This is a genomic window from Paenibacillus sp. OAS669, from assembly GCF_014873645.1.
GTDB lineage: Bacteria > Bacillota > Bacilli > Paenibacillales > NBRC-103111 > Paenibacillus_S > Paenibacillus_S vulneris.
This window is the reverse complement of the sequence record NZ_JADBDR010000001.1, coordinates 115343-173013: the sequence shown is the minus strand read 5'-3', so window position 1 is coordinate 173013 and position 57671 is coordinate 115343. Positions and strand designations below refer to the sequence as shown.

Sequence of the window (57671 nt, the reverse complement as noted above, 5' to 3'; positions counted from 1 at the left end):
TCCGCGGATAGGCGTTTTTTTACCCGAAATATGGAGTTCTACCTGTTTATCAAGCAATGTGTTCAAGAGTGTCATAAAGCACCTCCTATTCTTAGAAATGTAAATGATGCGCGCTTACGTACTTAACTCAGCCAGGATACCGATATAACCCTATCGGGCATCCCGGCATGAGATCAATGCATGGCAGATTCAAAGAGATCCAACGCTTACTCCCTGTTTAGAAAAATAACCGTCATAAGAGAGACGGTTAATGTCATCCATTCGGATGAAGCAGGAATTGTAGAGTCACAGACTAGGACGGTTACAGTGCCTGGCATTAACGTCGGCTGTTCGATTTTTTGTTGCCGCCGGAGCTTCTGCTGCCGCTTTTATTATTTTTGTTGCTCTTGTTTTTGTTGCTTTTGTTTTTGTTGCTTTTGTTGTTGTTACCGCTCTTGCTGTTGTTTTTATTGCTTTTATTATTGCTGCCGCTTTTGTTGTTATTGTTATTGTTGTTGTTATTATTGTTGTTGTTGCCGGAGCTCTTGTTAGCGGCTACGCTGACCGTTTTGATATGAAAAATAGGAATGCGGATAAGCTCTCTGTTGAAGAGCAGCAAGACAAAGTCTTGACTAACTTCAGCTATAAAGCCTTCTACTTTTTCAGGGCCGCCGCGGTTGATCTGAACGAATTTGTGGCGCAATCTTTGCAATAATTGATTGAAGGTATTCGCATGAATGACGTTGGACATTCCTCCGGATCTACCGCTTCGATTGCCGCTTCTGTTGCCGCCTGATCCCATTTGAGTAATGCTTTTGATGTGAGAACGATTAATAAATACGATACCGTTTGGTGTACTTACTACGATAAATTCGGATTGAACGGAGATCAGAGTGCCCACAACGGAATCTGGACCGCCGCGATTCACCTTCACTTGAGTTCCCACTAGATTGGACAGCATATTGCCTGAAGAGCCCTGCGATCTTGATCTTCCACTGGTATTCTGTGACATCATGTTAGATACCATTTGATGAAAATAACTCATTTTAACATTCCCCTCTCGATAAGTTACTAAAACTAGAAATCTTGTCATTCATAGCGGCCCTTATTCTACCTAGAGCCTGTTTCACTATCTTTCATTTGCACCTCACCTGCACGCTGCCTGCCAGTGAATTAATTCATAGGCAGCGACCTCCTTTCATTAATCATGGTAGGGAATTCATAGTTTATATATATGTATCCGGCAAGAAGGTGTACTAGTTGTCAATCTATATTTGCTAGAAGTTCCACGTCTATCTATAAGAGATTCAAAGAGGGCGCTTTAACAGGTCAATGTGTATATTTTGCGGCTAGCAAACTACAGTCTAGTTCACTTCCGATCGAATCTCATAGACTGAACTATCTCAATAAAGGAGGTAGTTTCAATTGCCGGGATCAGGAGGAAATCGTAGTGGAAGCAGGGGGAACCGTACTGAGGGAAGCAGAGGCAACCGCAGCGACGGAAGCCCAGGGAATCGCACTGGAGGAAGCAGAGGCAACCGCAGCGATAGAAGCCGGGGCAACCGTACTGGAGGAAGCAGAGGCAACCGCAGCGATAGAAGCCCAGGGAATCGCACTGGAGGAAGCAGAGGCAACCGTACTGGAGGAAGCAGAGGCAACCGCAGTCATAGAAGCCAGGGCAACCGTACTGGAGGAAGCAAAGGCAACCGCAGCCATAGAAGCCAGGGCAATCGTACTGGAGGAAGCAGAGGCAACCGCAGTCATAGAAGCCAAGGTAATCGCACTGGAGGAAGCAGAGGCAACCAGCCTGGATGCTAATATCTGAAGGGGCTTTTGCTGGCATGGGAACAAACGCCGTGACGGCTATGGTCACAACCGCATAAGGTGAATTACCTCAAAAAGTCTATCATTCCTGTGATAGGCTTTTTGCTTTCTTAAAGAAAGGCGGAATCGTTCCATGGAACTGTCAACTCGGTCAATTGTGATTGGAGATGAAGAGCGTTCAGCGCTGCAGAAAAACGTATGGAGTGAAAAATACGTTAAAGCCCATATGCTTATCCAGGGAAGAAGAGAGCCTATTCTCCTGCGTTACCGTGGAGGTCACACGCGCGATTATCCGAAAAAATCATATGAGGTTGTACGTAATGGCAAAACGTATCATTATAATGCCGAATTCGACGATCCTTCCATGATTCGCAACGCGTTATCATTTCAATTCTTTCAATGGATTGGAGTACCCAGCCCCAGGACGCGCCACTGCTTGCTGAAGCTGAACGGGCAAAGCCTCGGGGTATATTTGGAAATCGAAGGGGTCGACCGGTATTTTTTCCGCAGCCGGAATATTTCCGTTAAATCTTTGTTCTATGCGGTTAATGATAATGCAGATTTAACGCTGATCAGTCCGGAAACCCAGAGAAGAAAATCCTCGCTGTTCAACGGGTATGAGCACATCATAGGCACTGAAGAGGACCGCCGGCAATGGAAATCGTTCATATTGAATCTGAACACGCTTAAGGGGAGCCGATTAGGTCGATACTTGAAGGAACGGGTAGACATAGAGAACTATCTCCGATGGCTGGCCGGCGCCGTCTGTACAGGGAATTACGATGGCTTTGATCAAAACTATGCGGTATACCGTCATAAAAAAACAATGAAATATCGTATGATCCCATGGGATTACGAGGGAACATGGGGGCGTAATTGCTACGGCAAAAAATGCGGAAGCGACCTGGTTCGGATAGAAGGGTACAACCAGCTTACGAGCAAACTTCTTTCCTTCAAAAGTGTTCGAAGCCGTTACAAGGTCCTGCTGCGCTCCATCGTCAAACAGCATTTGACGGTCAAAAAGATAGATCCGGTCGTACAGCAAATGTATGAGGCCATTGCTCCGCATATCTACGAGGACTCCATGCGCAAATGGTCGTTATCCATCTTTGACGGGGAGCCCGAGCTGATACGCAGCTATATAAGAGAGCGGCGAAAAATTATTCTTGATTCGCTTCATAAGCTGTGAAAATCGAGAAGAGGATGAAGCCTTTCCCAAAACCAATAAAATTTTTCGACAAAGTTTGTCGAAATGGCGCAAATAAGTTGACGTAGCGCCTATTTCAAAGGCATAATGGATTAAAATCGAATTAAGGGAATGGATAAACGAATGGGCATTGAGCAGCTTCTTGAGAAGGCGTCCGGCTATGTAAAAGAAAGTGATCTGAAGCGTATAAGAGAAGCCTACGAGTTCGCTGAACAGGCTCATTCGGGCCAGGTTCGCAAATCAGGGGAGCCTTATATTCTGCACCCGTTGGCCGTAGCGGAAATCTTGGTCAACATGCAGATGGATACTACTTCAATTATTGCCGCACTGCTTCATGATGTGGTAGAGGATACGACCGTTTCTCTGGAAACCGTAAACGAGAAATTCGGCAAAACCTGCGCTATGCTGGTGGACGGTCTGACCAAGCTCGAAAAAATCAAGTTTAAAACCAAAGAAGAGCAGCAAAACGAAAACTATCGAAAAATGTTTGTGGCGATGGCTCAGGACATCCGGGTCATTTTGATCAAGCTGGCCGATCGCCTGCATAATATGCGTACGCTGAAGCATCAATCGGAAGAAGCTCAGCGCAGAATAGCGGACGAAACGCTGGAAATATTTTGCCCGATCGCTCACCGTCTCGGGATTTCTGCCATCAAGTGGGAAATGGAGGATATTGCGCTTCGCTATTTGAATCCTCAGCAGTATTACCGCATTGTCAATTTGATGCAGAAAAAACGGACCGAACGTGAAAAATATATCGAGGATGTCATCACGACCGTGCGGGAGAAGCTGTCCGAAATGGGCATTGAGAGCGATATTTCCGGCCGTCCGAAGCATATTTACAGCATTTATAAAAAGATGACGGCCCGCAATAAGCAGTTTAACGAGATATACGATCTGCTGGCACTCCGAATCATTGTTGACAATATTAAGGACTGCTATGCAACGCTAGGTATTATTCATACGCTGTGGAAGCCGATGCCGGGCCGGTTCAAGGATTACATCGCTATGCCTAAGCCGAACATGTATCAATCTCTGCATACGACAGTCATCGGTCCGAAGGGCGAGCCTCTTGAGGTGCAGATCCGTACGTTCGAAATGCATAAAACGTCCGAGTACGGAATTGCGGCGCATTGGGCCTATAAAGAAGGCAGCATGGTGCCTTCCGGCAGCTTCGAGGACAAAATGAACTGGTTCCGAGAAATTTTGGAGCTCCAGCATGATGCCCAGGACGCCTCGGAATTCGTCGAATCGCTCAAGATGGACTTTTTTTCCGATCTTGTGTTCGTGTTTACTCCGAAGGGGGAAGTCATCGAGCTGCCAGCGGGATCGGTCCCGCTGGATTTTGCCTACCGTATCCATACGGAGGTCGGGAACCGTACGATCGGCGCGAAGGTCAACGGCCGTATAGTCCCGCTGGATTTCCGGCTGAAAACCGGGGATATCGTTGAAATTTTAACGTCCAAGCACTCTTACGGGCCGAGCCAGGACTGGATCAAGCTGGCGCAGTCCTCGCATGCTCGTACGAAGATACGCCAATGGTTCAAGAAGGAGAAGCGGGAGGAAAACGTCGAGAAGGGCAAGGACGCCATTGAGCGCGAGCTTAAGCGTCTAGGTATCGACCCTCCAACCTTGATGAAGGAAGATGAGCTTCTGGAGGTCGCCAAGAAATTCAATTTCAACGAGATCGAGGATATGTACTCAGCTGTAGGCTTTAACGGCATTACAGCTGCACAGATTGTCACCCGGTTGACCGAGAAAATGCGCAAGCAGCAGGAGGAGGCCCGCCAGCAGGCACTGCAGCTGACCGAAGAAGTGAAGGAACTGAAATCGGCGGCGACAGAGCGCAAAGGCCGGCCTACTCACGGTGTTCGTGTCAAAGGAGTGGACAACCTCCTCGTTCGCTTCGCACGCTGCTGTAACCCGGTTCCAGGGGACCAAATCGTCGGCTACATAACGCGCGGCAGGGGAGTATCCATCCATAGGCAGGATTGTACCAATATCCCGGTTGCCGATGGCGGTGAAGAGGGGAACAGGGTGATCGAGGTCGAATGGGCGGATTCCATCGAGGCTAACTACAACGTTGAGATTGAAATTACCGGACATGACCGTTTCGGTTTCCTGAATGAGGTGCTGCAGGCGGTGTCCGAGAGCAAGACGGTGATTTCCGCCGTTTCGGGACGATCAGACAAAAACAAGATGGCGATTATTCATATGACCATCCTGATCCGCAATATTGAGCATCTTCACGCCGTCGTTGAAAAAATCAAGCGCGTGAAGGATGTATATTCCGTGCAGAGAATCATGCAATCGTAGCCGGTTCTTTGCATTATTACACGAATAGAGGTTAGAACACATAATGAGAGTGGTCGTTCAACGCAGCAAACAAGCGCAAGTGACCGTGGACGGCGCCGTTGTGGGGGCCATCGACCATGGGCTTGTGCTTTTGGTGGGTATTACGCACGAGGATACGGAGCAGGACGCCAAATTCGCAGCCGAGAAGATCGCAGGTCTTCGTATCTTTGAGGATGAATCGGGCAAAATGAACGATTCCGTTCTGGATGTAGGCGGGCAAATATTGTCCGTATCCCAATTTACCCTTTACGGCGACTGCCGTAAGGGCAAGCGCCCGAATTTCATGGCAGCAGCCCGTCCGGAGCAGGCAAAGCCTTTATATGACCGGTTCAATGAGCTGCTTCGGCAGCAAGGATTAACGGTAGCGACGGGGACATTCGGAGCGATGATGGAAGTATCGCTTGTCAATGACGGTCCCGTTACCTTGATTATTGAAAGCAAATAGCGCTCTTCTAGTTGTTTTACGCTTTGGCAGGATGTCGATCTCCATGGTTAGGTTACGTCTGGTTTGGACAAAATAGAAGTATACCTACTACAAGGAGATTACATTTGTATGCATCAATCCGGTAAAGAAAAGGCAGTTGTCCAACCGGAGCAGCAGCTGCTGTTTTGCAGCTTGGACGAATCGTTGGGAATGGTTGCCGCGGCACTGTCCGAAAACGAGCTATCGGCAGGATATTCTTCCGTGAGTGAGCAGTTAAAAAGACAGACTCGTCAAACGTTCCGATGATCTCGCAATCTAGTTCTATTACGGAAAAACGTATGGCCCTCGGGAAAGAAAAACTCCGGGGGCCTGTTTCTTTTCCTGAAAGCCGGCGGTATGGTACACTAAGACAGGCATGTCCAAAGGGTAAATGCTTATAACTGGAATTTATAAGCAGACGCTGAAACATTTGGCGCCTTTCGCCGTATATAAAGGTTGGGGAATTGTGCTTTTATTGGTTGTAGAAAGTCATTACATATGTCAACGAGGTGTGGAATGGGGAAAGCAGGTTATTCAACAGGTAATGCAAGAGGCTGGCTGCTTGCGGTTATTGCTATTGTATTAGTAGCTGCTATAGGAGCGGCGGCTTATTGGTATGCAGTGAAGAAAGAAGGCGCGTCGGCCGGCGGTAGGGGAGCGTCTAAGGCGTTAATGGAAGTCAAGTCGACCAAGGATATTAAAAACAGCTACGATGTCATCGTGGTCGGTACCGACCCTGAAGGTGTCGCGGCAGCGTTATCCGCGGCTCGCAACGGACTCAAGACATTGTTGGTTGACGGAAAAAACCGTACCATCCTGGGTGGGCTTATGACCGAAGGCTGGTTAAACAGCATCGACATGAACTATGATCCTACCAAAAGCGTGCTTGGCAAGCATGACATCATGAATAAAGGAATTTTCACTGAATGGTACGGCAAAATCGAGGGAGATTCCTTCGACATTACGACGGCCGCCAACGCGTTCTATTCTATGGTACAGAAAGAAAGCAATATCGATTTGCTCATGCAAGCGAAATCCATCGAGCCTTCCGTCGCCAAGACGACCGATAAAATAACGGTCACAGGCATTACCGTCACGAAGGCGGACGGCACTAGCCTATCGATTCAGGCTAAAGCAGTTATCGATGCAACGCAGGATGGGGACATCGGGGATATGGCCGGGGTTCCATTCACACACGGCAGAGAGGACCTCGCCGACGTGAAGAGCCGAATGGCCGTCACAGCGGTATTCCGCTTGACCAATATCACGCCGGAGCGTTGGAAGCAATTCGCCAAGACGATTCAAGCCGAGGATAAGGGACAGCAAAAATACGGCATCAACGAGATGAGCCTGTGGGGCTTTGACAAAATGCAGGATTACCCGGCCGTTAACAAGGAACGCGTAAGAATGCGCGGACTGAACGGCGGGCGCCAGAATGACAACACGATGCTGGTCAATGCGCTGCAAATTTTCGGGGTGGACCCGTTTGATCCTAAATCCAAGCAGGAAGCGCAGCAAATTGCCAAGGACGAGCTGCCGCATGTGCTTGCTTATTTGAAAAAGAGCTACCCTGATTTTGAAGGGGTAGAGCTGGACGGCATTGCTCCTGAGTTGTATGTTCGCGAATCCCGTCATATGATAGGCGAATACAGATTATCCATTATCGATCTGCTGGAAAACCGGGATCAATGGGACCGCATCGCCTTCGGCGGTTATCCGGTCGATATTCAACGGACAAGCCCTGCGGACAACGGAGCGGTCGTTATAGATCCGGACAAATATGCGATTCCGTTCCGCAGCATCGTTCCGCTTAAGGTGGACGGGCTTCTTGTTGTCGGCAGAGCGGCCAGCTACGATACGCTGCCGCATGGAAGCGCACGGGTTATTCCTGTCGGTATGGCGGAAGGGGAAGCAGCAGGAGCGGCTGCGAAGCTGGCCATCGAGCAGAATATGACATTCCGTCAAATGTCTGCCTCCAAGGAAACGATTGCCAAGCTTCAGGACATGCTGAACAAGCAGGGGATGGATTTGAAGCCATACACCATCAAGCCGGCGCCTTTCATGGAGAACAAATCGTATGAGGGACTGAAGACGGCGGTGAGTCTTGGTCTGGCTACAGGCGGCTACAAGAATGAATTCAATCTCGACAGCCCATCAAATCAACAGCGCATGGTCAACATGCTGAACGGGATACGCAAGTTCAAGCCTGCTGTATTGACAGGTAACCCGACTGCGGTCATTCCGAATGAGAAGGCGCCTGAGAAGCAGCCGCTTTCCCTGGATATCGCGGCGGGAATGATCGCGTCTTTATTGAAGCTTGATGCTGCCCAGGGGGATGCCGTAAGCGCGCTGCAGTCCAAAGGGTATCTGACCAAGCAGACCGTCGATGGAATCGCCAAGAAGCAGGAATTGACGAACGGTGACACTTATATGCTGATCCATGACGCATATAAACAGCTGAACGCGGCAAAATAAGGGCAGCATAAGCGGATTTGTATAGAATTTACATGCTTTTTGCTTGACTTTGCCAAAATTCGATATTACAATTATGCAAAGAATGAAGATCATGATCCGTTGAAGGGACAAAGTACTTCGAGCATAGCATAGCCAGAGAGGGAAGCCATGGGCTGCAAGCTTCCTTATGCGAACCGGATGAAAAGACCTCCCGGAGGACATACGGGGAACCATCGGCAGAACAGCCGATGCAGTAGTCGTAATGCGTTGCGCGGGCGTTAACCGCTTAAGAGTGAATTTGCACGGCTCCATTATAGAGGAGCAGCTTATGCAAATTCAAATCGTGGGTGGTACCGCGGGAAGATTTCGATAATGGATCTCTCGTCCCTGACAAGGCGTCAGGGGCGGGAGATTTTTTGGTTTTATCCATCCGAACCGGTTTATTGGATTTACCGGCTGAAATGAATTTTATGAAAGGAGTGTCGTTGCAGTGAGCATTCAAAAACCAAAAGGAACTCAGGATTTGCTTCCCGGTGAAGTAGAAAAATGGCAGTATATCGAAGCAAAAGCCAGAGAGCTGTGCCAACGCTTCAATTATCGCGAAATTCGCACTCCGATCTTTGAGCATACCGAGCTGTTTCAACGGGGTGTTGGGGAAACGACGGATATTGTCGAGAAGGAGATGTACACCTTCCTGGACAAAGGGGATCGCAGCATATCCTTGCGTCCTGAAGGAACTGCCGGCGTAGTAAGAGCGTACGTGGAAAACAAGCTCTACGGAGAGCCCGATGTCAGCAAGCTGTACTACATCGGTCCGATGTTCCGCTACGAGCAGCCGCAAGCAGGCCGCTACCGCCAGCTGCACCAGTTCGGTATCGAAGCATTCGGTTCGGTTGATCCGAGCATCGATGCGGAGGTTATCGCCCTTGGCTACACATTTTACCGGGAGGTCGGGATCAAGGATGTGACCGTCGAGATTAACTCGGTCGGCAATCCTGCGGTGCGAGCCGCTTATCGCGATACCATCCAGCAATTTTTTGCACCGGTGAAGGATAAGCTGTGCAAAGACTGCCAATCCCGTTACGACCGCAATCCGATGCGGATTCTCGATTGTAAAATCGACCAGAAGTACTGCGAAGGAGCTCCGACCATTCTGGAGCATCTGGACGAGGAGTGCAGCGTCCATTTCCAAGCGGTGCAAAATTACTTGAAGGCAATGGATATTCCATTTAGCGTGAATCCTCGATTGGTACGCGGTCTGGATTACTATACGCATACTGCGTTCGAATACAAGGCAGCCGGCATCGGCGCTATCGATACCATCGGCGGCGGCGGACGCTACAACGGTCTTGTAGGCCAGATCGGCGGCAATGATCAGCCGGGAGTCGGCCTCGGACTGGGCTTGGAGCGTACCCTGCTCATCCTGCAGGCGCAGGGAGTTGAAATTCCAACCGTAAAACCGCTGGATGTGTATGTCATCGGTCTTGGCGAAGCGGCAGAGCAGGAAATTCCTCGTTTGCTGCATCAGCTGCGGCTGGAAGGCTTACGGGCCGAAAAGGATTATTTGGGCCGCAAAATCAAGGCGCAAATGAAATCGGCCGACCGGTACCAGGCTCATTTTGTCGCTATCCTTGGCGAAGATGAGCTGGCTCGCGGAGAGATTACCGTCAAGACGATGGCGAGCGGCGAACAGCAAACGATGAAGCTCGACACCTTCGCTGCCGAATTGCGCAAGCTGAAAGAACAGGAATCAAATAGGTAAACCATATCTGGAGGTAGATGAAATCATGATGTTAAGAACGCATCACTGTGGAGCTTTAACGAAAGCGAACGTCGGGGAAACCGTCGTTTTGAACGGCTGGGTACAGCGCAGACGCGACCTTGGGGGCGTATTGTTTATCGATCTGCGCGACCGCAGCGGGCTTGTACAGATCGTATTCAATCCGGATTTCTCCGGCGAAGCGTTGAACATTGCGGATCGTGCCCGCAACGAGTATGTTCTTGCCGTAAGCGGCAAAGTAGTAGAGCGTGACCCGGCTACTGTAAACCCGAACCTGGCCACAGGCGAGATCGAAATTCAAGTTACCCAAATTGAAATTTTGAACCAAGCGAAGAACCCTCCGTTCTTCATTGAGGATGGAATCGAAATCGACGAGTCGCTCCGTCTGAAATATCGTTACCTGGACCTGCGCCGTCCGGAAATGCAGCGCACCTTGATGCTTCGTTCCAAAGCGGCCAAATTGTTCCGTGATTTCCTGGACGAGAATGGCTTCTTGGAAGTGGAGACACCAATTCTGACCAACGATACACCGGAAGGGGCGCGCAGTTATCTGGTGCCAAGCCGTGTGCATCCGGGCGAATTCTTCGCACTGCCGCAGTCGCCTCAGCTATTCAAGCAATTGCTGATGGTAGGTGGCTTGGAGCGCTATTATCAAATCGCTCGCTGCTTCCGTGACGAAGACCTCCGTGCAGACCGTCAGCCGGAATTTACCCAGGTGGATATCGAGACTTCCTTCCTGACCCAGGACCAGCTGCTCGAAATGATGGAAGAGCTGGTTGTACGTTTGATGAAAGAAACGGCTAACGTTGAGATTGAGCGTCCGTTCCAACGCATCAGCTATGCGGATGCTATGGGCAAATACGGCTCTGACAAGCCGGATCTGCGCTTTGGCCTCGAGCTCCAGGACGTATCGGATATCGTTGCAAATTCCGGCGTGAAGGTATTTGCTTCCGTCGTTGAAAAAGGCGGTCAAGTTAAAGCCTTGAACGCTAAAGGCTGCGGCAGCTGGAGCCGTAAGGAAATCGATGACCTGGGCACATTCGCTGCCCGTTACGGAGCGAAAGGCCTGGCATGGGTTGTCCTGAAGGACGGCGAAATGAAAGGTCCTATCGTGAAGTTCTTTACCGAGGAAGAACTTTCCGCGTTGAAAGAGCGCCTTGGCGCCGAAGAAGGCGACTTGCTGCTGTTCTCTGCCGACACGAAAAAGGTAGTAGCTGATGTACTTGGTAACCTTCGTCTGAAAATCGGTCGTGAGCTTGGATTGATTGACGAGAGCAAATTCAAATTTGCATGGGTCGTTGACTTCCCACTCTTGAGCTACGACGAAGAAGAAAAACGTTATGTGGCGGAGCACCATCCGTTCACACGTCCGAAGGAAGAAGACCTGCATTACTTCGATACCGATCCGGGTCAAATCCGTGCTCAGGCCTATGACCTTGTATTGAACGGATACGAAGTCGGCGGCGGATCCATGCGGATTTACAAGCGGGAAGTTCAAGAGCAAATGTTCAAGGCGCTTGGTTTCTCCAAAGAAGAAGCGCAAGAGAGATTCGGCTTCCTTCTCGAAGCCTTCGAATATGGTACGCCTCCGCATGGCGGTATCGCTTTCGGCTTCGACCGCTTGGTGATGCTGATTGCCGGACGTACGAACCTTCGCGAAACGATCGCATTCCCGAAAACGGCGAGCGCTACCGACTTGTTGACTGATGCGCCGGGTCCGGTAAGCGACAAGCAGCTGGAGCTGTTGTCCATTCGTTTGGCCTTGAAGCAGCCTGCTTCCAAATAAATAGCAAAGACAGAGAAGATGCCGGGAATAACCGGCTCTTCGCCTGTTCAAATGATAATGAACACTATAAGGAGGGCGGCCCTTATGCTGCACCAGTTTTCCAGAACAGAGCTTGCCATCGGCCCGGAAGGGCTGGACATTATGCGCAACAGCTGCGTAGCCGTCCTCGGCATCGGCGGCGTTGGTTCCATTGCTGCTGAAGCGCTGGCGCGTACAGGCGTCGGAAAACTCATTCTTATCGATAAGGACGTTGTCGATATCACAAATATTAACCGCCAGGTACACGCACTGTTATCGACAGTAGGCCAACCCAAGTCCGATTTGATGAGGGACCGGATCCTGCAAATCAATCCGGAGTGCGACGTTGTATCGCTCCGGATGTTCTATACGGAAGAAACGTACGAGAAGCTGTTCGAATATCCCTTGGATTACGTTATTGACGCATCGGATACGATCAGTTATAAGATTCATTTGATCAAGCAATGTTTACAGCGCAAAATTCCGATCATTTCGAGCATGGGCGCCGCTAACAAAATGGACCCAACCAAGTTCCAGGTCGCGGATATTTCCAGAACGACAATGGACCCGCTGGCGAGAGTAATCCGTCACAAGCTGCGTAAAGACGGCATTAAAAAAGGCGTAAAGGTCGTCTTCTCCACGGAAGAACCAATTAAACCGCGCGAGGACGTTACGCAGCGCATCGTTCCCGAGAACGCACCCGAAATCCGTAAGGCACAGCAGCCTCCGGCAAGTAACGCGTTTGTGCCGCCGGTAGCCGGATTGATTGCGGTCAGCGTTGTCGTACAGGATTTATTGGCTAAAGGGAATGCCAAGGCATAATAAAAGCATGGAATACAGAGCAGCAGCTCGGTGTTCCATGCTTTTTGCGCATATAGGATACAATTCCTTTACAATTTTCAGAAAAAACCGGAGCCTTATCTGAAGTGTCCGGTAGGCAAGCTTAAAATGTTTGCGTTTTCAATAAGAGCCGCAAAGCATTTGTCAGTGAGGTTAGGCAGCACGCGGTCATTTTTCCGGTATTCCTGTGGAGTCATTCCCGTTCTTTGGCGAAACAGCGTATGAAAAAACTTCATGTCGTGATATCCCACCGTCCCGGCGATTTGCTGTACAGTCATCGAGGTGGCTTTCAACAGTTCACAGCACTTTTGTACCCTTAAATGCTGTACATAGGAGGTGAAGGATGTCCCGGTCGCTTGCTTAATAAGTCTTTGCAGATGACTTACGCTGAGAAAGGCATGCTCGGCAACCTGCTTCAAATTAATATCCTCATGATAATGCTGCTTGATGAACTGCAGTGCATCCTGCACCTTCAGATTCATGGTTTCAGGCACGCTCGTAGACAAAGTATCCCGATGAAGCAAAGCGAGAATTTGAATGAGTATGGAATGGACAATGACTTCATACCCGGGCAGCTGAAGGCGGTACTCTGACAGAAGATTATGAAATAATTCCCCATACTTGCTGTCCTTATCATAGTGATGAAACCAAGGCTGTCTCATATTCTCGGAATGAAACAGCGCATTATGCAGCTCAGAGCCTGCCGGCGGGAAAGAGGAAGAGCTTTGCAGCAGCTCCGGCCGGAATACGCAGTTCAGAATGGATAATGTTCGAACCTTGTCCGGTGAAGGGGGTCGATAAACATGCGACGTACCCATCGGAAGCAGATAAATATCTCCGCGTTTGACCGGGACTACCGTATTGTTAATAAACTGATACCCGATCCCTTCCGTAACATAGCTGATTTCAATGGCATCGTGCGTATGCTGAGGAATACTGAAGGCTTCAAATGCTCGATTTACAAAAATATTCATACCCGGACGAAATTTCTGGTCCGCTCTGAATACCTCCGAAGCCATTGGGTTCATAAGCCACCTCCGGTAACATTTTACAATCATCCACCTAGTTAGATTATAAACTTCGATTCATGATGTAATCAACCCATAATCCACTTTGCAGAGTTGGTATTTTCGCGAAAATGAGTTGAGACCCCCATAAACATTGTGTAACCCCCCCATGTGTCAGGTCATCAGACTGGTATAATTTTATATGATTCTTTTTTCTCTAAAAAAGGGGGCATACAGCTTGAAGATTAACAGAAAGGCCTTGGTCACCCGGCATAATCCGGTTATCAGAGAAGTTTTGGATTTATCTCCGCTTTCCGTCGGGAACGGGGAATTTGCTTTTACAGCGGATTTCACCGGTTTGCAAACGTTTCCGGAATCGTACACGATTCCTCTGGGAACACAGTCGCAATGGGCCTGGCACAGCTCAGGAGGCCGGAATGTCTGGAGTCTCAATGATGTCCGCATGCAGTATAAGGATGAGGAGCGTCAGCTTGGCGGTTATCCAATCCGCGCGGAGGACAAGGAAGAAGCCTATCACTGGCTGAGACAAAATCCGCACAGGCTGCAGCTGGGGCAATTTGGATTTGAGTTTACGAGAGCTTCAGGTGAGCTATTGAGCCTGGATGCAATTACCGATATAGAACAAACGCTGGATCTTTGGAGCGGGATTATCGTAAGTCGTTTTCGTGTGGATGACCAGCCCGTCATTGTACATACCTTTTGTCATCCTTCTCTGGACAGCTTCGGAGTTAAGGTGGAAAGTCCGCTGCTTGCAGAGGGACGCTTACGGATTCGGGTTCGCTTCCCTGCGCCCGGAATGACCTCGCGGAGCTGGGACCGTTCGATAGACCTCCATTGGGGAGAGCCGGACAGTCATGCGACCACATGCAGCAAGTCTTATCCGACCGGCGCTTTGCTGGAACGAACCATGGATGAGGACGGGTACAACGTTGCTTTAGGCTGGTCCCAAGGCAGGCTGGAGCAGACCGGGAAGCACGAATTTATCCTTCATGGGGATCAAATCTCGAAGTATATGGAATTTACGGCTGGCTTTTCTCCGCTGGGTCATGTGATAGCGCTTGCATCCGCAGAGGAGATGATGGAGGCTAGCCGCGATCATTGGGAGAGCTTCTGGATGAGCGGAGGTGCCGTTGAGCTGGCTGACAGCAAGGATCCGCGGGCGCTTGAGCTCGAACGCCGTATCGTGCTGTCGCAATTCAATACCGCTATCCACAGCGCAGGAAGCGTACCTCCTCAAGAAACCGGATTATTGTATAACAGCTGGTTCGGTAAGCTTCATCTGGAGATGCATTGGTGGCATGCGTTTCATTTTCCGTTGTGGGGCAGAGCCCATCTGCTGGAACGAAGTATGGGATGGTACAACGATATTCTTCCCGCAGCGCGTGAAATCGCCAGGTCTCAGGGCTATCAAGGTGCCCGTTGGCCCAAAATGGTTGCCGCAGAAGGGGCTCAGAGCCCGTCGGTTATAGCTCCTTTGCTAATCTGGCAGCAGCCGCATCCTATCGTTATGGCAGAGCTGTGTTATTTGGCGAAGCCTACCCGGGAGACGCTGGAGCGATACCGTGATGTCGTGCTGGAATCGGCCGAATTCATGGCATCCTTTGCCGAATGGGATGAGGAAGGCCGCCGATATGTCCTTGGGCCGCCGGTGATTCCGGCACAAGAAAATCATAAGGCAGAGCACACCTGGAATCCGACGTACGAGCTGGAATACTGGCGCCATGGGTTAGAAGTAGCAATGGAATGGGCGAAACGACTAGGTGTTCCGGTGAACCCGAAATGGCTGGAAGTAAGCGAGCAGCTATCCGAGCTGCCTCAGCTGGACGGGGTTTACCTGGCTCACGAGAATTGCCCCGATACGTATACAAAAGCCAACATTGACCATCCTTCCATGCTGGGTGCACTGGGTATGCTCCCCGGCAAAAAAGCAGATCCGGCCGTTATGCGAAATACACTGCAGCGGGTTATGGACAGCTGGCGCTGGGAGCACACCTGGGGCTGGGATTACCCGATGGCGGCAATGACCGCGGCTCGGCTGGGTGAAGGAGAATGGGCCGTCGATCTGCTGCTGAAGGAGGTCACCAAGAACACGTATTTACCGAACGGCCATAACTACCAGCGTCCCGGCTTGTACGCTTATTTGCCTGGCAACGGCGGGCTTTTGACAGCAGTTGCAATGATGGCCTGCGGCTGGCAGGGAAGTCCGGAACGTCACGCTCCCGGTTTTCCATCCGATGGCAGCTGGACGGTCCGTTGGGAAGGCCTTCATCCGTGGATGTAGCATTGGTAGCATTGCTAGCTCGTGGAAAGAAACGCTTAGAATCGTTCTAAACATTTAATCCGTCGCTTAACAATATGGATGTGAATACGGCATTGCGGAAAGCAAAGGAAGAAGCCGCAAGGCGAAAAAATAATCACTTGGGAGGTGCGGTATGGTCAAAAAAATCATGGTGCTGCTGGGGTTATTCATTATTCTGTTGATCGTATGGATCGCGGCGGGATTATGGTTCTCATCTCTGTACGGAAATGCCGGCTTCGGAGGCACGCTATTGATAGGCTTTTGTATCGTACCTCTCATTCTCCGTCTGGCAGTAACCAAGCTGTTTCGTACAAATGAGAAGACCATAGACCATTAGCTGCAATGCGATAATTCCATTTTTTTACACATGAAGCAAAAAGGAGAGAAATCATCCATGTCATCCAAAGAAATCGGGTATGCCGTATTCGGGCTGGGAGTTGGCAAAAGCCATCTCGCCAGTGCGGTAAAAGCGAAGGGATGTAAATTCGTCGCGATCTGCGACATGAACGAAGCGGTTTTGCACAAGCTTGGCGACGAATATGGAATTGATCCGGCGAACCGTTACACGAGCTATGAGGAGCTTCTGAAACGCGAGGATATCGATGTTATCAGCGTGTGCACGCCGAGCGGCTGGCACAAGGAGCATACGATCATGGCGCTCAAGGCCGGCAAGCATGTGCTGACCGAGAAGCCACTGGAGATCCGTGTAGATCGAATTGATGAAATGAACCGGGTGGCGGCGGAGCAAGGACTGTATCTCGGCTGTGTATTCCAGAACCGGCTTGCGCCGGCCAACCAATTGATCAAGCAAACGATCCAAAGCGGCCGGATGGGCAAAATGATCACATCCAATTTTCATTTGAAATGGTATCGCGATGATAAATATTACGCCAAGAACGGCGGATGGAGAGGCACCTGGGCCATGGACGGCGGCGGTGCGATCATGAACCAAACCATCCATACCGTTGATCTTATGCAGTGGTTTATGGGGCCGGTGCGAAGCATTTTTGCCAAAATGGGGACGTACAATCACCCGATTGAAACGGAAGACACAGCGGTAGCCGTCGTGACGTTCGAAAGCGGAGCTATCGGTACCCTTATTGGAACGACATGCGCCTATCCGGGGCTAGAGGTCTCCGTTCAAATTCACGGATCAACGGGCTCCATTTATTCCAAAAGCAACAAGATCGAGCTGTTTAAAATGGCTGATGATGATGAGCACTATTCCGAGGAAGCCCGTATCCTGGAAGCTTACGGTACAGGCGCAGCCAAACCGGCTTCCGAATCGGGTGCACTGCCGAAGACGGGTCATGCAGGGCAAGTCCAGGATATGATCGATGCCGTAATAGAGGGACGCCCTCCTATGATTGAAGGCAAAGAGGGAAGAGCTTCCGTCGAAATCGTGCAAGCGCTTTATGAATCCGCAAGAACCGGCAAGGAAGTATTCCTGCCTTATGTACCGGAGCTGAGCAAAGCATGAATAAGCCAAATGAACGCACCTCTTCCTTTCCGGCTATTGGATGCTGCCTGACAACCGGGTCTTTTATGCCGCAAAGCGGAAATACCGAAGCTTCACAGAAAGATCCAGCCGACGTGCTGCTTGCCGGAATTAACGGCCTGCTCCAATCAGGCTATGACTTCGCGGAGCTTACCGTCGGGGCACTGGCCCAGCTCTCAGAGGATGAATTTGAGCGGCTGCAAAGCAAGCTGAAAGAGGAAGGCATTGCCATTCCCGTCTTTAACAGCTTTATTCCTCCTGCACTGAAATTAACAGGCCCGGAAACCCAGCCGCAAGCGATAGAAGAGTACGTCGCAAAAGCAATGAAGCGAATTCATGAAGTCGGCGGAGAAATGATTATTTTCGGCAGCGGAGGCGCCCGAACCGTTCCGGAGGGCTATGCCGTCGAACAGGGACTTCAACAAATTAAAGACTTTCTGACCCTATGTGACCGCTATGCAGATCAATATGATCTTATTGTCGCTATAGAACCGCTGAACCGTAAGGAAAGCAATGTGATCAATAAAGTTGAGGAAGCGTTGGACATAGCTCTCGAGCTCAATCTGCGGCATATTCAAGTGCTTGCCGACGCTTACCACATGCATTTGGAGCAGGAGTCACCCGAGATTGTGAAGCGTGCGGTTGAAAGCAACCTCCTGGCGCATGTGCATTATGCCGAGTTCGATCGAAGCTTCCCGTCAGGGACCGAAGACACCGGAGTCGATCTGAGAGGCTTGTTTACCTTTCTTAGGGACTGTGGATATCAAGGGCGCGTTTCTGCTGAATGTATGGGAGAAAATGTAATGGTTCATAATCAAGCTTCCTTGAGGTATGTAAGAAATTTGTTAGTACAACTACATGAAAGAGGCGAATAGGATGTCTTTATTTACTTTATCCGTACAATCCGGCCACCATGCTCGTCGGCATTGTCCCGTATCCTTCCGCATTGCCGCTAATGCCGAGATTCTTAATGGAACGGCCGCGCTGTATATGACTGGAGAGGACGGAAAGCCGGTGGCGCTCCAATGCGAGAATGTTAACGGCGAGCTGATCCTCCACTGGATTGTGGATCATCTAGCCAACGGGGAGAGCCTTACCTATACCGTTCATGCGGGTGCAAATCCGGAAGGAGAAGCGGTATCGGGCATTCGGCTGGAGGAAAAAGAGCATCAGATCGATGTGGTGATCGGAGGCAGCTATTTCACCTCTTATGTATTTCATCCGGACATCGCCAAGCCTTATCTCGGACCTATTATGGGGCCGTACGGGGAAAGCTTTACACGCCTTGATTTTGAAACGAAAGAGCACCCGCATCACAGATCCTTATGGCTTGCGATCGGTGATGTTAACGACATTGATATGTGGAATGAGCCGAAGGAACGGCATGGAAAGCAAATCGTAACCGGATTCGGGGACAAAACTGCAGGTGCGGTATTGGCAAGACTGACCTCTACTCAACAATGGTGCTCCTACGGAGGAAAGCCGCAATTGACGGAAACAAGAACGATGACGTTCTACAATACTCCTGCTGAAGGCCGGTTTATCGATATCGATTTCTCCCTGGTGGCGAACGGACGTGTTGAGCTGGGCGCTACGAAAGAAGCGGGACCGCTGGGAATCCGCGTCGCAGAATCGATGAAGGCCGATAACGGAGGAGTAATTCGCAATTCCTTCGGTTCTGTCGGAGAAAAGGAATGCTGGGGTCAGCGCGCTCAATGGTGCGACTACTACGGCAATGTCGGCGGCAAGACGCTGGGAATCGCCGCCTTCGATCATCCCGATAATGCGGACTATCCTACGTATTGGCATGTACGGGACTACGGTCTTCTGGCGGCCAACAATTTCTACTTCTTGGGCGGCAAGCTGCTTCAGAAGGGCCAATCCCTGAGCTATAAGCACCGTGTTTATTTCCACGCGGGAGATACGGATGCCAGCCGGGTAACAGAGAAGTACCAGGACTACATTCATCCGCCCGTCGTCTCCTTGGTTAAACAATAACAATGATAGAGAGGACGGAAGACAACATGAAAGAAGTGCTATCGAATCGGTCCTTGGAGCAGCAATTTCTGGAGCCCTCGGACGAATTTACGCCGGTCCCGTTCTGGTTCTGGAACGATGCACTGACGGCGGAGGAAATCATTAAGCAAATCACAGACTTCGCGGATAAAGGGGTTATGGGCTTCGTTATCCATCCGCGAATAGGAATACCGGAGAGTATCCCGTACTTATCGGACAGCTACATGGATCTGGTTGAAGCGGCAGTGAAAGAGGCGTCACGATTAGGCATGACGGTGTTTTTGTATGACGAGGCCATGTATCCGTCAGGCTCCGCCAAAGGGATGGTGGTTCAAGACGATCCGGCTTATGCAAGCCGGGGCTTGAAGATGCTGGAATGGGATGGCTCCAAGCCGATCGAGCTATCTGACATTTTAAGCGAAGGCGAAGTGCTGGTCTCCGTACAAGCTGTGAAGAAGAAGGATGGGAGCAGCATTGATCCCTCGGCTGCGGTCAAGGTTGAGCCTGTGAACGGAGAAGTTCTTATACCCGACGGGTATGCATCACTATTGCTGTTCATCGAGACGTATTCCAAAGGAACGATCCGGGGGATACATTTCGGCGAGGATGACGGGGAGCCTAATGCTCCGGCCTCCGCGGACCTGTTGAACCCTCTGGCCACGCAAAAGTTTATTCGGCTGACGCATCAGCGGTATTATGAACGGCTCGGAGTCTATTTCGGCAATACGATCCAGGCCATGTTTACGGATGAGCCGGACATTATGGGGCGCCGTCATGTGAAGGGGCTTAAGTCATGGACCACAGGGTTCCTGGATTATTTCCTGAAGGAAGGCTGCAGGGAAACCGACCTGCCTCTCTTGTGGCTCGAGGGGGAGAGCTCGGAAGCTGTGCGGCGGGCCTACCGCAAAGCCGTGAACAAACGGATGGTCGAAGCCTATTATAAGCCTCTAAGCGATTGGTGCGCGGAGCATGGCATTGCATTAACAGGCCATCCGGCGGCAAGCGACGAGATCGGTTTATTGGAGCATTTTCAAATTCCGGGACAGGATGTCGTATGGCGTTGGGTCGCTCCTGAAGACGGCAAAGCATTGGAAGGCCGGCATACAACCATGGCCAAATGCTCTTCCGATGCGGCAAGGCACAGGGGCAGACGCAGAAACCTCAATGAGTTCCTTGGCGTGTGCAGCCCGGGCGGCGGATGGGCTCTAAGCGGAGGAGACATCAAGTGGTACATGGATTGGCTATTGGTGAGAGGGGTCAACCTTCTATGCCCTCACGCATTCTATTATTCCATTGAGGGACCGCGCAGATATAATGAGCGTCCGCCCGATGTGGGGCCGAACAACATTTGGTGGCTGCATTACCGTCTTTTTTCCGATTACATGAAACGAATGAGCTGGCTTATGACGGGCAGCGTCAATACAACGCCAATAGCCGTTCTATGCCGCGAAGATTGGCTGCCGTGGCAGGAAGTCAAGCCGTTGTACGAGCACCAGAGGGAGTTTAATTATCTGGAAGAAAGCTTGCTGGTGAAAGAAAACGCGATCGACAAAGGCTGCATTCGGATTCAAGAACAGGCTTACACTGTGGTGCTGGTGGAAAACGAACATTTATGGGAGGAAGAAACAAAGGCAGCCTTGCAGCTATTCCTCGATGGAGGAGGTACGGTCTTCGTACTTCATACGGAGGAGCAGGAGCGCGGCTTGCCGGCAACGATCCGGTTGACAAGCCCTGATCAATTGATTGCGGCACTGGATGACATCCTGCAGCCCGAAGTTCTGTTGGATCCTCCTTGCCCGGATATTAGAGTTAGTCATGTCGTCAAGGATGGCAATCATTTCTATGTGCTGGTTCATGAGGGAGAACAAGCCTACGAGGGAACCTTGTCTGTTGCAGTATCGGGGAAGACCGAGCTATGGGACCCGTGGGAAGCCAGGGTTGGATCAGCCTATGCTCTCAGATCGAATCTCGGAACAACCGTTCCGATTCATTTGGACAGAAGGCAAAGTGTTATTTTCCGTATCGACCCCGCAGCTCCTATTGAAGAGGATAGAACGGCTGTGATAACCAGTGAAACGCCAGCATCGCAAGAGGCAGTGCGTGTTCTGGAAAACGGCTGGCGGGTGGAGTCCGCTGCCCCTGAAGCTTCCTCCCTGGTTACAGGATTAGGAGACTGGTCGGAGATCGAGGGACTGGATACCTTTTCAGGTACGGTGCATTATGTGAACCGCTTTGTCATAGAGGAACCCGTCTCAAGTCGTACGGAGCAGATCCTGCTCGATTTGGGAGAAGCCCATGAAATGGCGGAAGTGTGGGTGAACGGACAGTTTGCCGGGGTACGCATGTGGCATCCGTATAGGCTGAATATTGAAGCGTACGTCAAGCAAGGTGAGAATGAGCTCCGAGTAGCCGTTACGAACAGCCTTGCTAATAGGATCGATCGGGATAAGCGGCCTTCCGGCCTGATAGGCCCAGTAAGTGTAGCGGAATACCGTGTGTAAACTGTTAATGAAAGCGGGGGCTTACGGTGAAAAGATCTCCTTGGTTCATTATGGTTCTTATTTTCCTTGTCCTGGCGGCCGGTTGTTCGGCACCTCCATCGGGTCAAGTACAGCAAGTGAAATCAGCTGATGAAATGCCTTCTGCACCGGTAAAGCTGAGCTTTTATCTTGACGTACCTCTTACCGATGAAGAGTTCGATAAAATCTTCAAGCAGCCGATTGCCGTCAAATACCCTAATGTCACACTCGAACTGATCCGCAAGGGAAAGGGTATGATGCCTCAGGATTTGATGGCTGCAGGGATTGTGCCGGACATTATTCTGGCTGCCAGCACGACGGTAATGAATTGGCAGGGGCTCGGGATGGTGGAGGATTTGGCTCCCCTCATTAAGGGAGCGGGGATTGACATGAACCAGTTTGATCCCGCCATTACCGAATCCTTGAAGATGTACACCACAAGCAATGAAATCATCGGCTTGCCGTATGTCATGAACTGGGTGGCGCTGTTTTACAATAAAGATATTTTCGATAAAATGGCCGTCCCTTATCCGAAGGATGGGATGGATTGGGAAGCCGCGCAGGAATTGAACAAGAAGCTGACCAGAACGGTAGACGGCGTAGAGTACAGGGGTCTTGACCCTGATACCGTCGATAAGATGGGCTTCGGGCTATCCCTGGATTACGTGGATGCGAAGACGGGCAAGGCGATGCTGGATACGCAGGAATGGAAGAAGGTTCTGGAAACAGCATTGATGATAACCAGCATACCCGGACACAACATCGGGGGCAGCTCGATTCCGAACTTTACGGACAAACAAAATACAGCGATGATTGTCGGCGGGATCACATCGGACTTGCAGAGGCTTCACAGCGACGGGCATCCCATGAATTGGGATATGGTCACTATGCCGAACTTCAAGGAAGGTCTCGGTACGGCAAGAGAGCTGGATGCTCACTATATGGTCCTTAATAAGCAAAGCGCCAACAAGCAGGCAGCTTTTCAGGTTATGCGCCACATCATATCAGATGAAGTTCAGAATATTGTTGTCCGTTCGGGACGGCTGTCCAGCTTGAAGCAAACGGAAGAGCATAAAAAAATATTCGCCAGTGATTTACCCGCGCTGCAGGGCAAAAATTTCAATGCGGCGTTTGGCGCCAAAATTCGCAAAAACCACTACACAACACCTTATGACGGGCAAGGGAGATCGGAAATCAAGAAAGCATTGACGGAAATGCAGCAGGGAAAAGATGTCAATACGGCGCTGCGAGACGCGAACGAGCGATTCACCCAATATCTGGAGAAAGAAAAGAAAGGGTAGCGTGTCCCAAAGACGGCATTCTGTCACGGTATGCCTTGGATGGAGTCTGAAGTAGAAAAAAAGGGGAGTTGCATAAAATGAAGTGGAATAAGTCTATAGTCACGGTTGTGGCGTCCAGCATGCTCATTTCCATGCTTGCAGCATGCGGAGGAAATGGTGGAGGTGCGGGGGCCGATAAAGGTACAGCCGACAAGGCCGCCGCCAATTCGGATAACGAGCCGGCGAACCTGGTCGTTTATTCGAACAGCGGTGATTCTCCGGAGAGCTGGAATGAGCGATTCGGCAATGCGCTTAAAGAGAAATTTCCTAACTACAATATCAAGTACATTCAGAAGCAATCGAACTACGGGATTAAGGAGCTGCTCACTTCCGGCGAGACGATCGACATTTACTGGGATTCGATAGGCGGCTTCGCCTCCGGTCTTCTCGATAACGGACTGGAGTATGATATGACGGATTTGGTCAAGAAGCATCAGATCGATTTATCCAAGATTGAGCCGTCCGTGGCCGATTCCATCAAGCAGATTTCCAAGGATAAAATCTACGGTATTCCCGTTTTCAACAACAACATGGTTCTCTACTACAACAAAGATATATTCGATAAATTCGGTGTACCTTATCCGAAAGACGGCATGACCTGGACGGAAGCGAATAAGCTTGCCCAGCAGTTAACACGGGTGGATGGCAAAACCTATATCGGTCTCTCCTCATCCCAGACTCATATGCTTCCTATGAACCAGTTATCGATTCCTTTTGTCGATGCGGCAACCGATAAACCGACCATTTTCACCAATGAAAAGTGGCGCGAGTATTTTGAAACCGTGTTTGTCGGTCCCAGTAAAGCTCAGGGATATGTTGAATACATGAAGGAGCTTAAGGATGCCATTCCGTACCGCAATGAATTTTTGAAGGAGAAGAACGTAGCGATGTTCGCCTGGCTGTCCTCTATCGTCTTCGTATTCCCGGAGGAATTCCAGAGCATGAACTGGGATATGGTATCCCTGCCGACGTTCGACAGCCTGCCTAAGGTCGGTTCGCAGGCGTATCCTACTTATTTCACCGTGACCTCGATGTCCAAGCAAAGAGATCAGGCGATGAACGTAATCAAGTATTTAATCAGCGAGGAGCATCAAACCAAGCTGTCCAAAATCGGAATGATGCCGGTCTTGGATAATGACGCCGTGAAGAAAGTATACGGTCAGGAAAGTATTTTCAAAGGGAAAAACTTCGGCGCCTCGTTCTATAACAAGTTCGCTCCGATCCCTGAAAAATCCCGGTATGATAGCCTTATGCTGACACCATATGCCAAAGCGGTTCCTAAAATCATCCTAACCGGAGACTACAATACCGTATTCCGCTCGACCGAGGAAGATACGATGAAGAAAATAGCGGACGCCAAAAAATAATAGGGGTTTACTAGCTTACGAGACGCAGGAAACGAGCTCTGCTACGGCCAGCGGACTGCGCTGCTCTCCGAATGCGTTTGTAATTCCCTGAGGCTCCTTTATAATAGAGCATGTATGGTACACAACCGTGCATGCTCTATTACAGTTTTCATATAAAGGTAGTGATGGTATGGATTTGTTCTCATTAGCGGCTGAGCAGAATCAGACGGGCAAGCTGCTAGCGGACCGAATGAGGCCGGTTACGCTTAATGAATATATAGGTCAAGAGCATATTGTGGGACCGGGCAAGCTGCTCCGGCGGGCCATTGAGGCGGATCAGGTGACCTCCATCCTGCTCTATGGCCCTCCCGGAACAGGGAAGACGACGCTGGCTCATATTATATCCCATGCGACGCAGGGGGCGTTCGTGAAGCTGAATGCAGTCGACGCTTCGGTGAAGGATGTCCGGGATGTGATTGAACAGGCCAAAACGAACAAGGAGCTGTATGGACGTAAAACCATTCTGTTCCTCGACGAGGTTCACCGTTTCAACACCTCCCGCCAAGATGCGCTGCTGCCTGCCGTGGAGCAGGGAATCATTGTCTTTATCGGTGCGACGACGGAGAACCCGTTTCACCATGTCAACGGGGCGCTGCTGTCCCGTTCGACGCTTTTCGAGCTGCATGCGCTGACGCATGAGCATTCCCTCATGGCGCTGAGGCGTGCGCTCAGCGATCGTGAACGCGGCCTCGGCATGCTGCCGATCGAGGCCGATGAAGACGCGCTCTCGCATTTGGCGCAGATGGCCGGCGGAGATATCCGCCGCGCGCTCAATGCGCTCGAGCTTGCCGCGCTTACCACCCCGCCTGCTGAGGACGGGGCGGTGCGCGTGACGCTTGCGGTCGCCGAGGAGTCGATCCGGCGCCGCATCGTGAAGGCCGACGAGTCGACGCAGTACGACGTCCTGTCGGCCTTCCACAAAAGCGTGCGCGGCTCCAGCGACGCCGCGCTGTTCTGGTTCCTCTATGCCGTCGAGAAGCTCGGCATGGATCCGATGACCTTCCTGCGTCGTCTGATCGTCGCATCCAGCGAGGATATCGGGCTGGCCAATCCCCAAGCCATGGTGCAGTCCGTATCCGCCATGGACGCCTACCACAAGATTGGCTGGCCCGAATCGAAGTACGTGATCGCTCAGGCGATCCTGTTCGCAGTAGAGAGCCCCAAATCGAACGCCATCCCGATGGCGATCAGCAGGGTGATGGCCGCGTTCGACGCTATCGGCTCGGCAGAGGTGCCTATGCATCTCCGGGATACGCATTACGCCGGCGCGGAGAAGCTCGGGCATAAGGGATATAAATATCCCCATGACTACCCGGGTCATTATGTGGAGCAGCAATATGTGCCCGGACCGCTGGTCGGTCAGCATTTTTATGAAGCGTCTCAGCAGGGTATGGAAGATAAGATCAGGCATAATCAGGAGCTTCGCAGAAATAACAGAGGCCCTTCCCGATAACACTAGAAGCTTGATGAACAGCAAAAACGGCCGAATGATGCTTTTTTCGGCCGTTTTTGCCTAATGGTTCAAGCCTTTATACGTTATCTTCACGATTTTTGGGCATAGCACACCGTTTGACTGTATAGCTTATTAATATATAATTTACAATATAAACCAAAGGGAGGTGTACCTATTCACCTTTAAACGGGGGAATAGGGAACGTATTGATGGATGGTGACCCGTTACCCGCGATATGGAATTTTAGTCTCGTGTTATTTCTGGTGTTATTGAACGGCTTCTTCGTGGCTGCTGAGTTTGCCATGGTCAAAGTCCGCAACAGCCGCATTGACGCGCTGGTGCAGGAAGGAAACCGGAACGCCAGATTCGCCAAGACCATCGTGAGCAACATGAACGGTTACTTATCGGCCTGCCAGCTGGGCATCACGCTAGCCTCATTGGCGCTGGGCTGGATAGGCGAGCCCGCGATCGCCAGGCTTCTTGAGCCGGCGCTGCGTCCGCTGCAGCTTTCCACTGCGGTTATTCATACGATCTCCTTTGTCATCGCTTTTACGATCATTACCGCCTTTCACATCACGCTGGGAGAGCAATTCCCCAAAACCTACGCCATCCGCATGTCAGAGAGAGTTACTTTGCTGTCTGCCGGACCTCTCATTTTATTTTACAAGCTCATGTACCCTCTGATCTGGTTTTTAAACGGCACCTCGAACTGGATGCTTCGTAAGGCGGGGATAGAACCGGCAGATGAACACCATACCGTACACACCGAGGAAGAAATTCGTGTTCTGATGAAGGAGAGCAACAAGAGCGGTCTTATCGACAATACCGAATTCACCCTCGTAGACAATATTTTTGATTTTGCGGAGACCAACGCCCGTGAGATCATGATTCCGAGAACCGAGATGATCTGCCTATACGCGGACCTGTCCTACGAAGAAAACCGGATGATTGCTATTACTGAAATGCATACCCGATATCCGGTCTGCAATCCGGACAAAGATAATATTATCGGCTTTGTCCACATCAAGGATTTGCTGAAATCCGACCAGGACATCGATCAGATTCTCAGTATCGTTCGCCCCATCACCAAAGTGCCCGAATCGATGCAAATCAGCGCGCTATTGAAGCTCATGCAGAAGAAAAAGACTCAAATGGCCCTATTGATCGACGAATACGGAGGAACCTCTGGCCTCGTAACGTTCGAGGACATCATTGAAGAAATCGTTGGAGAGATTCAGGATGAGTTTGACGAGGAGCGTCCGCAAATCGAAAAAAAGGACGATGTGACGCATTCCATTGACGGACGTTTGCTTATTGAAGAGGTGAACAGCTATTTCGGATTGGAGATTGAATCAGACGATTATGATACGATCGGCGGCTGGGTCTATTCCCAAGTGGAAATGCCCCCTAGAAAAAGCCAGCGTATCCGCTATGATGACCATTATGATTTTATTATCGATGAAACGGACCAGCTTCGCATTTCGAGAATTGTGGTGAAAAAGAGAGGGAAAGGGCATCCTCACTCGGAGAACCCGTCTGTCAGCATATAGCATTGGAGAAACCTCACAAAGCAGAGCCTTGGCTTCGAGGCCGAACCAGGTAGGTACTTTACGGGGAAAATCCTGAAATAAATACATTCAAAGAAAGGTCACCTTATGGATTCCCATAAAGTGACCCTTTTTGTCCCTTCCAACCGGCAATGTTAAGGAATCATGACATCGATGGTAGCTCCGCCGAGACATTCTTCCCTGTTATAGAACACGACGGATTGTCCGGGAGTAATTGCTTTTTGCGGCTGATCGAAAGTGACCTCACAGGTACCGTCATTGCCGAAAGCAACCGTGACCCCTTGGTCAGGTTGGCGATAACGGAATTTAGCCGTGCAGCGAATGGGAGATTCAGGCAGCTTGCCGCTGATCCAATTGAGATCCGTTGCACGCAGCCCGCTCGAGTACAGGCTTGGATGCTTTTCGCCTTGAACGACATACAGAATATTGTTCTCCAGGTCCTTGGAGGCGACGAACCAAGGCTCACCGCTGCCGGAGCCTCCGATGCCGAGCCCTTGCCGCTGGCCGAGCGTATAATACATCAGGCCGTCATGACGCCCTTTCAGCTCGCCTTCCAGCGTGCGCATATCTCCAGGCTTTGCAGGCAAGTAGCCGCTCAGAAACTCCTTGAAATTGCGTTCCCCGATAAAGCATACACCGGTGCTGTCTTTTTTCTTGGCGGTGGCTAGACCTGCTTTTTCCGCGATGGCACGAACTTCCGGCTTCGGCAGATGGCCGATAGGGAACATGGCCTTGGACAGCTGGTATTGATTCAACGCATTCAGGAAGTACGTCTGATCCTTATTGCTGTCTACCCCACGGAGCAGGCGGAAGAGCCCGTCCTTTTGCTCGACTCTTGCGTAATGGCCTGTCGCGATATAATCGGCGCCCAGCTCCAGAGCTTTTTGCAAAAATTCACCGAACTTGATTTCGCGGTTGCACATCACGTCGGGATTCGGCGTTCTTCCTTTGCGGTATTCATCCAGGAAATACTGAAACACCTTGTCCATGTATTGTTTCTCAAAATTTACCGTATAATAGGGAATACCGATTTGATCGCATACTCGGCGAACGTCCTCCGCATCTTCTTCTGCGGTGCAGTGACCGAATTCGTCGGTATCATCCCAGTTTTTCATGAAAACGCCGATAACCTCGTAGCCCTGCTCCTTCAACAGGAGTGCGGAAACGGAAGAATCGACTCCGCCGGACATACCGAGGACGACACGTGTTTTACTATTCATGCGGGTTACCCCTCCTTACAGCTTGTTCGACCTTAAGCTCGAAGCAGCGGACAATTTCAGGCTGTTCAAGTTGATTCGTTCCAGCATCTGACGAGTACCATCAGAGCTTAGGAAAGTCGTATCTCTTGTATTATACATAGGTTTATTCGAATAATAAAATATTTCATGAATATGTCAAGTTTTTTCTCCCACTTTACTGGGTTTTATGTTACGATATAAAGGATACCAAAATGTATGAAATGTAAATGAGGTGCTTTATTTGAAAATTTCTACCAAAGGCCGTTACGGATTAACCATCATGATGGAATTGGCTACCCGATATGGTGAAGGCCCTACCTCTTTGAAAAGTATTGCCGAGAAGCACCAGCTCTCCGAGCATTATCTGGAGCAATTGGTTGCGCCTTTACGGAATGCGGGCTTGGTTAAAAGTATTCGCGGCGCTTATGGGGGATATATATTATCGAAAACTGCGGAAGACATTTCCGCGGGCGATGTGATTCGGGTGCTTGAGGGTCCGATCAGTCCGGTCGACTTTACCGAAGAAGATGATCCGGCCAAACGCGACCTGTGGGTTCGTATCCGCGACAGCATTGCCGAGGTTCTCGACTCTACATCTTTGCAGGACCTGATATCCTATAAGGATGAAGGACAAAACGATAATTATATGTTCTACATATAATCTAACGGAGCACGGATATGACGTTTATTTACTTCGATCATGCTGCGACAACGCCGGTTCATCCGGAGGTTGTCGAGGCTATGCTGCCCCTATATACACAAACTTTCGGGAACGCCTCCAGTACACATAGCGCAGGAAGAGAAGCCCGTTCCGTTATCCATCAGTCGCGGGATACATTAGCTTCCTTTATCGGCTGCGCGCCTTCCCAAATTATTTTCACAAGCGGTGGAACAGAAAGCGATAATATGGCTTTGTTTGGTGCTGCCTATGCCAGGGCATCTGAAGGGAAGCACATTATTACAACCCAAGCCGAGCATCATGCCGTGCTGCATGCCTGCGAGCATTTGGAACGGCAGGGCTTTGAGGTTACTTATTTGCCTGTCGACATCACCGGACGCGTGCGCATTGCGGATGTAGAGCAAGCGATTCGCCCGGATACTATATTGATAAGCATTATGTACGCTAATAATGAAGTCGGAACGATTCAGCCCGTTATGGAAATCGGTATGATGGCGCGGGAACGCGGCATTTATTTTCATGTGGATGCCGTGCAGGCGCTTGGGAATATCCGTATGGATTTGAGCCGTCTTCCGGTTGATTTCATGAGCTTTTCCGCACATAAGATTAATGGCCCCAAAGGAATCGGAGCGCTGTATGCAGCTAATAGAACAAGAATAGAGCCTCTTCTGTATGGAGGCAATCAGGAACGCAAGCGCCGTCCTGGAACGGAGAACGTCGCCGCCATCGCGGGTTTCGCCAAAGCGGTCCAAATCTTGAGCCAGGACATGTATGAAAAGCAACAAAACTTGGAAAAACTACGTAACGAGATGATTTCGAGGGTTCAACAACAGCTCGGCAGCGAGCAGGCTGTGGTCAACGGACATCCTACAGAGCATGTTCCCCATATCCTGAATATGAGCTTTCCGGGTGTGTCGACGGAAACTATGCTGATGAATTTGGATCTCGAGGGAATAGCGGCCGCTAGCGGCTCCGCTTGTACTTCAGGGTCCCTGGAAGTATCTCACGTTTTGAAGGCTATGGATCTTCCCGAGGAACGGATGGCTTCCGCAATACGTTTTAGCTTCGGCCGCGGAAATACATTGGAACAAATTGAAACGGCAGCTCAAAAAATTGCAACCATCGTAAACCGAGTCCGTAGTACATAGTAAACAAATGTTTATTTAACTAGCTGCTTCAGGAGGAAGTCTCCATTGAAAAGAGCGCGTGACGTGATCGGTTTGCCGATATTTTGCGTACAATCCGGTAAGCAGGTAGGTACGGCCAAGGATTTACTGCTCGGCGACGCTTGGCAGGTTGAAGCCGTACTTCTGGAGACGAAACATTGGTTTGCCGCTCCAAGCTGCGTTATGTGGAAAGACGTTATCGCTTTGGGCGAGGACGCCATTACGATTGAACATGAAGAAGTTATCAGCCGTCTGGATGAAGAGCAAAGTTATACCTCATTGGTTAACGGAGACAGGAAAATAAAGGGCATGCCCGTCTTAACAATAAACGGTCAGCAGCTAGGTATCGTTGACGATGTTTATTTGGATCAAAATAGGGGTAAAAAGGTAATAGGCTACGAATTGACAGAAGGTTTTATCTCCGATTTGAAGGAAGGGCGCAAATGGCTTCCTTTGCCTGATTCCGTTACTGTAGGTAAAGACGCGATTATCGTACCCGTTCACTGCAATGATACATTGGAGGAAAGTATAATACCAATTGAAGAATAGGGTGATTCAGATGCTACGTTGTCCAAATTGCAATTCCAAAGATATCGGCAAAATCGGCTCCCATCAGTTTTATTGCTGGGGATGCTTCATTGAGCTGACGGTGAACGGTGAAAAAATGTCCGTCTATCAGGTTGAAGAAGACGGAACGCTCAGTTCCCTTGATGATTTATTTTTCGAAGAAGAAATGCCTCAAGTCCATGCCAACTAACCCATCGGTTAGGGATTAGACAAACGACATACGGCCGGTCTCAGCGTTTTGCTGGGGCCGGTCTTTTTGTGCCGTGGATTTATAAGATTTCAGGGCATGATCTCGCAAAGTAACGTAAAACAGCTTCGATGGGTAGCGCCCGTTTTGTGGTTCTATTGTTCGTGATAGGTATATTGTGGACGTCGTGTTATTAACCATTGTATTCTGCAGCATTCAAGATATGATCGCCTCAAGCACAATTGTCGGGTGTCTAGGATTAAGATTCCAGGGTTGTACATATACTGTAAGAGTAGGAAAGAACGTGCTCCGAGGCAGGTGATCCGCATGGAACGATTTTATAAGAGCCATCTGTTTACGGTTCTTGTTTATATATTGTTGAGCTTATTGATCCTATTCTTTTTGCTGCAAATTCGTCCAATGATCGTGGCGATCTACGGCTTCCTCAAAGAAATTCTGGCTCCGTTTATAATAGCAATGATCATTTCATATGTGCTGAATCCGGTCGTTTCCCTGCTGAACGCGAGGAAGGTGCCCAGAACGGTCGCCGTGCTGCTCATTTATGCGGTGTTCATACTATCGACCACTGTCGTGCTGATGAATGTGATTCCCATGTTTATGAGCCAGTTGGCGCAGCTGAATAACCATTTGCCTCAGCTGGCTATGAAAGCCCAAGGGTTCGTGGACGGAATGAATAGCGTGCAATTTTTGCCCGACAGCGTACGTACCGGGATCAACCAGTCGCTGGCGAAGCTGGAGAACGGCATTTCGTTAGCCATTTCGCAGTATATAGACGGAATTGGAAGCACGATTAATATGGTATTTATCGCTTTCATTATTCCGTTCCTGGCGTTCTACATTCTCAAAGATTTTCAGCTTATCGAGAAGACAGCTTTGGCTATCGTGCCGAAAGCCAAGCGTAAGCAGGTCGTGACACTGCTCGTTGAAATGGACACGGCGCTCGGTAACTATATCCGAGGTCAATTTCTCGTATGCATGATAGTCGGGGTATTGGCTTATATCGGTTATTGGATCATCGGGATGCCTTATGCGCTGCTGCTGGCACTGGGGGTAGCGATCTTTAATATTATCCCGTATTTGGGACCTTTTTTCGGGGCTGCGCCGGCCATCATCATGGCTGCTACCATTTCATTGAAAATGGTGCTGATGGTCGTTATCGTCAATGCCATTTGCCAAATCCTCGAGGGGAATGTTATTTCCCCGCAGGTGGTAGGAAGATCGCTCAAAATGCATCCTCTGGTCATTATATTCGCCTTGCTGGTAGGCGGCGAGCTGGCCGGTGTGATCGGGCTGATCCTGGCAGTTCCTTTCTTTGCGGTCATGAAGGTGATCCTGCAGCATGTGTTAATGTACTACATCCACCGCAGAACGACTTAACATTCTTTTTGCATAATGGCAGAAATTTCTGGAACCATTGTTGGGTTGATGCGTATTACCATAAGCGCTGAAAAATAAGCGGTACAAGTGCATATGCATATGTTTTTTGGAGGAGCCTGTCACCAAGGGCTCCTTTTTGCCGTTTTCAGGCATACGGTAAGTGCTTCGCAAACTCAGTAACGCTTTCGAAGCAAGTTTGCTTCGCAAACTCAGTAGTGCTTACGAAGCAAGTTTTCTATCGAAAACTCTAAGGAGGGTCAACATGGATCAACAAGCATGGATTGCCATCGGAATTTTTCTAGTCATTTATGCACTCATCATTAGCGAGAAAATTCATCGTACCATCGTAGCGATGATAGGCGGCATCCTGATGGTGGCATTAGGAATTGTAAGCCAGGAAACAGCGGTACATCACATCGATTTTAATACGCTCGGCTTGCTGATCGGCATGATGATTATCGTCGGCATCACAGCGGATACAGGCTTATTCAAGTATATAGCCGTATGGTCGGCCAAGAAGGCGGGAGGACATCCTGTCAGGATTCTCGTCGTATTGTGCCTGGTTACCGCGGTAGGCTCCGCCTTTCTGGATAATGTAACGACCGTATTGCTTATGGTGCCGGTTACGCTTAGCATCACGAGAAAGCTTCAGGTAACACCGATTCCCTATTTCATCTCGCAAATTATGGCCTCCAATATCGGGGGAACCGCTACGTTAATCGGAGATCCGCCCAACATCATGATTGGCAGCGCCGTCAAGGAACTTACGTTCATGGCGTTTATCAATAATTTGTCGCTGATCTCGATCTTGATTTTACTGGCGACGCTGCCCTTTTTCGTTCTGATCTACCGCAAGAAGATTCAAACCACGGATGAGCTGCGTCAAGGCATCATGGAAATGGATGAAAGGTCGGAGATTACCGACACCAGGCTGCTGGTGAAGTGCCTAACGGTACTCGGTTTGACGGTCTTTGGATTTTTTGTGCATCAAGTCCTTCATCTGGAATCGGCTACCGTCGCCTTAGCTGGCGCATTCCTGCTGCTGTTATTAACGGGGGAGCACGCTCTTGAGCAGGCGTTCCATCGGGTAGAATGGACGACGATCTTCTTCTTTGTCGGTTTGTTCGTGCTTGTGTCCGGCCTTGTCGAGACGGAGGTCATAGCAGCCCTTGCGGAATATGCCATAGGCATTACCGGCGGGGACGTAACCAAATCGGCCATCCTTATCCTGTGGCTGAGCGCAATCGCATCCGCATTTCTCGATAACATCCCGTTTGTCGCCACGATGATCCCGCTCATTCAGGAGATGGGAACAATGGGGATTACGAATTTGGAGCCTTTATGGTGGAGCCTGGCGCTAGGCGCTTGTTTGGGAGGCAACGGCTCGCTTATAGGAGCCAGCGCGAATCTGATCGTCGCAGGAATCTCCGGAAGGGAAGGGCATCCTATTTCCTTTATGACTTTTTTCAAGGTCGCGTTTCCGCTTATGCTCTTATCGATTGTCATTGCGAACATCTACATCTATTTGCGATATCTAATGTAAAAGAAACGTTGTCTGTAATGTCGAAGCAAGCTGCTGCCGAGTTGACATGGATATCGTGAAACGTATATAATTTCCTTAATTACTGCAAAAAATGGATAATTAAAAGCGTTGATGAAATTCAGTAAGCCATAGCCCATGATCCAGAGAAGAGGCTCTGGTCCGCATCCATGATGGGGACTAGCTGAGAGAGCCTTTCCATGAAGGATGGCCGAAAGCTCATTTCGGAGTGCGGAACAAATCCGCCGGATGGACTCGTTATTCGTCTAATAAGGAGATTGTGCAGCTTGCAGGCAGGTAGGCATCAATGCGCTTGCATAAGCAGCTGGGCAGTAACCAGGGTGGTACCGCGATCGATTCGTCCCTGTCAGCAGGGGCGTTTTTTTGTTGTTAAGATAGTTTTTGTGGGCTCAGCTGGCGGCTTAACGGGATTGCATTTGATAAAAGGCGGGTCCTTGTACAAGGCTTGCATCCGTCTGCTGACGGAACGGAGTTATCACAAAAACAGACTATATAGTAGGAGGATCAACAATTATGAAAGCCAGTGAAATTCGCTCCAAATGGTTGGCATTTTTCGAAAGCAAGGGACATAAGATCGAGCCGAGTGCTCCGCTTGTTCCTCACAATGACCCGTCGCTCTTATGGATCAACGCGGGTATGGCTCCATTAAAGCCTTATTTCGATGGACGAGTTGTGCCTGATAATCCGCGCATTGCCAATTCCCAGAAGTGTATTCGTACCAATGACATTGAAAACGTAGGTAAAACACGCCGTCACCACACGTTTTTTGAAATGCTGGGCAATTTCTCCATCGGAGATTACTTTAAGGAAGAAGCGATCACCTGGGCTTGGGAGTTCTTGACCGGCAAAGAGTGGCTGGGAATGGACCCGAATCTTCTGTCGGTAACCGTATATCCCGAGGATACCGAAGCTTACGAATTCTGGAACAAGAAAATCGGTCTGCCTGAAGAACGTATCTACAAGCTGGAGGATAACTTCTGGGATATCGGCGAGGGACCTTGCGGACCTTGTACGGAGATTTTCTATGACCGCGGCGACGCTTACGGAGACCTGAACGATCCTGAGTGCTGGCCGGGAGGAGAGAACGAACGCTTCCTGGAAGTGTGGAACCTGGTGTTCTCCCAATTCAACCATAACAAAGACGGCAGCTACACGCCGCTGCCTAACAAGAATATTGATACTGGCGCGGGCTTGGAGCGTTTTGCGAGTGTATTGCAGAATGTGGATTCCAACTTCGATACCGATTTGTTCCAGCCGATTATTCAACAGACCTGCAAGCTGGCAGGGGTGAAATATAATGAGAATGAAGATCACGACGTCGCTTTGAAGGTTATTGCAGACCACATCCGTACCGTAGTTTTATCTGTAGGCGATGGGGTGCTGCCATCCAATGAAGGCCGGGGCTACATCATTCGCCGCCTGCTTCGCCGCGCAGTACGCTACGGAAAAGTACTTGGAATGGATAAACCGTTCCTGTACACTCTGACGCCTGTTGTTGGAGAGGTCATGGGCGTTTACTATCCGGAAGTGGTGGAAAAGCGCGAGTTCATCGAGAAAGTAATCCGTACGGAAGAAGAGCGTTTCCACGAAACCTTGTCCGACGGGCTTATGATCCTGGCGGAAATGACGGAGAAGGCACGCAAAGAAGGCAGCACGCAAATCAGCGGCCCGGATGCCTTCAAGCTGTATGATACCTACGGCTTCCCGTTTGACTTGACGGAGGACTTCGCCGCTGAAAAAGGAATGACGGTAGATAGAGAAGGCTTTGACCGCGCCATGCAGGAGCAGCGTGACCGCGCAAGGGAAGCACGTAAGGATGCGGACAGCATGCAGGTTCAAGGAGGACCGTTGTCCGACTACACGGTTAAAAGTGAGTTTGTTGGGTATACTGAATTGGTAACAACTGCTAAAGTGATTGCTATCGTTCATGAGAATCAATTCGTCGACTTGGTCGGCGTGGGCGAAACCTGCCAGGTCATTCTGGATAAAACGCCTTTCTATGCCGAAAGCGGCGGTCAAGTGAGCGATCATGGCGTGATGACGGCAGGGGAGCTTACGCTGCGTGTCGATGATGTTGGGAAAGCGCCTCATGGCCAGCACGTCCATACCGTAACGGTCGAATCCGGCGTTCTCCGCAAAGGAGATACCGTACAGGCGTCTGTTAACGAGGAGCTGCGCGACGATATTATCAAAAACCATACGGCGACCCATTTGCTGCACAAAGCGTTGAAGGAAGTGCTGGGTGAGCATGTCAACCAGGCGGGTTCCTTGGTAGCTCCGGAGCGTCTGCGCTTCGACTTCTCGCATTTCGGAAGCATTAGTGCGGAGGAGCTGCAGGATATTGAGCAGCGCGTTAACCGGCAAATTTGGAAAAGCACGCCGCTCAACATTTCGCTGAAGCCGATTGCTGAAGCCAAAGCAATGGGAGCAATGGCCCTGTTCGGTGAAAAATACGGCGATGTCGTCCGTGTAGTGCAGGTAGGCGACTACAGCCTGGAACTGTGCGGCGGATGCCATGTTGCCAATACTAGTCAAATCGGCTTGTTCAAAATCGTCGGTGAGTCCGGCATCGGTTCCGGTGTTCGCCGGATCGAGGCAGTAACCGGACGCAATGCGTATGAGTATTTGGATCAGCAGCTTCAGCTGCTTCGCGACTCTGCCGGATTGTTAAAAGCCAACATTCAGGACGTGCCGAAGCGGATTGACGGCCTGTTCGCACAACTGAAGGAGCTGTCCCGCGAGAACGAGTCGCTCAAGGCAAAGCTTGGCAAAATTGAAGCCGGCTCCTTGACGGATCAGGTGAAGGATGTCCAGGGCGTGCCGGTACTGGCTGCTCAAGTAAGCGCAGGAGACATGGAATCGCTGCGCGGCATCCTGGATCAAATGAAAGCCAAGCTCAGCTCAGCGATTATCGTGCTCGGCGCCGCATCCGAGGATAAAGTGAACCTTGTGGCGGCCGTAACGCCAGACTTGATTTCCAAAGGCTTCCATGCCGGCAAGCTGATCAAGGAAACAGCGGCAATCGTAGGCGGCAGCGGCGGCGGACGTCCGGATATGGCGCAGGCGGGAGGCAAAGACGCGTCCAAGCTTCAAGAAGCGCTTCAGCAAGTCGAGAAGCTGGTTGCACAGGTAACGGCGTAAAAATTCAAGCAAGCCTAAAATAAATTTGCTTTGTCAACAGGAATTATTCGACAAACAGCGAATATAAGATGATATCGGCTGTTGTCAGCTATGCTTTACATTTATGTTTCTAAGGGGGTGTTGGGATGAGTTCGATGGATAAAACGATGAAATTTAACGTAAAAGCGGAAGAAATCGAAACATCGCCCAAGGAAGTCATGTTGGCGGTATATGACGCGTTACAGGAGAAGGGCTATAATCCGATCAATCAAATTGTGGGGTACCTTTTATCCGGCGACCCGGCTTATATTCCCCGTCATAACAATGCAAGAAGCATAATTCGCAAACGGGAGCGCGATGAACTGATCGAGGAATTGGTCCGTTCCTATTTGCAGCAGCATAAATCGTAATGAGTAAGCAAGGCCTCGGGTGCAGAGACTAAGTCCGGGGCCTGCCTTTGGGAGTTTACAAGTCATGCAGCGTTTAATGGGTTTGGATTATGGAGACAAAACGATCGGCATTGCTTTAAGCGATGAGCTCGGCTGGACCGCGCAGGGCCTCGAAGTTATTCGTCGTACGACCGTGGAACGGGATTTCGCAAGAATCCGTGAAATCATTGACCAATACAGTGTCAGTGAATTGGTTGTCGGCTTGCCGAAGAACATGAATAATACGATTGGGCCGCGCGGTGAAATCTGTATCGAATTTGCCCAGTCATTGCAGCAAGCTTTGCAAATGCCCGTCCATTTATGGGATGAGCGCCTAACTACCGCGTCCGCGCAGCGAACGCTGCTAGAGGCTGATGTAAGCCGCAAAAAAAGGAAACAGGTCATTGATAAAATGGCAGCTGCGCTTATTTTGCAAGGATATATGGATTCCAAATCGAAGAGGTGAATGGTATGTCTAAAGAGGAACAACTGCAGGAAGAAGAATTGGATATCATTGTTATTCCGGATGACGATGGCAATGAAGAGGAATTTGAAGTGGTTGCAAGATTCGAGGTAGACGGTTCGGACAAAAAATATTTGATGGTTGTTCCGATGGACGCCGACGAAGAGTCGGATGAAGTGTATGCCTTCCGCTACGAGGAGGATGGAGACGACTTGCAGCTGTACACCATCGATGATGAAGAAGAATGGAACATCGTGGAAGAAACGTTCAACACGCTGATGGATGAAGCGGCGGAGGACGAGGAAGAATCCCGTTAAGTCAAGGCAGGAGGATTATCCTTTGTACGAATTGAAAGATATGAAACCAACGAATCAGTTGCGCAGCGCATACGGAGATGATATTATTTTGTATGACGACCGCGAACAATCCGTTGCTTACAAGCTTCTGGCCGAATTTCAGCTGGGCGACCAAAGCTACGCGGTGCTTCAGTCTGAGAAAGGCAAGAACGAAGAGCCTGAGATCTTCAAGGTTACCTCGACTGAAGGTGAGCTTGAACTCGAGACTATAGATGACGATGACGAGTGGGAAATGGTGTCCGAGCTTTATGACGAGATGACCTTCCCGCAAGACGATATGGAGTAAACGACAATTTGCTTTCAAACGGAGGCGAGCGGAGACAATCCGCTCTTTTTCGTTGTTTGGATGGCAATAGATAGATATAGCTTTCGGTGAAAGGAGCCCAAGGAAAACGTGACTGCAGGACCTAGAATGGCGTTAGGCAAGAAGATCGCCATAATCATCATAATCGTTTTTCTGGCGGGTGCAGCCGGTATCGGTTGGTATGCAAGACAAATGCTCCGGCCGATGCCTTCATCTGATCAGCCTGTGCGTGTAGTGATCCCTTCGGGGACAGGTTCTTCAGCCATTGCGCAGAAGCTGGAGCAGTCAGGACTTATTCCTAATGCGACTATGTTCACCTTGTATTTGAAATACAAAGGGCAAGGGGATAAGCTGCAGGCCGGCGAATATGAGTTAACTCCAGGAATGTCGCTGGACGCTATTATAGACGTACTGAACAAAGGATTGACCATCAAGGAGCAGGGAGTCAAATTGACGGTTCCTGAAGGCTTCACAGTCAAGCAAATTGCGGAGAAGGTGAATCAGCAGTTCGGGACAGAGGCCGGTTTGTTTGTAAAAGCAGCGCAGGAGGGGAATCATTATACCGCGCATTCGTTTTCCTATATACCTGACAATCCGCAGCTGAACAACAGGCTGGAGGGGTATTTATTTCCGGAAACGTACGAATGGAAGAAAGATATCCCCATCGAGGATATGCTGGACCAAATGATGCTCGAGCTGGACAAGAAGCTTGCTTCGCTTCCCGATGGTTGGCAGGAGAGCATCCGTTCACGCGGACAAACGGTCCATCAAATGATGACCGTTGCTTCCCTTATCGAAAGGGAAGTCGTTCTGGACGAGGAGCGTCCGCTGGTGGCCAGCGTCATTTACAATCGATTGAGCAAATCTATGCCGCTGCAAATTGATGCGACGGTTCAGTATTTGCTGGATAAGCCTAAAGAACGATTATTTGAGAAAGATTTGCAGATAGAAAGCCCTTATAATACGTATTTGCATCCCGGATTGCCTCCGGGTCCGATAGCTAGCCCTAGTCTAGCCTCTATCAAAGCCGCAATCCAGCCCGCTGACACCAAATATTTGTTTTATGTCACCAAAAAAGACGGAAGCAAGGGGCATTTATTCGCAGAAACCTATGAGCAGCACCAGCAAAATATTGCGGCAAGCAAAAAGAACCAATAAGGAGAGAGTGGTATAATGAGAAAACCGGAGCTGTATATATCAGCCGGCTCGGCGGAAGAGGTAAGAGCCTATATCGAAGCGGGTGCTGACGCTGTTGCTGTAGGCGAGCACCGATTCGGGATGCGATTGCCGGGGGAGATTAAGCTAGACGAGCTAAGCGAGCTGATCCCGTGGGTTCATGAGCAGGGAGCCAAAATTTATGTGGTAGCCAACAAAATTATGGAGAATGATCTGCTTGCAGAGCTGGCCGATTATTTACGCCGTGTCAAAGAATTGAAGGCGGACGCCGTCGTATTCGGGGATCCCGCTGTGCTGATTGCTATGCGCCAAGGCGCACAAGGATTGCCGCTCCATTGGAATGCGGAGATGACCTCGACCAACTATGAAACGGCGAATTATTGGAGAGCCAAAGGGGCTACAAGGGTCGTTCTGGCGCGCGAGCTGAACTTGGAAGAGACGCTTGAGATCAAGAGACAGCTTCCCAACATGGAAGTTGAAGTACAGGTCCACGGTATTACGAATATATACCATTCCAAACGGAATCTTCTGACGAATTATCAGGAGCATCAAGGGCACGAGCAACGCCGGAGTACAGGCAAGGAGGATGGGCTTTTCCTTATCGAGCAGGAACGTAAGGATGAGCGCTACCCGGTCTATGAAGATGCCAACGGAACCCATATTATGAGCTCGGACGATATTTGTATGCTGGAGGATTTGCATGAGCTGATGGGCGGGCAAATTGACAGCTTCCGAATCGATCCACTGTTGAAGCCGCTTGAATATAATTTGACTGTGATTCAAAGCTACCGTAAAGCGATCGATGCGTACTTTGCCGATCCGGAGCAGTATGCGTTTCAGGAAGAGTGGATGGACGCGATCCGTGAGCTGCAAGACCCGCGGCGCGAGCTGTCTTTCGGATTCTTTTATAAAGAACAAGTCTATTAATGCATCGGAATACAAGCATATTATTGAATAAGGGGTTGAAACCATGACTTTGGTACAGCAAGATCTACTTGGCAAACGTGTACGCCTCGAAAAGCCTGAGCTGCTTGCTCCCGCAGGAAGCTTGGAAAAGCTGAAATTTGCGGTTCACTACGGGGCGGATGCGGTTTATATCGGCGGTCAACAGTACGGACTTCGCTCGAACGCGGACAACTTCACCTTTGAGGAAATGCGCGAAGGCGTGGAGTTCGCTGCTCGATACGGAGCCAAAGTGTTCGTTGCAACGAATATTTATGCCCATAATGAAGATATTGCCGGGATTGAGGACTATTTGCGCGGCATTCAGGATGCGGGCGTAGCTGCCATTATCGTCGCCGATCCGGTGATTATTGAGGCGTGCAAACGTGTCGCTCCTAAGCTGGAGATTCATTTGAGCACTCAGCAATCGACGATGAACTGGCAGGCCGTCCAGTTTTGGAAGGAAGAAGGCGTGGACCGGGTCGTCTTGGCTCGCGAAGCGAACATGCAGGAAATTGTAGATATCAAGAAGCATGTTGATGTTGAAATCGAAGTATTCGTCCATGGCGCTATGTGCAGCTCTTATTCGGGACGCTGCGTCTTGTCGAACCATTTTACCGATCGGGATTCCAATCGAGGCGGCTGCTGCCAGTCCTGTCGTTGGAAATACGATTTGTTCACCACCGAAGAGGATCGGCTCGAAGGCATCAAGGAGCTTCCGCTGTTCAGCGAGACGGATAATGCATTCTCTATGAGCTCGAAGGATTTGTGCATGATTGAACATATTCCCGATCTTGTCCGTTCGGGTGTAGACAGCTTCAAAATCGAAGGCCGTATGAAAAGCGTTCACTATGTAGCAACGGTTGTGAATGCCTATCGTCAAGCTATCGACGCCTACTTCGAAGACCCGGTGAACTATACCTTAAAGCCAGAATGGCAGTATGAGATCCAAAAGGCGGCGAACCGTCCGCTGAATACAGGCTTCTTCTATGATGAGCCGGGACATGAAGACCATATCTTTGAACCGGAAGATAAGGCTGCTCCTTACGACTTTGTGGGTGTAGTGATGGAGTATGATGAAGCGGCGGGTATAGCGACGATCCAACAGCGGAATCACTTCAAGCCAGGACAAGAGGTTGAGTTCTTCGGGCCTAAAGGCACCTTCTTCAAGCAAACCGTACCGGCTATTTACGATGAAGAGGGAGTCGAGCTCGATGCTGCCCGCCACCCGCTGCAAAGAATTAAGCTGAAGGTGGACCAACCGGTCAAGCCTTTCGACATGATGCGTAAAAAAATGGGGAAAGCGTAATTGCGATCCCAAGATGAACTATCGGAAGCCCCTGGAAATCAGGGGCTTTTTTCTTATGTTTTAGGAAGTAAGGCCCATGGACAAAGTTGTAAAAAAAGAATATTATGCTACGTGTTACCATGGAAATGTTTGTGGGTTGACGAAAGCGATCCTAGTAAGTCGACAGAACTATTTTTTTGCAATGAAAGCGATTTTTTGAGAGGAAATAGGCGGACCGTGTCGAATAACATGGTAAGCTTAAACTGCATCCCAACTACGCAGAATAACCTATTTCAGAAGCAGGGTGGTGGGTCCTTTGAAGGGGATACTGTCTTTATTGAAACAATGGACAGAGAAAATCGGTAACGGGTTCAAGGCAAGAAAAGTACAAGGAAAAGGATCAAGCGGCCAATCGCTGAAAGAAGCTGCGCCCGGATCGCTGGCGGGTTTGCGATTGGAAAACCCATTGAAGTCTGTCGGGATGAAGCTGTTCCTGATTTTCCTGGTCAGTATTTTGTTTTTCGTGCTGACGGTAGGGTTTACTTCGTTTAACATTTCCAGCGGCGTGCTTCAAAGTAAAGTGGTTGACGCATCCGAGCAGACTATCATCCAAGCAGGTCAAAAGCTCGATTTATTGTATGGAGTCTATGAAGATCTATCCATGCAAATCTTATTGGATGATGAGATGAAGAGGCTGCTGACTGAAGTAGATGGTGTGAACCGAAGCAGTTATGATTTCTTGCAGTTAAGACAAAAAATCGGCGATAAGCTGAACGTGTATACATACTCCAACAAGACGATTAAAGCAATCCATTTGATTCGTGCGAACGGAGAGCCGCTCAGTGGCTCCGGAAGCACTATGAGCAAGGAAACCGTAGCGCAGGAAGATTGGTACAAAAAGATTGTGGAGAACAACGGAAAGGCGACTTGGCTGGAAGCCAAAGTCAAAGGCTATTCCGAGGCGACGAACGGCTCGACCTTCGCGTTAGGACGTTTGCTGAAAAACACGGCGACGAACACGCCGCAGGCGATTCTGTTAATGGAAGTTAGCGTTGACGCCATCGATAAAGAGCTTGGGGATATCAAAATGGGTGACGAGGGGCAAACTCTGATTCTAACCCCGGACATGAATGTCATCTTCTCCAACGACCGCAGCATGATCGGTGAGAAATCCGCTTTGGATGTAGCGAAAGAGTCACTTGCAGAAGAGTCTCATAATACGATGACAGCCAAGAAGGACAAGCAAATCGTTTATTATAAATCACCAAAAACGGGCTGGTATCTGATGGGTGCTATGCCGGTAGCCGAGCTGGTGAAGGATGCCAAAGTCATCTTCAATATCACTTGGGTAATGGCTATCGTAGCGGCTCTGATTGCCGTCGTTATCGGAATTTTCGTAGCAAGAATGATCGGCCGTCCGGTTGTCACTCTGCGCAACCTGATGAAAGAAGGGGAGCAAGGGAACCTGACCGTTCGGATGAAGGTCAGCAGTCAGGATGAAATCGGCCAGTTGGGTCAAAGCTTCAACCAGATGATGGAGAAAATCACCCAGCTGGTACAGCAAACGAACCATTCTGCACAAGAGGTTTTGGCTACAGCTGCAGAGCTGTCCGACGCCTCCAAGAAAACGGCTGTATCAGCCAAAGAAATCGCTGTCGCAACGGAAGAGATTGCCGGTGGTGCCTCCAGCTTGGCCGTTGAATCGGAGCGCGGCAACGAATTGACGCATAATATCAGTATCCAGATGAAATCGGTTATCGATGCCAATCTGGTTATGGGTAAGGCAGCTTCCAGCGTTCAGCAATCCAGTGAGCAAGGGATTCAGTATATGTCGGATTTGATTGGCAAAACCAATGAGACCGAGACGATGACGCGTGAAATGGTTGATAAGGTCGACAATCTGAAGGAAAGCACGCGCTCGATCCGCAAAATTCTGGATGTACTGAACAATCTAACGAAACAGACGAACATTTTGTCCTTGAATGCAACCATTGAAGCGGCACGCGCCGGTGCGGCCGGCAAAGGATTCATGGTCGTTGCCGATGAAATCCGCAAGCTCGCCGATCAATCCCGTCAATCGATTGCTATTGTAGGACAAGTGACGGAAACAATTCAAAAAGAAATCGATGAAACGGTTAATGCGCTCTCGAACGCGTATCCGATGTTCCAACAGCAGATCGTTGCTGTAAAAGAAGCGGATTCAATATTTAAAGAAGTTCATTCTCATATGAACGGATTTATTACCCAATTGTCAGAAGTGACGGAATCGATTGATAATTTGAATGCGTCCCAGGTAGTCCTGTCCGATGCGATGTCCAATGTGAGCGCCGTTGCCGAGGAATCCTCCGCGACTTCCCAAGAGGTAGCTTCGCTGAGCTCGGAGCAATTGAACATCAGTACAGGCTTGGTTCGCTTGTCGGATAAACTGGAGCAGCTGTCCAATTCGCTTCAAGAATCCTTGTCCAAATTTGAGGTATAACTTTTCGAATCCAATTGTTCATCTAACTATAAGATTCGCTTCAGTAAGCTTTTTTCAGGGCGTGCTTCTGGCCTTGAAAAAAGCTTTTTTATTTTCTAGTCTCCTATGCTTAAGCGAATGCCTTAGACAAGGACCTGGCCGCACGCTAGCCAGCTTGATGAAAAACCCTGTTTTGCGAGAACTATGGTACATATGGAGGTGGGTGAGGTATGCCCCGGAGGAGTATACCGCTAATTCTAATTACATTTCACGGGTTTCAACTGCGACCGGAGGGGCATACCCCACCAGAGTATTCGGCAGCAGCTCAAGCTCGTCTAACGGCCGGATAATTCATAAGCAGGTGTTTGCATAAGAAGGAAGAAGCTTATACTGCTAATATTCGGTTCCGAAGGGATGACAGACGAATGGAGAATCGCATCGGGGTAAAGAAGCATCGCATGTTTTACATTTTGTTGCTGGTCATTGCTTTATTAGTGATACTGAATGGGCGATTATTTTGGGTACAGGTAGCTGCCAGCCGGAATTTGACAGGACATCATATTGATTTGGTTGAAAATTCCGTGATTCAAAGGGAAAAAGGAATTGTACTGGACAGCGGAAGAGGAGATTTTTTTGACAGAAACGGGATACCTTTAACTGGTAAACAACTGTCTGTGCTGACCGTATTTCCGGTTCAGCATTATTTCCCGGAAAATAAGAAGCGACTGGATGAAGAAGCTCGGATGGCTCGCATATTGAATGTATCCTTAAAGGAATGGACAAGCTTTACCTTATCCTTGAAATCCCCACAAATTTGGTCTGTGAACGAGAAGCCGGTTGAATTAACAAACGAACAAATAGAACAAATCCAAGCGGTCGGTCTGCCCTACGTAACAGTTACGCAATGGAAGCAGAGGTATGACACGAACGTATTAGCCAGTCAGGTCCTCGGCTTCATCGGCCAGAATCCGGAACGGATTACCAAGCAATTCACAGATCAGTTTCATAAAGGAGAGCTTCAGCTCACCAGTAAAATCGGCGGGGCCGGCCTGGAAAAAAGCTTTGAGCCTTGGCTTCAGGGGATCGGACCGACTTCGGTCTCCTTGTTTACCGATGCCAACAAGCATCCCTTACCCGGCCTTGCAACCAGGATGTTCTCCCCCCGGAATGACTATTATCCGGTTAAAGTTATGACGACCTTGGACGCAGGGATTCAGCAAAAGGTGGAGCAGATCCTGTCGAAGCTGCAGGTTCAAGAAGGTGCTGTCGTCGTCTTGGACACCAAGAATTCGGATGTCGTCGCTATGGCGAGCCGGCCTTATTTTCACCCCGATCATATTGATCTGGAGAAAGGGGCATGGAGCAATCGGGCCTTGAAAGCTGTGGCCCCGGGTTCCATATTTAAAACCATAACAGCGGCTGCCGCATTGGAGGAACATGCCGCGAGTGCTGGTGAGACGTTTCATTGCGATGGAGAGCTTGGCCGCTACGGGTTGACATGCTGGAAGAAGGAGGGGCATGGAACGCTGACGATGGAAGAGGCCTATGCTCAATCGTGCAACATCGTCTTCGCCACTTTAGCCGAACGACTTGAAGGAAAGAAGCTCGAAGAGTATGCACATAAATTGGGGCTCGGGGTTCAAGTGGGCTGGAAAGGCAAGGCTATGCAGCTCGAAGACTTCCAAGAATGGGATGCTGAAGAGCAGGGACAGGTGTTCTCCGCCCATACGCCTCAGCAGGATGGCGGAGTCAAAGCACAAACCTCCATTGGACAGCGGGATGTGCTGGTGACTCCGCTTCAGGCGGCGAATATGGTCGTTACTCTCCTGCACGAAGGCAAAGTGAGCATGCCTCGTATTGTGAAGGAACTGCGCTTCCAAAACGACAGGGTGATGGAAGTACTATCTCCGAAACAAGCAGAGGGTCTTCCCAAAGGCATTGCTGCTGGGACGGCCAAGCAGCTGCTTCACTGGATGGAAGAAGTAGTTGAACATGGTACGGGGAAGGCGCTTCATCAAGCTCAATGGACGCTTGCAGGTAAATCAGGCACGGCTCAAGTCAAAGATAGAGAAGGGAAAGACAAGGTCAACCAATGGTTCATTGGGTACGGTCCGGTAGAAAATCCCCGTTATGCGGTCGCCGTTCTTGTCCAAAATGTTCAGCCGGATCAAAAAAACACATCCATTCCATTGTTTGCACAAGTCATGGATGTGTTGGCCAAGCAATCTTAATGGTAGGAGCTGTTATGAAGGGAAGGGATCAGGAGTGAGAAGCAGGTCCCTTTTCCCACTTCACTGGTGACATCGATCTTGCCTTGAATCGTTTGAATGACGCGATAAGTGACCATCATACCGAGGCCGGTGCCTTTGTCCCTGGTAGAGTAAAACGGTGTGCCGAGTCTGCGGATTTCCTCAGGTGTCATTCCGATCCCATGGTCGATGATGTCGATGCAGACAGTCCTGTTTTGCAGCGTCCCGATAATTTTCAGCGTTCCGCCGTGAGGCATCGCCTCGATCCCGTTCTTGCATAAATGCATGATGCATTGTACGAATTTGTCTTTATTCGCGCTGATGGTCAGCTTCTCGTCCAGCTCGGTTTCAATATCGACATGGCACAGCTTGGCGTAAGGGGTAACGGAAATTACGGCTTGTTCGATCAACTGCTTGGCGTCAACCAGCTCAATCGCTTCCAGGTGAGGCTTGGCGAAGGCAAGATAATCATTCACTATCGAATGAGCCTTATCGATTTCCTCGATAACCATGCTTGTATAAAGCTGCCGTTTGTCTTCCGGTAAGTCGGGCTGCTTGACAATTTGCATGAACCCTCGGGCAACGGTCATCGGGTTTCGAATCTCATGCGCGAACGAAGCGGCAAGGTCGCTGAGCACATTCATCTTATCGGTCTGCTGTAATTGACGGCGCATTCTGACATTCATTCTTATTTGCTCAATGATGTAAATAACAAGACCAAGGGTAAGGCCATAGAACAGGCTGTATGAAATGAAGTAAATCCAAAACGTTACGTCCATCCGCTGTCCCGCAAACCAAAAAGCGATACAGGAGTAGAGGGTGGAGAGCATGCCTATCCCTAATCCTAATACGGCTCCGGCAGTTACATTTCGGTACCGTGTTTGGTTGACGATATAAGGCTTGGCACGGGTAACGACAAACATCAAGGTTATGAGCAGCGCCGTACTGCAGATTAACGCAGCGATATCCCCGCCGAGATAGATCCGATGGGCAAGAATAGCCACAAAAACAAGAATCGACGGCACCAACCCGGCGTATATCACGCATATGGTTAACGGAATCATTCGAAAGTCATAAAAAAATCCGGAAGAAAACCGGAACGGATATGTCATGCACAATATAGCAATAATTGTCGATAAAATGGCAATAACCCGCTTGTTGGTTGTCGTCAGATTCGGGTTCTGCCTGTCTCCCCAAAACAGTTGATACAGCAGCACAGGGGTAATAATAATAAGCATGTTCAAAAGAAGCTGATTAATAACGTCCAAATGAGATCACCTTATACAATGGATGTGAGCGAGCTAACACGACTCTACTATACTGTATTCGACAAAAATACGTATTTTCCTACATCCATTTTGCATAAATTAAGTAAACTCTAGAGGAATTGTCCATTGGGCGGATTCGATCCAGCTGCGGTCGCTAAACTCTCTTGCCTTTAAGACGACCTGATGGCCGTAGACCTCTACATATAACCCCTGCGCCGCAGTAGAGGATTGTCCCGGAAGCACGCTCCGGGTTCTTCCGACCGAGGCGTTGTTGAACCAATGGAACGTATTTTGGCGGTTATAATGGTCTTCGTTAATAAAGTTACGGTGCGTATGACCGGATAAAACAAATACATTGCGATAAGGCGCCAGAATTTCCCTGAAGGCCTTGGCGCGAATCAATTGATGTGTTCGGCCATCGCTTCCAATCTCGGGCAGCGGCTGATGAATAAAGACAATCGCCGGCTTCCCGTCCTCATGAGCCTTCATACATTCCCTAAACCAATCCAACTGGGCATCCGAATACCATGCTCCCTCGCCGACATCCGATTTTTCCTGAACGTACAGCTCCTGAGACACCATAATGAGATGGACGCCCTGGATCCACACGTCTGCGTAGGGACGGTCCTTGTAGCCTATAAAATCTTGAAAGCGCTGACGTGACATGGCGTCCGTTTTGCCGTTGGGCATTGTCTCCGTAGAGAAGGCGCCTTCTTCCGTTAGCCAAATGTCATAATAATCGTGGTTGCCCATATTGGCGTAAAGCGGGGGCAGCGTATATTGATTCAATATGCTTCGAAGAAGCTTGTAATCGCTTTCTCTTCCGAAATCCGTTAAATCTCCTCCTAATACGACAGCATCTATTGGCGTTTCCCAATCGCTTATATCCTTTAATGCCATATGCAGCTTATCCGTCATGGAAGACTCGCCGACGGAAATATGGAGATCGCTTAAGAGGAAGAAGGAAAGCTGCTTTTCGGTGGAAGGTTCGGTCTTAGCCGGTACAGGCTCCTCGTTCTGAGGTTTGACGACGGATTCCTCCTCCGAATCGGCTTGGGCTATCCAGCGGCGAATATAAGGAGCGCCAATACCGGCACCGCCCGCAAGAACGGCAAGTGAGAATAACATCTTCTTAATAAAATTGCGTCGTGTTAACACAGCGCACCATCCTATCCGGTGAAGTACGTTGAAAGGTTTGCTTTTATTATAACGGTACCTAAGGGGCTGCCACAATAAAGGAATGCTTTTCTTCGCAATCCGCTTAACATTTTTTATGACAAAAGACTTGGGGATAGGACCATCCTTCCATAGCATTTGAATCCGCTCCAAAGTCATGGCTTCACTAATTGGGTCTGGTTTAGGAATGTTTTAGAAATAGCCTGCATAAAAATAGAATGTAGGTTATTTTAAGTTAGTCACTTGACAAATGTAACTACAATAATTTAATATACTAACATAAAGTAAGTTATTAATTTTTGAGGAGTGAATGTCATGTTAAGTTGGGGGCTTCTTATTATTCGTTTGATTGTCGGAATCAGCTTTATGGGGCATGGTGCGCAAAAGCTGTTCGGATGGTTTGGAGGTTATGGACTAAAGGGCACGGGAGGATGGTTCGATTCGATCGGCATGAAGCCGGGGGTAGCCATGGCGTTCATTGCAGGGCTTTTTGAGCTTGTAGGAGGCTTGTTATTTGCAGCCGGTGTCTGGACTCCTGTCGGGGCCGCACTAATCGTTCTTACTATGTTAGGTGCTATTATTAAGGTTCATGGAAAGAACGGTTTCTGGGTCACCTCTAACGGGATCGAGTATAATCTGGTGCTCATCGCCGTTGCAGTTGGAGTTGCGTTAACCGGTCCCGGATCGTTCGTATTATTCTAATTCAAATGTCGGATATCCTTAGTAAGAGAGCTCCTGGCCGTCACGCCGGGGGCTCTTTTGCCGTATAAGCCCTCCCACAGACAATAAGCTCTATGTGCCGCCTTTTTCTTGTGCAAATGCTTGTTTATGTACGGAAGTCTTGGGGTACTAGAGAAAGATAGTACTATTTTTTCCGTCGTAGCCAGCTATACTTGAATTAACAGGTAAGACAGAGAAAGAGGTGCAGCGGGATGAGCCGTAAATGGTTGGAAAGGGAAGGTCTCCGATGGGTCGACGAAAACATTGTAACCCGTGACCAATATGATCGAATTTTAAGCTTATATCAAGATAAAAAGCACGCTATAGGGGTTTTGCCGATACTCGGCAGCATTTTGCTGGGGCTGGGTGTATTGAGCTTCGTGGCGGCTAACTGGCAGGAGATTCCTCAGCTGGTACGATTGCTGCTCATTATGGCCTTGATGATCGCGAGTTATGCAGGAGGGGAGCTTTTCCGCAGGAAAGGCCATGAAAAGCTCGGTCTCGCTTTGACGGCTTTAGGCTACGTGACGTTTGGTGCAGGAATTGTTCTGACAGGTCAAATGTTTCATTTGGTGGCTTACGATATAAGAGCATTTGTCGTGTGGGGGACTGCAGGCATATTGCTGACCTATTTATATCACAGCCGATTTATTTATTTGCTTAGTCTGGCGGTATTCACGGCCGCACAGCTCTATAGCTCAATGGAATATTATCAGTTCAGCTATATAGGGTTTGCCATCATGGCGGCAGGGCTCGGGTATTATGCCTGGGTACGCAGGAACACGCTGTTGACCTGGTGCTTCAGCTTAAGCTATGTGCTTCATGCGCTTATCTTCGTGCTGAATAAAGACTGGAAGTTCCTGTGGTTCTTTATTCCGGTTATGGCTCTCTATACCCTGGGGGACTGGTACAAAGACCGTGTAACCGGCTACGCCTTGCAATCCGTGCCGCTCGCTGCCGCCTATCTATTCGGTGCCGTAACGGTATTAGGCTGGGATAACCACCCATCGGATTTGGACGCTATCAGAGCGAATCCCTATTATTATTTGGCCTCCCTAGTCGTGCTGTTTGCATTATCCCTGGCAGGGAAGTGGAGAAACAAGCAGATCACGAGTGCTATGGAGTGGGTGCTGCTGGCTCCGTTTCTATATTTACCGTCCGGCATTTCCGTTCTATACTTGCTCGCGTTGTTTTTCTTTTCCATGTATGTGCTGTGGAGAGGGTATACCGAGGAATGGCGCTTCAAGATTAACTTCGGCACTGTATTATTTCTTTGCACTACCATGATCGCTTACGGAAAGCTGACATGGGACTTTATGGACAAATCGCTGTTCTTTATTATCGGCGGCGTGCTGCTTCTAGTTCTAAGCTGGTTCTTAAACCGGCGGAATAAACGTTTTCTCGATGAAGTCAAAGGAGGGAAGCCGTTATGACGGAAGCCATTCGTTCTGGATCCAAGCCTCGCAGATCCTGGCTGCTCGGGCTTCTGGTTCTCCTCCAGCTGTTATTTTTGGGAGGCATTGCCCTTTCCTATTATGCGGTAGGCTGGTTCGGCACCGAAATCAAGCTAAAGACGGTTCCCGTAGATCCGAGGGATTATTTGTACGGAGACTATGTCGTGCTGGGATATGATATCAGCCGGCTTGATTCAAGCTTATGGAAAGTCAGTGACAGAAAGCCCAAGTCCGGCGATCACGTGTTTGTGCTTCTGAAGCCCGGTGCCGGAGAATTCTATGAGGCCCGGGGAGTGTATGCTTCCAAGCCTTCGCCTCAGGCGGGAGAAGTCGTGCTTACCGGTTCCATAGTCAATAGCTGGGAGGATACCATAAGCTTGCAGTACGGGTTGGAAAAATATTATGTTCCCGAAGGAACAGGCAGGGAGCTTGAGAAGCAGGCAGGGAACCTTGTCGCGAAGGTGAAAGTAGCTTCGTGGGGACAAGCGAAAATTGTAACCTTGGAGCCGCGCGAGTAATTCTTTCAGCAAACTTTCAGTTTGTGTTCAGATTCGATTCATTTTTAAGTGTGATAATAGGGATAAGCAATACAACCTATGAAACTTGGAGGAATCGAACATGACGAATCGCAGAGCAATCCGACTTGTGCTGGCTGCTGTCATAATGTTCGGAGGAACCGTTGCACTTTATGAGTGGGACCAAGCCGTCTCCGCGCATCAGGCTCAAATCATGAACGTAGCACAGCATAAGACGATACCGGCTTCGTAAAGAAACCATTGATTCTTTAGAACCCGCTAACTGTTGAAAGGCGCATGGGATAACAACCATGCGCCTTAGTGCATTATAGCTTAATCTCTCTCGAGCTGTGCCGCCAGTCTTCTGGCCTGGCCTGCCGGTGTATCGATGGTCTCATATACCTTTAACCGGAGGCTATTTTCAAGCTGGTCCAGCTGGGTATCATTGAAATAGATCAGCTGCTCCCCGTTGGTAAACCGGTTTTCTCCGCTTAAATTTTTCGTTGTAGAAGCAATTTTTCTTCCATCCTTCGTTTCCAGAACCATCAACAGTTTATTGAAATTCGCGTCGACCATGACCGTATCCACACTTTTCAACTCCGTGTTAATACGCAGCTTGTAATTATAATTATAGGTTTGCGTTGCCTGGTTCATCCCGGCCAGGTTGCTCAGTGCCCAGTCCTTGATTGACAACTGATAAGGATATGCTAGGAGCTGCTGGTTATCAATGGATGTTTTGTTCATCGTAACACTGGCTTGAGAAATCGTAATTTTATAAGGCGCGGCCGTCTTGTCATCGATCAATTTCAGCGTATATTGGTTCTTGATGTCGTTCATCGGCAGGACGAACGAATAATTGACAACATAATCCGTACCCGGAACGACCAATGCTGCATTGTTGTTCAATCGGCTGCCAGCGTAAGTAAACCCGCCTCCGACAAGCTCGGCTGCAAATTGCGGCACCGGTAACGGTTTATCGCTTTTATTGGAAAACTTCATTTTGACGATGCCGGTTTGGTAACCCATGCCTTCATTCTCATAGGTTTGCATATCGACGACAGATACGGAAATGTCCGGATTGATCGAATTATTGATCGGGTCGATCTGAAGCGGCGTATTCATCGTATAGGCTGCAGGCTCAGTCGTATCCTTAATCGAAGCACTGCTCTCCGGAATCAGGATGCTGAGTCTGCCTACCTTGTAGGAAATGATGGCGGAAGCGTCAGTCCGGTTCGGAACCTTATAGGTTTCGGTAGTCGAGACGGTGAAGCTGCTTAATTGGGTATCCAGATCCGTAGGGATAGCGTAATAAATATATTTTTGGTCCCCTGGATCCAATGCGCTAACCGCTTGATCTGCACGAGTACCCTTATACGTTAAAGTAGCCGATTTCCCGTCAATAGAGAAGCTGGGAATGGATTCCGTCTTGGTTCCCGGATTTTGAACGAGCAGCTTAAGAACCTTTACAGGAATCTGGTCTTTAAAATTGGTAGCTAAGTGAACAGGCGTATATGTTAAGGAAGAATCCAGAGAAGGAATCGTAAAGGGTTCCCCCCAAGCCTTTATCGCACTTGGATCCGAAATCGGCGTTTGATCTCCGTACCATACCAGATTACTGACCGGAACATCGAGCATGGTGGTCTCTACTTTCGGATATACGTCTTTATTCACATCTATCCACACAATATCGGTCGGGTTCAGGCTGTCTCCACCGTCGATCTGCGTCATGTAGCTTAGCTCGATGCTGGACATCGGCGGTACGGATACCGGATTATCCGCACTGCCCTTCAGGACATACCTGGCGCCGTTACTCATTGCTATGCGGGCTTCATAATCCGGAACGCGAACCGTGTCGTTGGAAACATTATACATTTTCACTTTGACGCCGACCCGGGTACCATTAATCGAATGCTCACTTAGCAGGCTGCTGACTTTTACCTGAAGAGGGCCGTTCAATGTGACTGGATATCGGTTATCTATGGAAACGGCATTATCCGTTTCGTCCGCCATGGCAGCGATTGGGCCGAACGAAAGAACGAGAGAAGAGACGATAACGGCCGACAGCGCTTTTTTCAGATGGTTTTGCATCATAGGTCCTCCATTATTAAAAGGTTGGGTCTGATAAGCGGGTTCGTTATTTGCGAACCTCTACTTTGTCCTTGTCTTTCAATTCCTGTGCCCCCAGGACGACAATGGGCTCGCCTTCCTTCACACCGGAGACAACTTCGCGGCTGGAATCCGCCGCCGTACGCCCCAGCACGACTTTTCTTTTCTCCGCCAGGTCATTGGACACGACAAACACATAATTGTCATTGCCTTCCTTGGTAATCGCTGAGGCAGGTACGGTTACAACATCTTGGGAAGCGTCACCGCCCAGCTGAAGCTTAACCCTCATTCCTGATTTCAGCTTCAGATCCGCGTTCGGAGCGCTTAGCTCAAGCACATAGGTTTTGCTTTGCGGACTCATAACCTCGGCAAGATAGGTTACAGTTCCGGTCATTTTAGCATCGGATCCCTGAAGGGTAAAAGGCAGCTCCTGCTTGCCGCGAACAAGCTTCAGTGCGCTTTCGGTTACATCGGCATGGATTTTTATCGGATTTTGCTGTTGAATCACACCGGCCACATAGCCTGCAGGAACCGTAACACCGGCTTCGGGGTTAAGATCCGTCAAAATGCCGCTGATCGGTGCTTTCACCTCAAAATCGGACAGCGTTTTATCTATATCCTGCAGCGTAACGTTGGTGGATTCGATTTGGATTTTGAGCGAAGCCAGAGGGTCTGTCGCCTCCAGATTGGCCAGCTGCTTCTGGGCTGTGTCCAAATCAAGCCTCGTAGTTTTGAGCTGCGTCTCCGCTTTATCCAGCTGGGATTTCGGAACGAGACCAGCGTCATAATCGTTGCGGATATTGTTGTAGCTTTTCTCCAAATCCGCAAGTGTAAGCTGCAGCTTCTCGATGGTGTTCTTGTAAACGCCGCGATTCGTGGCGATATCTTCACGCGTCTTATCCAGCTGGGCCTGCAGATTCTGGCGCGACAGCTCGGTCTTCTCCCGGTTTCTGGCCGCATCGGCAGAATCTAGCGTGAAGATCACTTCACCCTGCTGCACGGTGTCCCCGCGCTTCTTCTTCATCTCCAGCACGTCGCCGCCTACTTTGGTGATGATATTGACTTGGGAGGAGGAGACGACATCGGCATCGAGCTCTTGCTTATTATCCATTTTTTGTTTGGCAGCAGGCTCAATCTTGACCGATTTGGCCTGATTTCCGCTCGCATTCGTAACCGAGCAGCCTGCGGCTAGAGCACCGCTTAAGATAATGACAAGACCTGTCATTAGTACGCGATGGAACCTGTTTGGATTATCGATCATCCTGGTCATGGGATGGGTAGCTCCTTTGCAATAAAATCGTGATACGGTCTATTTATTCACCCATAACGTGGGCTTTTGGACCGCCTTTGGCTTTCGTATTTTTCAGAAAAAGGGACAGCACTGCCGCTATGACCGACAATACAGCGGTAACGACGAACACGTCGTCCAGTCCATTAACAGTAGCCTGTATTTGCACCTGGCCATTAATAAATGCGATCGCGCTGGAGTGTGCCTGCGCAGCCGATTGGCCCATGCTCATGTATTGCCCCTGGATTTGGTTCACATGATTCATAACATTGGAGGAGAACATGTTCAGTTGCTCCGATAAGTCAGCCACATGGAACGTCCGGCGATCGGAGTACAGCAGAGCGAGCCAGGCAATCCCGAAGGAGGCGCTGATCTGGCGGATCGTATTGGATAATGCCGTTCCCTGTCCCATCTTGTGCATAGGGACCGTATTCATGCCGGCGGTCTGGATAGGCATCATCATCAGCCCCATCCCTATAGCCCGAAGCACCAGCCATCCGATGAGCACGGAGAAGGCCGTATTCAAATCGAGAGCGGAGGATAAATATAACGATAAAGCTGTAAACAGCAAGCCGACGATGGCCAGCAGCCGGGCTCCTATCTTATCGAATAATGCCCCCGCTATAGGCATCATGATGCCGGATACGACAGCCTGGGGAAGCAGGATCAGGCCGGTTTGAATTGCGGACAGTCCGGATAACGTCTGCAGGAATATCGGCAATAGGAACAGGACTCCCATCATGATTAACGTTGCGATGCTCGAAATAATGAGGGAGAGTGTAAAGGTAGCGTTCTTCAACAGGGTTAAATCCAGCATGGGATGGTCAATCAATAGTTCGATAAAGACAAAGATGACAAGACAGGTTAACCCGATTGATATAAAGGTGACGACCTCGGAATCACCCCAGCCTTTCTCCGATACCTTGCCGATGCCATAAAGCAGCGTCGAGAGGCCGGTGGTCGCCGTCAGAAAGCCCCATAGATCGAAGCGTTGGGTGACCGGCGCCTTGAATTCGGTTAACACCGCCATAGCAAGGAAAAAGTCTACAATGCCGATGGGAACATTAATGGTAAAGATGAGCCGCCAATCCAAATACTCGACGATATAACCGCTTAATGTCGGACCGGTCGCCGGAGCAAACATAATGGCGATACCGAACAAGCCCATTGCCATCCCCCGTTTTTCCGGCGGAAACATGCGGAAGATCATCGCCATACTGATCGGCATCAGCGCTCCGCCTCCGATGGCTTGCACAATGCGGAAGACAATCATGCTGTCGTTGCTCCACGCCGCACCGCAAAGCCCTGAGCCTATGGTGAAGATGGCATTAGCAATCAGAAAGATTCGCTTGTAGCCGAACCGGTCTCCCAAATAGCCGGTAACAGGAACCAAAGCGCCGCTGACCAGAGCATAGGCGGTAACGACCCATTCAATATCCGATTGGGTGACGCCGAAGACGGACATCATTTTGGGCAGAGCTACGTTGACGATACTTGTGTCAAGAATAGCCATAAATACTGCGATGATGACGGCCAGCATGGCTAGACCCGGCCCTTTGGCCGCCGTTGGAGCCTGAATCGCCGTTTCCGGCGAGGCCGTGTTTGCGGATGCCACAGCTATTCCTCCTTTCTTATTTCACTTGAAGCAGAAGGCTACTTCTCAATTTTGATAGCTACGTTCAAACCGGGGACCAAACGAAGTCCTTGATGATCATCCAGGGAAATTCGAAC

At 49.6% G+C, this 57671-nt stretch carries 49 protein-coding genes (2 of these 49 running past the window's edge); 39 read left to right on the top strand and 10 right to left on the bottom strand.

Going from position 1 to position 57671, the window contains the following annotated elements; translation table 11 throughout:
- Window positions 1-75: the 5' end (the start) of a DUF2642 domain-containing protein gene (locus GGC63_RS00680; protein ID WP_192700698.1), read on the bottom strand. It extends 597 nt beyond the left edge of the window; 75 of the gene's 672 nt are visible here — the first part of the coding sequence; the start codon lies at window positions 73-75; its stop codon lies off the left edge, out of view.
- A 241-nt stretch (window positions 76-316) separates the two neighbouring features.
- A complete protein-coding gene (locus tag GGC63_RS00675; RefSeq protein ID WP_192700697.1) occupies window positions 317-1024 on the bottom strand; it encodes a hypothetical protein in 708 nt (235 codons plus the stop codon).
- Between the two features lie 405 nt (window positions 1025-1429).
- Between GGC63_RS00675 and GGC63_RS00670 the strand changes: the two genes are divergently transcribed.
- The 9 genes from GGC63_RS00670 to GGC63_RS00630 all read left to right on the top strand — a co-directional run bounded on the left by GGC63_RS00670 (window position 1430) and on the right by GGC63_RS00630 (window position 12688).
- A complete protein-coding gene (locus tag GGC63_RS00670) occupies window positions 1430-1804 on the top strand; it encodes a hypothetical protein (RefSeq protein WP_192700696.1) in 375 nt (124 codons plus the stop codon).
- A gap of 132 nt (window positions 1805-1936) precedes the next feature.
- Window positions 1937-2992 (top strand): CotH kinase family protein, encoded by a 1056-nt coding sequence (locus GGC63_RS00665; RefSeq protein WP_192700695.1) that lies wholly within the window; start codon window positions 1937-1939, stop codon window positions 2990-2992.
- Between the two features lie 141 nt (window positions 2993-3133).
- Complete coding sequence (locus tag GGC63_RS00660; protein WP_192701371.1) at window positions 3134-5326, top strand: RelA/SpoT family protein; 2193 nt, start codon at window positions 3134-3136, stop codon at window positions 5324-5326.
- Between the two features lie 43 nt (window positions 5327-5369).
- Entirely contained in the window at window positions 5370-5810 is a 441-nt protein-coding gene (dtd, locus tag GGC63_RS00655; RefSeq protein ID WP_079912923.1) for a D-aminoacyl-tRNA deacylase, read from the top strand.
- Between the two features lie 108 nt (window positions 5811-5918).
- A complete protein-coding gene (locus GGC63_RS00650; RefSeq protein WP_179136174.1) occupies window positions 5919-6095 on the top strand; it encodes a hypothetical protein in 177 nt (58 codons plus the stop codon).
- 249 nt (window positions 6096-6344) lie between these two features.
- Entirely contained in the window at window positions 6345-8303 is a 1959-nt protein-coding gene (locus GGC63_RS00645; protein WP_192700694.1) for an FAD-dependent oxidoreductase, read from the top strand.
- Between the two features lie 469 nt (window positions 8304-8772).
- Complete coding sequence (gene hisS / locus GGC63_RS00640) at window positions 8773-10044, top strand: histidine--tRNA ligase (protein ID WP_192700693.1); 1272 nt, start codon at window positions 8773-8775, stop codon at window positions 10042-10044.
- Between the two features lie 28 nt (window positions 10045-10072).
- On the top strand, window positions 10073-11848 hold the full coding sequence (gene aspS / locus GGC63_RS00635; protein ID WP_179136192.1) for an aspartate--tRNA ligase: 1776 nt from the start codon (window positions 10073-10075) through the stop codon (window positions 11846-11848).
- Window positions 11849-11932: 84 nt separating this feature from the next.
- The gene (locus tag GGC63_RS00630; RefSeq protein ID WP_192700692.1) at window positions 11933-12688 is read left to right on the top strand and encodes a ThiF family adenylyltransferase; all 756 of its coding nucleotides are present in this window, start codon (window positions 11933-11935) and stop codon (window positions 12686-12688) included.
- Between the two features lie 95 nt (window positions 12689-12783).
- Here GGC63_RS00630 and GGC63_RS00625 read toward each other — a convergent pair whose 3' ends face one another.
- Window positions 12784-13734, bottom strand: a complete 951-nt coding sequence (locus GGC63_RS00625) for an AraC family transcriptional regulator (protein WP_192700691.1) — start codon at window positions 13732-13734, stop codon at window positions 12784-12786.
- A 217-nt stretch (window positions 13735-13951) separates the two neighbouring features.
- Here GGC63_RS00625 and GGC63_RS00620 point away from each other — a divergent pair, with 217 nt between their 5' ends.
- The 10 genes from GGC63_RS00620 (at window position 13952) to GGC63_RS00575 (ending at window position 27815) form a co-directional block, all read left to right on the top strand.
- Window positions 13952-16015 carry a glycoside hydrolase family 65 gene (locus GGC63_RS00620; RefSeq protein ID WP_225947846.1) on the top strand — a complete coding sequence of 688 codons (2064 nt, stop codon included), beginning with the start codon at window positions 13952-13954 and terminating at the stop codon, window positions 16013-16015.
- 151 nt (window positions 16016-16166) lie between these two features.
- Window positions 16167-16370 (top strand): hypothetical protein, encoded by a 204-nt coding sequence (locus GGC63_RS00615; protein ID WP_192700689.1) that lies wholly within the window; start codon window positions 16167-16169, stop codon window positions 16368-16370.
- Window positions 16371-16427: 57 nt separating this feature from the next.
- A complete protein-coding gene (locus tag GGC63_RS00610) occupies window positions 16428-17513 on the top strand; it encodes a Gfo/Idh/MocA family protein (protein ID WP_192700688.1) in 1086 nt (361 codons plus the stop codon).
- The gene (locus GGC63_RS00605; RefSeq protein ID WP_192700687.1) at window positions 17510-18406 is read left to right on the top strand and encodes a sugar phosphate isomerase/epimerase family protein; all 897 of its coding nucleotides are present in this window, start codon (window positions 17510-17512) and stop codon (window positions 18404-18406) included. Before GGC63_RS00610 ends, GGC63_RS00605 begins: the two co-directional genes overlap by 4 nt.
- Window position 18407: 1 nt before the next feature.
- On the top strand, window positions 18408-19529 hold the full coding sequence (locus tag GGC63_RS00600; RefSeq protein ID WP_192700686.1) for a PmoA family protein: 1122 nt from the start codon (window positions 18408-18410) through the stop codon (window positions 19527-19529).
- A gap of 26 nt (window positions 19530-19555) precedes the next feature.
- Window positions 19556-22048, top strand: a complete 2493-nt coding sequence (locus GGC63_RS00595) for a glycosylhydrolase-like jelly roll fold domain-containing protein (RefSeq protein ID WP_192700685.1) — start codon at window positions 19556-19558, stop codon at window positions 22046-22048.
- A 26-nt stretch (window positions 22049-22074) separates the two neighbouring features.
- A complete protein-coding gene (locus GGC63_RS00590) occupies window positions 22075-23367 on the top strand; it encodes an ABC transporter substrate-binding protein (RefSeq protein ID WP_192700684.1) in 1293 nt (430 codons plus the stop codon).
- 77 nt (window positions 23368-23444) lie between these two features.
- The gene (locus tag GGC63_RS00585; RefSeq protein ID WP_192700683.1) at window positions 23445-24773 is read left to right on the top strand and encodes an ABC transporter substrate-binding protein; all 1329 of its coding nucleotides are present in this window, start codon (window positions 23445-23447) and stop codon (window positions 24771-24773) included.
- 169 nt (window positions 24774-24942) lie between these two features.
- Window positions 24943-26265 carry a replication-associated recombination protein A gene (locus GGC63_RS00580; protein ID WP_192700682.1) on the top strand — a complete coding sequence of 441 codons (1323 nt, stop codon included), beginning with the start codon at window positions 24943-24945 and terminating at the stop codon, window positions 26263-26265.
- Between the two features lie 209 nt (window positions 26266-26474).
- Window positions 26475-27815 carry a hemolysin family protein gene (locus GGC63_RS00575; protein WP_192700681.1) on the top strand — a complete coding sequence of 447 codons (1341 nt, stop codon included), beginning with the start codon at window positions 26475-26477 and terminating at the stop codon, window positions 27813-27815.
- Window positions 27816-27967: 152 nt separating this feature from the next.
- Here GGC63_RS00575 and mnmA read toward each other — a convergent pair whose 3' ends face one another.
- Window positions 27968-29053, bottom strand: a complete 1086-nt coding sequence (mnmA, locus tag GGC63_RS00570) for a tRNA 2-thiouridine(34) synthase MnmA (RefSeq protein ID WP_192700680.1) — start codon at window positions 29051-29053, stop codon at window positions 27968-27970.
- Window positions 29054-29312: 259 nt separating this feature from the next.
- On the opposite strand from mnmA, the gene cymR reads away from it, so the two are divergent.
- From cymR to GGC63_RS00490, 16 genes are all read left to right on the top strand, one after another.
- Window positions 29313-29732 (top strand): cysteine metabolism transcriptional regulator CymR, encoded by a 420-nt coding sequence (gene cymR, locus GGC63_RS00565; protein WP_079912939.1) that lies wholly within the window; start codon window positions 29313-29315, stop codon window positions 29730-29732.
- 17 nt (window positions 29733-29749) lie between these two features.
- Window positions 29750-30898 (top strand): cysteine desulfurase family protein, encoded by a 1149-nt coding sequence (locus GGC63_RS00560; RefSeq protein WP_192700679.1) that lies wholly within the window; start codon window positions 29750-29752, stop codon window positions 30896-30898.
- A gap of 45 nt (window positions 30899-30943) precedes the next feature.
- Window positions 30944-31465 carry a PRC-barrel domain-containing protein gene (locus GGC63_RS00555; RefSeq protein WP_192700678.1) on the top strand — a complete coding sequence of 174 codons (522 nt, stop codon included), beginning with the start codon at window positions 30944-30946 and terminating at the stop codon, window positions 31463-31465.
- 10 nt (window positions 31466-31475) lie between these two features.
- Complete coding sequence (locus GGC63_RS00550; protein WP_028549805.1) at window positions 31476-31673, top strand: hypothetical protein; 198 nt, start codon at window positions 31476-31478, stop codon at window positions 31671-31673.
- A gap of 324 nt (window positions 31674-31997) precedes the next feature.
- Complete coding sequence (locus GGC63_RS00545; protein ID WP_079912942.1) at window positions 31998-33068, top strand: AI-2E family transporter; 1071 nt, start codon at window positions 31998-32000, stop codon at window positions 33066-33068.
- 262 nt (window positions 33069-33330) lie between these two features.
- Window positions 33331-34611, top strand: a complete 1281-nt coding sequence (locus tag GGC63_RS00540) for an ArsB/NhaD family transporter (protein WP_079912943.1) — start codon at window positions 33331-33333, stop codon at window positions 34609-34611.
- A 531-nt stretch (window positions 34612-35142) separates the two neighbouring features.
- A complete protein-coding gene (alaS, locus tag GGC63_RS00535; RefSeq protein ID WP_192700677.1) occupies window positions 35143-37770 on the top strand; it encodes an alanine--tRNA ligase in 2628 nt (875 codons plus the stop codon).
- 125 nt (window positions 37771-37895) lie between these two features.
- Window positions 37896-38159 (top strand): IreB family regulatory phosphoprotein, encoded by a 264-nt coding sequence (locus tag GGC63_RS00530; protein ID WP_028549809.1) that lies wholly within the window; start codon window positions 37896-37898, stop codon window positions 38157-38159.
- 64 nt (window positions 38160-38223) lie between these two features.
- A complete protein-coding gene (gene ruvX / locus GGC63_RS00525; protein WP_192700676.1) occupies window positions 38224-38643 on the top strand; it encodes a Holliday junction resolvase RuvX in 420 nt (139 codons plus the stop codon).
- Window positions 38644-38648: 5 nt separating this feature from the next.
- Window positions 38649-38957, top strand: coding sequence for a DUF1292 domain-containing protein (locus GGC63_RS00520; protein WP_079912946.1), 309 nt, complete (start codon window positions 38649-38651; stop codon window positions 38955-38957).
- Window positions 38958-38979: 22 nt separating this feature from the next.
- Window positions 38980-39282, top strand: coding sequence for a DUF1292 domain-containing protein (locus tag GGC63_RS00515; RefSeq protein ID WP_225947845.1), 303 nt, complete (start codon window positions 38980-38982; stop codon window positions 39280-39282).
- Window positions 39283-39390: 108 nt separating this feature from the next.
- On the top strand, window positions 39391-40458 hold the full coding sequence (gene mltG, locus GGC63_RS00510; RefSeq protein ID WP_318780956.1) for an endolytic transglycosylase MltG: 1068 nt from the start codon (window positions 39391-39393) through the stop codon (window positions 40456-40458).
- Between the two features lie 12 nt (window positions 40459-40470).
- The gene (locus GGC63_RS00505; RefSeq protein WP_192701368.1) at window positions 40471-41403 is read left to right on the top strand and encodes a peptidase U32 family protein; all 933 of its coding nucleotides are present in this window, start codon (window positions 40471-40473) and stop codon (window positions 41401-41403) included.
- 43 nt (window positions 41404-41446) lie between these two features.
- Window positions 41447-42727 carry a peptidase U32 family protein gene (locus GGC63_RS00500; RefSeq protein WP_192700675.1) on the top strand — a complete coding sequence of 427 codons (1281 nt, stop codon included), beginning with the start codon at window positions 41447-41449 and terminating at the stop codon, window positions 42725-42727.
- Window positions 42728-43187: 460 nt separating this feature from the next.
- Window positions 43188-45185: a methyl-accepting chemotaxis protein gene (locus GGC63_RS00495; protein WP_192701367.1), complete on the top strand. Its 1998-nt coding sequence runs from the start codon at window positions 43188-43190 to the stop codon at window positions 45183-45185.
- Between the two features lie 404 nt (window positions 45186-45589).
- Window positions 45590-47395 (top strand): peptidoglycan D,D-transpeptidase FtsI family protein, encoded by a 1806-nt coding sequence (locus tag GGC63_RS00490; RefSeq protein WP_192700674.1) that lies wholly within the window; start codon window positions 45590-45592, stop codon window positions 47393-47395.
- On the opposite strand, the gene GGC63_RS00485 is transcribed toward GGC63_RS00490, so the two are convergent.
- Together GGC63_RS00485 and GGC63_RS00480 are read right to left on the bottom strand one after the other, a co-directional pair.
- Window positions 47392-48681: an ATP-binding protein gene (locus tag GGC63_RS00485; RefSeq protein WP_192700673.1), complete on the bottom strand. Its 1290-nt coding sequence runs from the start codon at window positions 48679-48681 to the stop codon at window positions 47392-47394. The two genes, GGC63_RS00490 and GGC63_RS00485, sit on opposite strands and share 4 nt — an antisense overlap.
- A gap of 99 nt (window positions 48682-48780) precedes the next feature.
- The gene (locus GGC63_RS00480) at window positions 48781-49839 is read right to left on the bottom strand and encodes a metallophosphoesterase family protein (RefSeq protein ID WP_192700672.1); all 1059 of its coding nucleotides are present in this window, start codon (window positions 49837-49839) and stop codon (window positions 48781-48783) included.
- Window positions 49840-50172: 333 nt separating this feature from the next.
- Between GGC63_RS00480 and GGC63_RS00475 the strand changes: the two genes are divergently transcribed.
- The 4 genes from GGC63_RS00475 to GGC63_RS00460 all read left to right on the top strand — a co-directional run bounded on the left by GGC63_RS00475 (window position 50173) and on the right by GGC63_RS00460 (window position 52799).
- A complete protein-coding gene (locus tag GGC63_RS00475) occupies window positions 50173-50559 on the top strand; it encodes a DoxX family protein (protein WP_079912953.1) in 387 nt (128 codons plus the stop codon).
- A gap of 230 nt (window positions 50560-50789) precedes the next feature.
- Window positions 50790-52010: a DUF2157 domain-containing protein gene (locus GGC63_RS00470; protein ID WP_192700671.1), complete on the top strand. Its 1221-nt coding sequence runs from the start codon at window positions 50790-50792 to the stop codon at window positions 52008-52010.
- Complete coding sequence (locus tag GGC63_RS00465) at window positions 52007-52549, top strand: GDYXXLXY domain-containing protein (RefSeq protein ID WP_192700670.1); 543 nt, start codon at window positions 52007-52009, stop codon at window positions 52547-52549. Before GGC63_RS00470 ends, GGC63_RS00465 begins: the two co-directional genes overlap by 4 nt.
- Window positions 52550-52649: 100 nt before the next feature.
- Entirely contained in the window at window positions 52650-52799 is a 150-nt protein-coding gene (locus GGC63_RS00460) for a hypothetical protein (protein WP_192700669.1), read from the top strand.
- An 80-nt stretch (window positions 52800-52879) separates the two neighbouring features.
- Here GGC63_RS00460 and GGC63_RS00455 read toward each other — a convergent pair whose 3' ends face one another.
- The 4 genes in view from GGC63_RS00455 to GGC63_RS00440 are tightly spaced (at most 43 nt apart) and all read right to left on the bottom strand, a layout consistent with a single transcriptional unit that may run on beyond the window.
- The gene (locus GGC63_RS00455; RefSeq protein WP_192700668.1) at window positions 52880-54637 is read right to left on the bottom strand and encodes a hypothetical protein; all 1758 of its coding nucleotides are present in this window, start codon (window positions 54635-54637) and stop codon (window positions 52880-52882) included.
- Window positions 54638-54680: 43 nt separating this feature from the next.
- On the bottom strand, window positions 54681-55922 hold the full coding sequence (locus GGC63_RS00450; RefSeq protein ID WP_192700667.1) for an efflux RND transporter periplasmic adaptor subunit: 1242 nt from the start codon (window positions 55920-55922) through the stop codon (window positions 54681-54683).
- A 43-nt stretch (window positions 55923-55965) separates the two neighbouring features.
- A complete protein-coding gene (locus GGC63_RS00445) occupies window positions 55966-57555 on the bottom strand; it encodes a DHA2 family efflux MFS transporter permease subunit (RefSeq protein WP_192700666.1) in 1590 nt (529 codons plus the stop codon).
- A gap of 38 nt (window positions 57556-57593) precedes the next feature.
- Window positions 57594-57671: the end of an efflux RND transporter periplasmic adaptor subunit gene (locus GGC63_RS00440; protein WP_079912959.1), read on the bottom strand. Its footprint extends 576 nt past the window's final position; 78 of the gene's 654 nt are visible here — the last part of the coding sequence; the start codon falls outside the window, past its right edge; its stop codon occupies window positions 57594-57596.

Excerpts from the sequence above, each read along its gene's own strand:
- GGC63_RS00675 (WP_192700697.1), bottom strand. The coding sequence starts at position 1,024 with ATGAGTTATTTTCATCAAATGGTATCTAACATGATGTCACAGAATACC.
- GGC63_RS00665 (WP_192700695.1), top strand. The coding sequence starts at position 1,937 with ATGGAACTGTCAACTCGGTCAATTGTGATTGGAGATGAAGAGCGTTCA.
- GGC63_RS00660 (WP_192701371.1), top strand. The coding sequence starts at position 3,134 with ATGGGCATTGAGCAGCTTCTTGAGAAGGCGTCCGGCTATGTAAAAGAA.
- dtd (WP_079912923.1), top strand. The coding sequence starts at position 5,370 with ATGAGAGTGGTCGTTCAACGCAGCAAACAAGCGCAAGTGACCGTGGAC.
- GGC63_RS00650 (WP_179136174.1), top strand. The coding sequence starts at position 5,919 with ATGCATCAATCCGGTAAAGAAAAGGCAGTTGTCCAACCGGAGCAGCAG.
- GGC63_RS00645 (WP_192700694.1), top strand. The coding sequence starts at position 6,345 with ATGGGGAAAGCAGGTTATTCAACAGGTAATGCAAGAGGCTGGCTGCTT.
- aspS (WP_179136192.1), top strand. The coding sequence starts at position 10,073 with ATGTTAAGAACGCATCACTGTGGAGCTTTAACGAAAGCGAACGTCGGG.
- GGC63_RS00630 (WP_192700692.1), top strand. The coding sequence starts at position 11,933 with ATGCTGCACCAGTTTTCCAGAACAGAGCTTGCCATCGGCCCGGAAGGG.
- GGC63_RS00625 (WP_192700691.1), bottom strand. The coding sequence starts at position 13,734 with ATGAACCCAATGGCTTCGGAGGTATTCAGAGCGGACCAGAAATTTCGT.
- GGC63_RS00615 (WP_192700689.1), top strand. The coding sequence starts at position 16,167 with ATGGTCAAAAAAATCATGGTGCTGCTGGGGTTATTCATTATTCTGTTG.
- GGC63_RS00610 (WP_192700688.1), top strand. The coding sequence starts at position 16,428 with ATGTCATCCAAAGAAATCGGGTATGCCGTATTCGGGCTGGGAGTTGGC.
- GGC63_RS00605 (WP_192700687.1), top strand. The coding sequence starts at position 17,510 with ATGAATAAGCCAAATGAACGCACCTCTTCCTTTCCGGCTATTGGATGC.
- GGC63_RS00600 (WP_192700686.1), top strand. The coding sequence starts at position 18,408 with ATGTCTTTATTTACTTTATCCGTACAATCCGGCCACCATGCTCGTCGG.
- GGC63_RS00595 (WP_192700685.1), top strand. The coding sequence starts at position 19,556 with ATGAAAGAAGTGCTATCGAATCGGTCCTTGGAGCAGCAATTTCTGGAG.
- GGC63_RS00585 (WP_192700683.1), top strand. The coding sequence starts at position 23,445 with ATGAAGTGGAATAAGTCTATAGTCACGGTTGTGGCGTCCAGCATGCTC.
- GGC63_RS00580 (WP_192700682.1), top strand. The coding sequence starts at position 24,943 with ATGGATTTGTTCTCATTAGCGGCTGAGCAGAATCAGACGGGCAAGCTG.
- GGC63_RS00575 (WP_192700681.1), top strand. The coding sequence starts at position 26,475 with ATGGATGGTGACCCGTTACCCGCGATATGGAATTTTAGTCTCGTGTTA.
- mnmA (WP_192700680.1), bottom strand. The coding sequence starts at position 29,053 with ATGAATAGTAAAACACGTGTCGTCCTCGGTATGTCCGGCGGAGTCGAT.
- GGC63_RS00560 (WP_192700679.1), top strand. The coding sequence starts at position 29,750 with ATGACGTTTATTTACTTCGATCATGCTGCGACAACGCCGGTTCATCCG.
- GGC63_RS00550 (WP_028549805.1), top strand. The coding sequence starts at position 31,476 with ATGCTACGTTGTCCAAATTGCAATTCCAAAGATATCGGCAAAATCGGC.
- GGC63_RS00545 (WP_079912942.1), top strand. The coding sequence starts at position 31,998 with ATGGAACGATTTTATAAGAGCCATCTGTTTACGGTTCTTGTTTATATA.
- GGC63_RS00540 (WP_079912943.1), top strand. The coding sequence starts at position 33,331 with ATGGATCAACAAGCATGGATTGCCATCGGAATTTTTCTAGTCATTTAT.
- alaS (WP_192700677.1), top strand. The coding sequence starts at position 35,143 with ATGAAAGCCAGTGAAATTCGCTCCAAATGGTTGGCATTTTTCGAAAGC.
- GGC63_RS00530 (WP_028549809.1), top strand. The coding sequence starts at position 37,896 with ATGAGTTCGATGGATAAAACGATGAAATTTAACGTAAAAGCGGAAGAA.
- ruvX (WP_192700676.1), top strand. The coding sequence starts at position 38,224 with ATGCAGCGTTTAATGGGTTTGGATTATGGAGACAAAACGATCGGCATT.
- GGC63_RS00520 (WP_079912946.1), top strand. The coding sequence starts at position 38,649 with ATGTCTAAAGAGGAACAACTGCAGGAAGAAGAATTGGATATCATTGTT.
- GGC63_RS00500 (WP_192700675.1), top strand. The coding sequence starts at position 41,447 with ATGACTTTGGTACAGCAAGATCTACTTGGCAAACGTGTACGCCTCGAA.
- GGC63_RS00495 (WP_192701367.1), top strand. The coding sequence starts at position 43,188 with ATGAAGCTGTTCCTGATTTTCCTGGTCAGTATTTTGTTTTTCGTGCTG.
- GGC63_RS00490 (WP_192700674.1), top strand. The coding sequence starts at position 45,590 with ATGGAGAATCGCATCGGGGTAAAGAAGCATCGCATGTTTTACATTTTG.
- GGC63_RS00475 (WP_079912953.1), top strand. The coding sequence starts at position 50,173 with ATGTTAAGTTGGGGGCTTCTTATTATTCGTTTGATTGTCGGAATCAGC.
- GGC63_RS00470 (WP_192700671.1), top strand. The coding sequence starts at position 50,790 with ATGAGCCGTAAATGGTTGGAAAGGGAAGGTCTCCGATGGGTCGACGAA.
- GGC63_RS00465 (WP_192700670.1), top strand. The coding sequence starts at position 52,007 with ATGACGGAAGCCATTCGTTCTGGATCCAAGCCTCGCAGATCCTGGCTG.
- GGC63_RS00460 (WP_192700669.1), top strand. The coding sequence starts at position 52,650 with ATGACGAATCGCAGAGCAATCCGACTTGTGCTGGCTGCTGTCATAATG.
- GGC63_RS00455 (WP_192700668.1), bottom strand. The coding sequence starts at position 54,637 with ATGATGCAAAACCATCTGAAAAAAGCGCTGTCGGCCGTTATCGTCTCT.
- GGC63_RS00450 (WP_192700667.1), bottom strand. The coding sequence starts at position 55,922 with ATGACCAGGATGATCGATAATCCAAACAGGTTCCATCGCGTACTAATG.